Source organism: Pseudoalteromonas sp. CST2 (assembly GCF_028599385.1).
Classification (GTDB): Bacteria; Pseudomonadota; Gammaproteobacteria; order Enterobacterales; family Alteromonadaceae; genus Pseudoalteromonas; species Pseudoalteromonas atlantica.
In genome coordinates, this window is sequence record NZ_JAQREO010000016.1 from 56704 (window position 1) to 106921 (window position 50218).

Here is a 50218-nt window from a genome sequence, read left to right on the forward strand (position 1 = left end):
TTTAACCTTACGATTAAAGCGGTCAACGCGCTCTGCTGTTTTACGATCAATACCATGAACCTCAATAGTAGCCACACCGTTCTTGACCACCACACGAAGAAGAACACCTACATCACCAAACATTTCCCCAAGTTCATCATCTTTGATTTCAATTAACGGAAACGTCCGGCCATTCCGGTTGCGCTGAGAGACGGAAAAACGCCCTTCATCTGCAACTTTCAGTACGACAACTTTCTTTTCATGATCAAGCACGACATCGAGCTTTTGGCCTACTTGGAAGTTGCTGCTTAACTTACTTCCTTCCAACCACACTCTAGGTACACCGCGATTTTCGCCAAGACGAGTATTAATTACTGTCAACATACATTCACCTCTTTACGTATTACGGGCAGCTGGGAAGCGCCCTTTTTAGTTATTTAATAATCAACACCAGGTTAGCAAAATTCCCCCCAATGTCTAGTATCTCGACGCACATACACCTATAATCAAAGTGATTTACGCCATTTTTGGCAACACAAAAACAGGCGCTCTATGAGCTGCCTTCAACACGTAAAGAGGAAACACTATGAATATACATAGCGCTATTGAGTTGATCGCATCTGCTGGCAATGGCATTGCTGCTGATTTCACTGAACTGAAACGTCTGTACAAACGTGCAGCCTTAGCTTGTCATCCAGACCGAGTTAACAGCAATGAATCATCAGTATCAATGAAAACATTGAATGAAGCGTGGGATTTTGTATCCGGCAAGGTGGAGTTAGTAAACTACACACTTAACGGCACATCAAATAACGTTCGTACTGCAAAGGTCAACGACCCTATTGAGTCACACGAACTAACCCACTCTAACTTACCGGCCTTTGCGAGCCGTGAAACTCTACTCCGTGAAGCATTCATGATCATCGATGATGAAAAATGGAATAATTGGACGGATGTTCGCTTTAAAACGGTTTACTTTAGCAAGTACCAGGTGCGCGTACACACCTACAGTAGTTCAATCCACATAACAACTCTTGCCAACGCGCTTGAGGCCAGAAAAACTTGTGAGAAATACACAATTCACTGGAACGTAGGATCAGACGCTGAAGGTTACAGCCGCTTTCTTGAATGGGTTCGCAATATAAGCCAAACCGAGTGCATTACAGGTGTTATTGCTCATCTGTATATTGCAAACTATCAAGAACGCCGCGATGGTGTATTTGAAGCTGAATTAATGCCAGGGCTCACAGTAACGCGAAGAGAAGTAAAGTCAGGTCAGGTGTTCTCACCTTTCAAACTTCACAAACTCAAGCCTCTAACTGAGATACCTGAAAAGGTTCGTGCTTTACACTTAATCAAAATGCTCGCTAACGGCCAGTACCGTCAACTGCATAGAAAGAGTTACCTTACTGATGATTATGCTTATGATGCCGCGAACAATCACGGTGCAAAAGTATATGAAAACCCCTTCCCTCTTCTGGCTGATCTCATCGAGAACCGAAGCGGAGGTTTCCACTTTTTCCATAGTGGTCATGGGGTGTACAGTTTTGGTGATCATATGAACGATAGTAAGTCTATCGTGCCGGTGATTGACAACCGTTTTCCAGCCGTAGATTTGATATCTACCAAGCAAAACGAACAAGCCTATCTCCAATAACAAGCAGGCCCTTTTAAGGGCCTGTTTTTTTATCTATTCATAACATATTTTTTTGCTGTTTCTCTGGACATCCCTTGTGCAGCCATAAGAAACCTCACACTTTGTTCTTTAAGCATAATTTGTTCTGTCTCTAAGTATTTATATGTTACCGGCCTTCTTTTCCTTGCCAATATTTTGCGTATTTTACCCTCATTATCGTTTGAGCCCATTTTTAGCATTTCAATCATTTCTATTTGATATGGTTGAGCCTTTGAAAAATATTCCACGGCCACAGCAGAGGCATCATGAGCAATGGCGCAATCACAAATAACATTTTGCGCCGCCGATACCCCAACGCTATCACCGGCATTCCTGTTTACCTCCAACGCAGCTTGCGCGTACATAATGCAGCGTTCAACATCACCAGTTTGAAGATACATTCTTGCTATGTAGCCATATAGGAAATTTAAAGCTTGCAACACACAAACTTCTTTTTCAAAAATAAGAAGATCATCCAATAAATCTTTATTTTCTTTTAAATCAAACGCTGGGTCATCGAATCCGCGAAATGCCAAACAAATGCTTTCAAACCGATCACCCAACTCACCGCCTTTATCCAAATGCTCATGTATAATTGCATTCTTTATGGCTGATATATGATCTTCCATCATATTAAACGCACTTTCCACAATAACGCCTTTTTATATCTTTTCGTAAAATCAAGAGTAGTAACTTATCCATATCCAATCAACTAAGTCAGTTGAATATGTCTTTGTCATATCCTGTTAGGCATGCCTAATTATGTAAGTTGCCAGCGCTCACTAAATTGGCTAGTATTTATACGTCTCCTGCCACCAATGGCAAAAAGTAAAATAGGCGCTTTCGAGCTGCCTTCAACACGTAATGAGGTAATACTATGACACCGAGTAATCAACCGGTTAATCAAGCTGTCTCAATCGATACTCTGTTAGCTCTACGCTTAAACTTGAAAGGCAAAGTACCCGCCCCGACCGTTAAGCCAAAGCCAACTAAAAAACCTATCGATATATCACTTGAGAAGTACCAGGAAGCCGTAGATTTTTATACAGATCACCCCAACCAAGAAATGTATAAAAGTTACCTGGCTAGTTTATCCATTTGCAAAACTTTGAAAGAGGCCTTTGAGCTTTCTGACGCAATTGCAAAGGAAACAACGAATGTCAGAAAAAAACGACTGAAGGGTATGGAGCGAGAAGAGTCCGTGAGCTCATTGCTAATGCAGCGAGTAACGGCACTTGAATCCATCCAACACGCCAAATCAAAACTGGCTGAACTCAAGCAAGAACGAGTAGAACTGAAGAAAAATAAAAAGCCCCATTAATGTGAATTAGTCTCGACTTAATCTGACACTTCTTCTTGAAAAGTTGAGAGTTACCCGTTTTGATAAAGGTGTCGAATCTTTAATCAAAACAAAATAGGTAACTCTCATGTTGCATACTAGCAATCCAATCATCAAACACAAAGCAGGACTGTTAAATCTGGCTGAAGAGCTGGGCAATGTTTCGAAGGCCTGTAAAGTAATGGGCGTATCTCGAGATACGTTTTATCGCTATCAGGAATTGGTGGAGGAAGGCGGTGTCGATTCACTGATTAACCGTTCAAGACGCACACCGAATCTCAAGAACAGAGTCGATGAAGAGACTGAGCAGGCTGTCAGAGCACATGCTATTGCGTTTCCTGCTCACGGTCAGGCGAGAACCAGCAATGAGCTACGTAAAGCAGGCGTATTCGTTTCAGGCAGCGGTGTTCGCTCGATATGGCTCAGGCATAACCTGGAAAACTTCAAAAAGCGACTTGCCGCACTGGAAGCCAAAGTTGAAAGCGAAGGCATCATTCTGACAGATGAGCAGGTTGCTGCGCTTGAGAAGAAAAAGCAGGATGACGAGGCCTGCGGTGAGATTGAAACACATCACCCCGGCTATCTTGGCTCACAAGATACTTTCTACGTAGGTAACCTCAAAGGTGTTGGCCGCATCTACCAGCAAACCTTCGTCGATACCTACAGTAAAATCGCGTTCGCCAAGCTCTACACGACCAAAACGCCCATCACCTCGGCCGATATACTCAATGACAGAGTGTTACCGTTCTTCGAGGCTCAGGAGCTGCCCATGCTGCGGATTCTGACAGACAGGGGCACAGAATACTGTGGCAAAGTGGAACAGCATGATTATCAGCTCTACTTAGCCATCAACGATATCGACCACACAAAAACCAAGGCGCGACATCCGCAAACCAATGGGATCTGTGAGCGATTCCACAAAACCATCCTGAATGAATTCTATCAGGTCACCTTCCGCAAAAAGCTCTATGACTCGCTGGAAGTATTACAGAAAGATCTGGACGAGTGGCTGGAATACTACAACAATGAAAGGACTCATCAGGGCAAAATGTGCTGCGGCAGAACGCCAATGGAAACATTAACCGATGGGAAGCAGATTTGGGCTGAGAAGAATTTAGCTCAAATCTAATCTGACGCAGGCACCGGAAAAACGGGTAACTGTCAGATCAGGTCTGAGCTAGTACACATTAATGGGGCTTTTTTTTGGCTATCAATCTTTATCTGAACGCATAAGCAAAATCGCTTTAATGATCAGAATGAACAGCGCTACCACTATGCAGACTATTCCGATACCCAGTATAAACACAGCCTTTACAATATTAGTGTCAGTTGTAGGTCCGAAAAGTAACGCACCTAAACCCAAAAATATCGCACCAACCGCGATGTCAATTAGTAAGCCGTGGGCAAACACTATCAACATCTTTTTGACGAGCCGAGGCCCATCACGTTGCTTCGCTTTCAAAGCGACCTCCTTACGTTTAACGGGCAGCTCGTAAGCGCCCTTTTTTTTCAAAATTACGTTGGTCCACAACTATCACCAAATGCACCAGCTGGTAACTCCCAGTTGTCTACAATGATGTCATGAGCGAACGTACCTCTATTCATAGCTATTTCTAGCCACTTTTTATCTACCTGATAAGGTGTACCCTTAGCTGCAACTTCAGCTAACGGAATTTGAACAACCTCTTTATCACTGTTGCGTGAAAAGTGAATTGTCTTGCCGTATTTAGCTTCGACCGCTTCAATATTCTCAAACCGATTCGGCATGAACGATTGAATGGTTGCTAACTGGTTTGCACTGGCAAAAATGCAAATAAGGCATGAGCATCGACCGAACCCCAAAATATATGCAGGATGAGGCAAAATGCGGTATTTCTTCATAAGATCCCACACTCGCTCTTCTTCCCAATCTTGTATGATTCGATAGTGATCCACGAAACGCTTTTTGTTGCGTTTAATATCGAAAATCACTTTACCATCGCGTCCTATTCGTTTTTGGCCCTGTGCGTCCTTCTGAGCAACTTTCGTCGATGAGCTGGCATGTGGTTCAAAACTAGCGTAACGAGCCCTGCTAGGCGATTCTTCAGCGCGTTCACCCGTTAAAACTAAGGTGCGCTTTCCTTCAAATCGCTTTTGATGGCTAATTACCTTTTTCCCCACGTCTACCTTGAGATATGCTGAACACCAACGCACTCTAAGGTCTGCACTCAGGGCTGGGAACTGTTTACGGGTTCCTAACTTATCGGAATCACCGCCGACCTTTTTGGTTTCACCTTCCGGAGTTTCAAAAAGAACAGCCGCCGTAGGCGCATTGTCCCTTTCCATTTCCCGAAGAAAACCACCTTCCTTCCATGAAAAATACAGCTTAACGCCCAATGCTTTGCACAGCGCTTTGCAATATTCTTCAGTACAAGGCCAGTCCATAAACTCAGGACCTTCACCATCGATTAAATGGTGATGACATTCAATTTTATCCCTGGGTATGCCTTGCTCTATGAGCTCAAGCAAACACGCGACCGAATCTTTGCCACCACTTAGAAAAACGACATAAATATCATAGGCCTGTAGGTCTACACCGTCAGTTTTTTCAATCAAATAATCAAGATCAAGACTATACGCATTTCCAGATACGAACCTTATAGGCTCTTCACAATGAAGTGCTTCCATATTTTTCCTCTTTACGTGTTGAAGGCAGCTCGAAAGCGCCTGTTTTGTTTGTAAGCTAATAAGCTAGTTACATTTAAGATACTACCGTATTTCACGCAAAAAAAAAGCGCCCCGAAGGACGCCTTTATTTTTACGCTGCTAAACCGTGTCGGCTTACCGCTTCTTTCATGCTCTCGGATAACTCAAGCTCAGCTACTTGTCGCAAGTAAGCTGCTGTCACCTTGACGCTATCAACCGTCTTAACCATTCGCCCAGCTACAACACAACGGTTATTCCAGTGTGATGCATCTTTGGCTGTCGGAACACTCGCAATTTTGTCAATTGCCGCTTTAACAGTGTCTTCGTCACTTTCGCACATACCCGATAAGGCAAGCGCTACTGACTCCAAAAATACTGCGTGACCGGCCACATTATAATTTCTCAATTCTTCAGAACTGATCTCATTATTAATGACCTTTTGCCACAGTCGGATTTTTCCAGTCAATTCAGTTAGCACCAAGTCGAAAAACTGATTCATTGAATCCAATTTTTCATCATCAATGTTAGTGAAAGACTTTTCTTTGACATTAAGAAGCTTTTCAACAAACTTCTTCCAATGCACCAATGACCAAACCTTTTCAGATTTACCACCAATTGTTGTTTGCTCCTTATCAACTAAATCGTTTATTTCTGGATGACGCTCTAAAGCGTCCAGAACGAATTTATTGAAAGGATTACGCAAATCATACAAAGAGCTAATGGCTGCATTTGGCTTAGATAGATTCGCATTCAAATCCGCGAATATTTGCTTCGACCGCTCAAGCCCTTCATCGTAGAAAAATGTCACAGGAACTGTTTCATCACCTAACGACTTATCTTGACTTAGGAAGTAACGAGCTGCGGTAGCTCTGTGCTGCCCGTCGCTTATAAGAAGCTTCGCAGTCAAAGGAATTCGCAGTACACCTAACCTATCAGCAAGCCCATCAACGTTTAACGGGTCAAAACACATCGCTTCGTTAACACTTACCGTCAGACTTGGAAGCACGTATTCATCACGATTATCTATAACGTACTGGCCGATTTCATTGGCATGCTTAACGTTGACCTTTCGTTGAGCTCGAAGCTCTGCCGGAAGGCTTTCATCAGCAAACGTGAAGAACTTAACCAGGTACTTAAATGGCACCTGGGCAATGTAAAACTCCTTGCTCGCCTGGATGCCTTTCACAGCTGGAAACGAGTAGGTAATTTCACTTGCAGCGCTTTCAAAGCTAGAAACAACACTAGCTTGTTTCGCTTTCTCTTCCGCTTGTTGCTGCAACCGTCTTTCATTTTCTTCAATGAGTTTTTGCGCGGGTTCAGAGAACTTATCGCACCACTCATCAAATTCCATATCGCGATTGTACTCATCAAGTGGGACCAGGTACTTACACGCCTCTTCAGCGCTTTCACCTGTTTTCATTTTTTCAATGATGTCTGCACACTTTCGTACTTCGCGTTGGCGGTTACATTTGACATAAGCATTCCATACTAACTCTACTGGCTTATCACCTACTTCTAACTTTTCATCAGTAGTAAGCTCAAAAGCCATTTGGGAAGGACTTAATGCGCCCTTACTGGCTTTTTTTGCTTCACGATCAGCAGTAAAAGCGTCTTTATGACGGCCTTTTACTACACCAAAGTCATGACCACACTTTGCCAGGTCAGCATTGAAATCAGTAACACATACACGATAGAACATAGTAACGCTCATAATATTTCCTCTTTACGTATTGAAGGCAGCTCGTAAGCGCCTGTTTTGATTGTGGCCGATGGCCGATTAACCATTTCACTATATCAAATTTTGGACATAAAAAAAGCTTCCTAATGGAAGCTTATTTTCTATGCCAAATCTACACTTCAGACGAACCAACCCAGCAATCGTCCTTTTTATCCCCCAAATATGCATCCCAGCCAAATTGCAGGGTTTCATAATCGGTCGTTAAGGATTCACTGATGTGTTCCAGTGCGTCATAGGTCCACCCTTCATAGGGAGAATTCTGTCTAACCACTAAGTTTCCGTCCAAATCATAAAGGTACAAATCTTTATATCTGTTTCCTTCCAGTAGACAAGGTTCACGCTCATTAATAGGTCGTGCAACAATCATAGTTTCCTCTTTACGTGTTAAAGGCAGCTCAAAAGCGCCTAGTTTGTTCCTGGCCGATGGCCGATTCAGAATCTTTAATATACCAGCGCTTTTCGCATAAAAAAAGCGCCCTCAAGAGGCGCTTTCTGTTATATACACATCACTACCTTGCAATAGCGCCTGAGTACAACCATCAGTAAACGGTGAATCATCCTCACGACGAAAGAATGAACCCATTTTGTACGGATTATATGTAATCGCACATTCAGTTCCATCTAACGTCTGCACCATTTCCGATGCATCTACGATGATGCCTTGGCAAAAAGCGTGTACGTTCTTGCGCTTTTCCCTCAAGACACGTTGCCTAGACTTCTCAGAGACTACTAACTGGCAATTTTCGAGTAATACCGAGCGAGCATAACCAATCACTTTACCTTTATCTTCACCTTCCATAGCCAGAATTGAATAGAACTCCGGTTTGTTCAGGTTTCGATAAACCCTAACTCTCATTAGGCGGCGGCAAATACGATCTGCTTTACCCACTTTTGATTCAAACTGACCGTCTTTAAACAGTGAATTGCGTAAACATTTTGGCTCGATGCTCGATGCTGCAAAATCACCTAACGGCAAATCCATAGTTGCTTGAAACATGATGCGCTCCTATACCACATTAGGCAGCAGCGCTGCGGTCTTCCCATTTAACACCATGCCCCTGTGCTACCAAGTTGTTCAACCAGCTGTGCAAAAACGAGTTTTGCGACTTTTTGGCTTTCACATTAACTTTGCCAGGAAGGGGATATACTACCTCGTACATTGGAGGAAGACTCATTTCAAATGAATAGGCCTCAACCATGTTTGTATCAGGGTAATAAAGGATTTCCATAATTGGGTCTGAGCATAAATCACCACATTGAACAAAGTAGTGTGCAATTGAAAAGCCAATACACTTTTGGTCGTTAAAACCATCAGTAAGCTCATTGCGCTCAACCACTAAGTCCATCACACCAGAAGAGATACTTTTGCGGTAAGAAGGGACCGAATTATCTTCCAGAATAATTCCAAGCTTTACCATTAGATCGTAGTTTTTCTCAAATACAGTTTTCATAACTTTCCTCTTTACGTATTGAAGGCAGCTCGAAAGCGCCTGTTTTGTTTGTGGCCTAAAGCCAATAATCACATTCAGTATATAGACCATCGACTAATAAATCATCTTTGAACCATAAAAAAGGCCGCTTAGCGGCCCTTATTTATTTGAGAAGGTTGAAACCAAAGTCAGCAAGGCGTTCAGCGAACTCGACATAAATGTCACTCTCACCGTCCCAGTCTTGCTTAACCTTGATGTAGTCAGTGAACTTACCTTTAGCTTCTTCTTGAGTCGAAGCCATTACAAACTTCAATTCATCTTCGTAGTCACAAACCCTACCAACGACAACAAACACATGCTGTTGCAACTCATCATCACTTGCATCAACAAGCAATGGCGCTATAACCCTTTCCCATACAGGATAGACTTGTTCGCTTGTGATTCGCTCGTTATCACCTTGAGCGAAACAAATTGTGTCATAGCCCCCATCGTAATTATCCTGTAACCAATCGCCAAGAGCGGTTAATAGCTTACGATTAGATGCTGGCATTACCTTTTCCATTTGCGCCCAGGTAACTATAAATCCAGATTCGCTAGGGAATATTTGGTTTTCAATGCCTTTAGCTGTTAAACATGATGACAGTTCATTAGCTTCATTTAGTGTTGTTTTGGTTTCAGTTTTTATTACTGCTTTCATGGTATTTCCTCTTTACGTGTTAAAGGCAGCTCGAAAGCGCCTGTTTTGTTTGTGGCCGATGGCCGGTTTAGAAAATTCAATATACCATCAAAAATACATAAAAAAACCCCGACGATGCGGGGTTTTAGTTACAGTATGAAGTCCAGTTCAGTTTGTGACGTATTGGCTGTCAATTCAACCACTCTATCTTTGATCTTCTTCGGCACAGAAAGTCGAAGAATTGCTTCGTCCACAGGAATGCCGGTTGTTGTTCTGAGCGAAAACAAGGCTTGAGCTCGTTTTGCATCACGGTTCAACCGGTCAATACTTCCTTTGGCTATCCGGACAACACCACTTTCAAGTAAGTGCTTCAGCATAACAGTAGGGCATTTGTTCTCTAAATAACCCCCTTCAACCAAATCGGGATAAAAAGAGTCTACAAACATCATCGCCTTACTATTTTCTGTTACAACCTCGAAAGCGCTGCTTTCATCGTATTTAACAACTTGGTGTTTTATACCATCACGGTAATAAACTCTCGCTAAATGCTTGTACTCACCGTACAAACCTTCATCGTCAAGCCCAATACTGTTGTCCTGATCCATATAATCTTCAAGCGGAAAATACATATAAACAGGGCTGAAGGCAGCCTCTATCTTTTCCGTGTGAGGAATCGGGTAACGCATACCATCCTCAACAATTTCATGCCATATTTTCAACGCCATACCAGGTTCAGGCTCCCCACCTTCTCTTGACCAGTGGTACTGAATAGCCAGTAATTCACGATAGTCAATTAAGTCAATGGGGTGATAACCATGCTGGTCAAAAGCGTCTTGCTGAATTGTCAGCACATATCGCAAGAGATCCATCCGATATTCCATAGAATACTGGTTGATTCCAACTTTAATAAAACCGTCCTTCATTTCCCTGCCCAGTAATGACCGCTTGTTATAGTCAAACAAGGTGTTGATCATATAGGTGCGAAGATCATTAAGGGGCTTCATGAAACCATATGTTTTAGGCGATACAGCTAGTTGCGCCTCTAAACTACGGTCAGTTGGATTCATTGCACACAGTACACAACCGAAACGAGCGCCACACTCCTTATTGTTTTGAATGCCAGCAAACAGATCACAGGTCCCGCCGTTACCGGCGCTGTAATGCCGCCTCATAGCGTCAAAACGGTCGGAATAGCTATCAATTTCACATTCATCAACAACCTTGAAAAGCTGCCAAACATCGTTTAGTGACCAATCCTTGATGATGGCTTGCGTCCATCCAAGGCCTGTAGCCACAACCTTTGTAGCTGATTCATTTCTTTTCTTCAGGTTCATCGCCCTTACTGTTGATTCGCTATCTCTAGCGCCTGAAATAGAAACAATCTTAGTGGTTTGATGTTTTTGTTGAAGTGATTTTAGAAAGCGTTCCATTGGCTTGATTTTCCAAGAACTTGCACAATCTCTGCCTGAAGCCGATGTTTGCGGCGTTCTAAGCAACTTGCCTCGCCCCACATACTCAACCATAGGGTTATTAGCCAGAGACGGTTTCAGTTCCTTGGTAATAATTGGCAAGCCGGTATCAGATGCGAATGTATTCAGGTCTTCGTGTAGATCCATCATGTATTCATGAAGAACCATATTATCCAACGTTGTATTGGTCGTGACGACATACAAAGGACCAACATTTGGGTTTATTGCGTGAGCTCTTTTTAAGCCCTCAACAACACAAATACTAGCTGCGCCGGAATCTTTACCACTCAGACCCAGAGATACTATCCAACCATCCAAGAAGAGCTTGGTAGCTCGCTCAACGGTTTCTTCATACATACTATGATTAATAGACATAGTGTTTCCTCTTTACGTGTTGAAGGCAGCTCGAAAGCGCCTGTTTTGTTTGTGGCCGATGGCCGGTTTAGAAACTCCAATATACCATGTACCAGGTATAAAAAAAGCTTCCCGAAGGAAGCTTGTTTATTTACACAATATCGCGCTTTGCCAATTCAGAACAAACATGCGTTCTTACCTTGGGGCTCAATATTTTGTGGCAACGTTCAACAATGTATAACTGCACCATTTGAAAGGCATAACCGCCATTACTTTCATCAAGACAATCCCATAAGGATTCGTTATCTTGGCAAGCCAAGACAACTTTGACATCGATGTTCATGTAACGAGCTAAGGCTTTAACTTCAGTTTCTTTTAGCGTACCTATATACCCTAAAAGATCCCCCAGGACTTCCGTTTCATCCCATACTGAAACATCGTCAATCCGAGAATGTGAACAACCATGTATTGCATGGCTAACCACATCATCCAGAATCTGACTTTGCATTTCAGTTAATAGTCGGCCTTTACCTATATGTTTTCGCAGTTGCGTAGCATCACAAGTAAATTCCGTTTTGGGCGACCGGTGTTTTGCCTCATGAACCAATGCTGTTTCAGAACATCCAAGAAAATGAACATTCGCAGGCTTCACCGTCGAAATGAAATCAAACACTTCAGAACGGCTTAGCGCTTCAGCGTTGGAAGGAAGGCCAACAACAAAATCCATATTCAGCATTGCTTTACACCGCGCATAATGTTCAGCGATAGACAAACGACCTTTTTGCATTGGAACCATCACCTTCACATTACGGCGAGTAATAAGCTCTATTTCGCGCTTATAGTCAGCCAATAAACGAAAGCTTTCATCTTGATCACCAACCACATCAGGAGCAACAACAATCAAGCCGGAAGGGTTAGCGCATTTTTCGATAATGTCATGGTATCTCTCAAACACTTCGTCAAAATCAATTGGCTTTGTATCTGGCTTTCGCAGACCGGCCATGAATGTCCGGAATGCCCCGCTATCAACAAATACTTCCCCCCCTTGAGAAACATATTCAGCAACTAGAGAACGAACCGGTGCAGACGCATCCATCACGCATATACCAATTGCCGAGCCAGCTTGAATGTATCCCAAAATATCAGATTTAGAACTTGCACCAGACCTATACGTAGTGATTTTTGCACCTGGCATAAAGTCATGAACAAGATCGTGTTGTTGCTTTGTGTATTGTTTATCACGCAGAACCTTTTCCCAGGGATAGACCTTAAATTCAGGAATAGCCCTAACAGGAGTTGGAACAGCACTATCAAACATTTCTATTTGCATATGTTTCCTCTTTACGTGTTGAAGGCAGCTCGAAAGCGCCTGTTTTCTTTGTGGCCGATGGCCTACTAGAACAGTATCAGCGTAGCAAAATTATCCCGCTGCAGCATAGTCGTTTTTGACTATATAGGTTGTGGCCATCATAGATATTCTTATCTATGCTCGATAAAAAAAGGTCCCGAAGGACCTTTATCTTATTGAACGGTTATCCCCTTTTGTTTTAGCAACGTCCGGAAATAAAACCGCTGATTGTCTTTACACTCTGCAAGCACCGCGACCGTATTTTGAACAGACCAGGGAACGTTAATATCGTCCAGCTGGTTAGCCCAAAACGCGAAATCACTTTTAACTTTGTCGTGGTAGACACAAACGCAATGCGTATAAAAACCAAGTAGATTATCAAACTGATGACTGGTAATAAGCATTACTGATCCCCCACATCTGTCAACTGCGCTATCACATTGTTTCGCAACGTATCCAAAGCACCATCTTTATTATTAAGAAGATCGCTGTAATACTTTTCTTGCGACTTAAACCAGTGACGAAGTGCGGCCTCAATCAATTCTGGCGACAATGTTTCACCTTTAGCCAATGCTGCATCAATACGTGCTAATGTCCCCAACATTGCACACTCTACCGCGCTTGTATCCAAGCCATTTTCTTCAGCAAACTTTTCAGCCAAAGCCTTCACAGGATTGGTAGGTTGCTGTTGATTAAATACTTGCACAGCTAAGAGTTTCATAAGTACATCGTCGTGGCGCACCTTTTCAAATGCATCACGCGGGACGTTTACAACGCAATGCATGGAGTTTCCATTTAGACAGGGCGTAAGGTTAACACTTCCGTCTGCACAGTTAAGCCAGCCTATTGAACGAATTTGATCTACAGTCATTATCTTTACCTCTTTACGTGTTGAAGGCAGCTCGAAAGCGCCTGTTTTGTTTGTGGCCGGAGGCCGATATAGAAACTTCAATATACCATGTACTAGAATCGAGTAGGAGGAGGCCTCTAGGCCTCCGTCCTCTCACACCACCGGGCGTACGGTTCCGTACCACGGCGGTTCATAGGTTATATTTGAACTGATGGTAACTGTCCATCAGCGATATCAGGCCCAGTTTATCAAACAACTTCTTCGGTACGGCCTGATTCATGTGCGAAGCACCCGAGTTCCACCATGGGCCGCGCCCATTGGTGGTGCTCAGTACTGCTCGTTTCTCAGTAATACCGAAGCGCATCAACATCCGTGCACGGGTTAGACCTCGCTTCCATTGTCGCCACAGTATCTTTCGCAGATGGCGGCGAAGCCAACCATCCAGTTCGTTAAAGATACCTTTAGCGGTCGCGTGACAAAAGTAATTTATCCAGCCACGCAGTTTGGGCGTGAGTTTGTTTATCGTTTTACGGATATTCCAACCTCTGGCCATTCGAAGTAGCGCCTTGATGTTGCCTTTAAAGCGTTTCACGCTTTTGTCAGCCACTTTCAGCCGGATGTTGTATTTCCGGCTGCATACCGTATAGCCAAGGAAGCTGCGCTTCCATGGCCTGTCGGCAGCACTCTTTTCTCGATTGACTTGAAGCTTCAGGCGCTGTTCAAGGAACTTCGTTGTTGAGGCCAGCACTCTGTGCGCTGCGCGCTCACTGCTCACATAGATGTTGCAGTCATCCGCGTAGCGGCAGAAGCTATGACCTCGCCGGGTCAGCTCCATGTCCAGCTCATGGAGCAGGATATTCGATAGCAACGGCGAGAGCGGCCCACCCTGCGGTGTACCTTCCGTTCGTGCTATCACGACTCCGTTGTCCATGATGCCCGCTTGCAGGTACTGGCGTATCAGTTTGAGCACGGCTTTGTCCTTGATAATCCGGGCGATGCGCGACATTAAAATATCGTGGTTCACCCGGTCAAAGAACTTCGCCATATCAATGTCGACCACCCAGCGTTTACCCGACTCCATATAATCCCGGGCTTGATGCACCGCTTGCACGGCGCTTTTGCCCGGCCTGAAGCCGTAGCTATGCGGTGAGAACATCGGCTCGAACTTCTCGCTCAACACCTGGTGCATTGCCTGCTGGATAAGCCGGTCTATCACACAGGGAATGCCCAGCATCCTTGTGCCGCCGCCGGGCTTAGGTATCTCTACCTTGCGCACCGGTTGAGGTTGATAGCTTCCATCCAGCAGTTGTTGTTTAATAGGCTGCCAGTGTTGTTGCAGATAACCTTTCAGCTCGTCTGTGGTCACACCATCTACCCCGGGCGCGCCTTTATTCCGGCGCACTCGATGGTAGGCTTGCAGCATATTTGACCGTTCAAGTATCGCTGACATTAAGTCCATGTCAGCCCCGTTCAGAGTGTTTCCCGCTGATGCCCTGACGTACGGCACAACCTGAGCGTCCCGCGCAAGCTACTGGCTCCACGTTTTGGCTCAGGTGAACATTTGCTCTTGCTGTGGTAAGTAACATCATCGAATCAGCAGGATCCAAACCATAACCTATGTTCAGCCCTTCGGTTGGCGGTGACCAACCTACTACGGCATCGGCTGACTTCTGTGCCTCCATCCTGATACTTCACAGCATCAGTAGCCTTAGGCAGAGTCACAGACCTCCCGGGGTAATACGCGTGACCTTCACACTTATGCCTGCCGCATCTACGTCCATAGTTTCCGTGTAAGTATTGGGCTTTAGCAGTAATGGCTACCTCACCCACTATGGCCGCCTCGTATGCAGTTTCTGTTCGTCAGGCCAGTGTTTTGCTTTCCGCTTCCTTCAGATTCCACCTCGCGATGGACACCCTTGCGGTTCAGCTAGTGATTCCCCTTACCGGGCTCACAGAGGACTCACACCTCCAAGTCATTCTGCCAGCACCACCTGTACAGAAACAGCTCCCATCAGGGCGCTACGCGCCATGCCCGGCGCACCATAAAAAAAGCTTCCCGAAGGAAGCTTGTTTATTACTATGCGGTTTCTCCTAACAAATCAAATTGCTCTACCGGCATGGCCGTAGGCTTTTCATTTTCGTCCGGAGCCAGCAAATCAGCACATTCTTTTATCGCGTAATGCAATTTAAGTTTTTGCTCCCACGCACCCATGTAATACGCAGGCGTTCTGAACACCTTAGTAATATTCATCGTGAGGGTGTTACCGATACATATTTCAGCTGGAATATGCAAAAGCGTAAACTGAACATAAGCCATCATTGCAGCTACAGGATCAAGGTCAATCGCCTGCACCCAAAGGCGCTGTTGATAGTTAATACCTCGTTCGCGTAACGCTTGCGCGTATGCTATCACCATACCACCTGAACCCACGGCAGGTTCATGAAGCGTTATAACTGGCTTGTCTTCTATATCCGACACATTTAGCTGTGCCATTAATAGGGACAATTCATAAGGGGTAAAATTAATGTCGCTTACGAAAAATGGAAAATCGTTACCACCGTACATTTAAAGACTTTTTGAGTGGTAACAGTTTTATCGAAATATTTTCTGAAAAGGCAATCGAATAAGTAGGAGGTATAAAATATTGTTACCTATTTGGAGAGGTTGAATTTTTAAATATTATTTTATATCTAGAATTTGCTTTTGAGTATATTGATGAAATGGACAATCAAGAAGAAGCTTAAAACTGTTTTTCGACATATAAATCTGGTGTGCCATTGGCCCCACCAGATTTTATAACCGATCATTTAGTACGACAGTTCCCAGGCACTTAAGAGAGTTTTAAATATTATCGGCATTTCTGTTTCGAATTGCTCTTTTGTAATCTCATCACCTACACGCTTTGCAAGCTTCGTTTTTTTCTTGCCATTCATTTCTGATACTTGCTGTTCCGAGCGCTTCCAGTCTTCATAAGCTGGATAGCACTCCTCAAGAGAGCCATACTCTAAAACCTGTATTTGACCTCTATCGTTAAAGGCTTTGAAACTTTTTATAAAATCGTCAAATCCTGCCTTTGCTTTGTCTGTTGGGGCATCACATAGTATTACCATTTTCTCTTCAAAGATCGATTTCTCTAAAGGTTTGAAAGCTTTCTTAATCGCATTAATTGAGCGTTTTGCTTGGTGAGTATCACCTTCAGCGGAAATAATTTGAATAGTTGGCTTATCCGAGTAGAAGCGACGAATAACTCTAGTTAAAAATTCGACTTCACTGGGACCTTCAACAATGACGAAGTTACGAGGCAACAGTAAATCTGCTGGGCTACCCCCTAGTAATTCAAAAACTACGTATGGTTTGTCAAAAGTGTCTACTGATTTAAAGTTAGTAATACTGTCTTCTTTTTCTACTTTGAATATTTTTTGGGATGGATGTTCGTCTGCTACAAATACTGAGGAGTGAGTATTTATAAAAACTTGGTCTAGGTCCTCACAAAGCTCCAGTAATACATTTTTCAACTTTCTCTGCGCTGTTGGATGAAGGTGTAATTCAGCTTCATCTATAAAGAAAAGAAATGACTTTCCTGCATCATCGCGATTTTTTCTATACTCTGCATAAGCCTGAATTATTGCTAGCATCAAAGCTCGTTGCATACCGTCGCCTTTTTCTGAGGCGTAAGTTTCAACACCATCATCGACCCTAGTTTGAAAGTTTTTCAGTAAATCGTCAAATTCAGGGCTAGTTACCTCAAAACTAACTTTAGTACATTCTGCGAATTGTTTTTCAAGGTGCGTTTTGACACTATTTCCGAGCTTGTCAAACTCTACTTTCACGGCTGAATCCTCATTATCGAATAGCTCGTCAAACTTGCTTCTAAAGGCTCGATACTGGGGGTCATCTTGAAGAATTTCTTCAAGAACAGATGAAAGCATTATCCCTACAGGAGTTTTAGATGAATACTTTGCTACTTCATCAAAATATTGTTTAGTGTGAATATATTCAAACTTAGGTAAGAAATCGTTAAGAGCTTTATCAAAACCTGCGGGGTTTTTGGCTAGCTCCACGCCCCTGATAGTCAGCGTTCTTTTACTAGGCTCACCGCTCGTTCGTTTTACAGAAAGCGTATTACTACCATCTAAAACGTTTAAAATTTTCGTTTTGTTGGTCTCATTTCGCATATTCTCAGCACCATGCTGAGCCCCTTCAAACTCAATTTCAACTGAAATTTCTTTAGAGGTATTTCTGTTGGGATATAAATCGATTAGAGACTTACCCTTTGGTAAACCTTTGAAGAACCACTCTACAGCCTCAAAAAGATTTGTCTTACCGGCATTGTTTTGGCCTACAAAGACATTGAAATCGTTAAAGTCGAAAACTGCACTTTCGATTGACCTAAAATTATTTATAGTTACTTTTGTTATCTTCATCTTCCCTGATCCTAATTTTAAATTTAAAAAAGTATTAGCTTACTTTCAAAAAAAGCCTCAAGAAGTACATACGCACCGCTAAAGCTAATAAAATCCTAGTAGATAATACTGTAAAGTAAAATATGCTTTTTACTGAATATCTTTGTTTGGCTTTTAATATTATTCAATTTTAGCCTAGGTGCTTAAGCCTTTCTGCAAAATTATTTCGCTCAGCTAACACTTCATTGTACATGTTATAAATTTGCTGAATATGTTCCCACAACGACTCATTCTTAACTTTGTACTCATCAGCTAATGCTTTGTGTTGACTGTTTAAAATTTTCAATGACTTAATTTCTTTCTTAAGCTTTTCATTTTCTGTGCCTAACGTAATCGACTCAGCTTTATGTTTCTGACGCTTTTGCGCAGTCTTAATATCTGGGATTTTCTCAGGGTTAAACTTGTAGATTGCAGAGTTTGAAACACCTAATCTTTTCGCTACTTGGCTAACATTAATTTTTTCGTTATTGGCTGTCATTTCTGACAAGGCCTTATCAATTTTGTCAGCCATTGAGATCTCAACTGATTTACTCATATTAGGCTTCCTTCACTTTTATCTTTAACTGGTCAATGATGATATTGGCAGCTTCAAGGTTGTCATTTAATGCTGTACTAAAAGCGTTAAACCTTTGCTTTATTTCTGCCGGAAACTTCTCAAATGTAGCTAGTTGCGATTCACATCGTTTTTTAACAACCAGCCAATGCGGCAAGTGTCTAGGTGTTGCTATGTAGCTATCACAATTTACACAGTGACTCGGATCTGCGGCATTGCGAACCTTGCACTCCCCACCCTTAGTGCAATACCCATGTGATACACCCCTGAAATTATTGGTATGCTTGGCAGCGAATGTGATCAACTCTTCCATATTTTTAAAGTGTGGCGCGTTCCCAGTGGTTAGGTCATCTGCAAGAATTTCTGACAACTTGGCTATAAAATTTTGGCCTCCTTTTCCTGCTAATCTGCCATCATTGGCTGCGATAACCATATCTTCCATCGCTTGTGAAATCATAAATTCTGAGAAACTATCAGTTAGTCCAATCAATTCCTCCATAGACTCATAACCTCGCTGGCTGTAAACCAACGTCATCATATTTTCGAGGTGTTTATATTGATATTTAATGTCATCTAGATCTCCGAGGCGATTAGCAACGATAAACCAAGCGAATGTATGTCTAAATTGGTGAGCGGTGAAATTAAACAAGTCACCCACTGCATAAGGCTTTTTGAAATTTCTATGGTTTGAGCCAACTGATTGATAATTACAGTCCATACGATCCAGCTCTGAAACATCTTGTTGACTAAGGCGTATACTAAAAAGCTTATTAAAATTATTGAATGAGCTTTTCCCAGATTTAGTATTTAAAGAAAATTCACACGCTTTTTTGTGTGGTATTGTTCCAAATAGAGTTTTAGACTTGAGTCCAAACTCTAGGTTAATAGCTCTTTTCGTTGGTAACACATCGCTATGATGCCTAAGAAGTAATTCTGCTCTTTGGCGATAGATAGAGCAAACCTTTGAGAGTAGATTTACAGCGCGGTAGGTAACTTCATTGGTTATCCACTCTAAACATTGTATTTCATCAGTAGTTTTAGATAAAAAGGACTTTAAGAAATATTTGCCATTACGCTCAATAGCTGCATCATCGTTAAGTGCCAAAGCTTCGTTATAACGCATTCCTGTATAACTAATTACTAGAACAAACGTATATTTACGAAGATTTTTTATTGCTTCGTGATTTTCGTTTAGCCACGATGATTCATAATTACTCAGACCATCTATATGAGTAGATTTTTTAAAATCTGTTTTTGGTAACGTAGAAATAGAGTTATTGAGTTGGGTCTGAAGCAAGTACCAATCATCTATAATTTGCTCAGCGGCATTAAGATGCACTTCACATAGTTTTAGCGCTTGCTTCATGACTTGTATTGGGATGATAGAATGCTTGTTTCTGCGCTGTTTTTTAAGCAACGTATATGGCATAAGATATTCATTGGTTAAGTCAAAAAACAGCTCATTTTTAACCACAGAATATCGTTTCAACCAGTAAAGAGCTGTTAGCAATGATTGAGCAAACGAAGGGTGCTTCTGCAAGTTAGAGACTCGTACGAGCTCAATAATTATGTTGCGTAAACGAAGCTCTGGTAGGGAGCCCAATACAGAAAAACTCTTAATACCATATCCCTCAAGCCATTTAGCAAGTCGTTTCAAATTACTGATATTTCTTCGAATAGTCTCCCAGCTAAGGGGGTCCATTCCTTGCCCTGATCCTTGAGTATACATACCAAGTGTTAAAGCTTTCAGTTGATATTGAAATTCTGCCCCGACGCCATTAAAAGTAACCGACAATTTATTACCTTCAGAAAGCCAAGAGTCGTCACCAAAAAGTGTTTTTTGTTCCTTATTTAGGCGTATAAAACTCCATAGCAATATTGAAGAAAGTAATTCTACCCGCTTCTCATCATAAGGGAGTAAGTGGATGAGACCGTCAACTTTCAAACAATGATTTATAGCAGTGAAAGTGTCAGACATTTATCCCCCTCAAGCTGTTAGCTGATGTAATTGCAAACTCCCAAAACGGGTGCATGCCTTTATTCATCAGTAGCTCCTCACCTTTATTTAGTGCACTCTGACTTCTTTTAGCTACTTGAACTAGAATGTCGTCAACTCTTTGTTGTAATGCGTTTATTGCTTCTTGCTGAAATTCGTTGTTATCAATATCGGAAATACTGGCGGACATCTCCGAAAGCACATATTTTTTATAACTTAATAGCTGCCATACATGCTCAGGATCAGCAACTGTTCTAAAGTGTTTGCACCAAATGCAAGCTAGAAAGTCGCTACACCATGCGTTGCTTTTTGACTGCTGAAGATGTCGGTGCGTTTTATTATATTGCTTTGCTTCTTCATCATTACCACGCGATGAGCACTGTCCAGAAGGTGTTTTTTGTGTGCTACCATCATCTACCATTAGCACTCGGATCTCAGAATCTATTTCTCTGCCAGTAAAGTAACGTTGCATCACATCAACTGCTGTGTGTAACGTTTCTTGAGACTTTTGCTCACTAATTCGCTGATAATGTTTGATGAAAGTATCGAACGTATGCAAATTCACTGCCTCATAAGCTCGCATTTGCTTAGCCACATCGCGATAAATATGGTTAGCACCACTTTTTCGAATCCGCATAGAGTTATATGCAACACGGCAGCCTAACCTTTTCAATAACGCTTTGATGTATGAAACAATGGTTCCACTTTTGATTCGGCTTACATTTGTTTTTTCTTTGGCAATGAATAAGAACGGTTGCACAGCAGGAGCTGCGAGGTTTCGGTAATCTTTAGTAATAGTATCTCTAACAAATAAAATATCACGCATTACGCTGTTTACAGCTCGTCCATCCAAAGAGTAAGTATCAATGTCATACCCTTTTCTTGGCTTTTGCAGCAGTAAAGTTATACTTTTTTGTGCAGTCGGTAGGGTTACATCGGTAATATCACTCAATTCAATATCAACCATTGGCGATGTGTTCCAACAGCTTTTAATTTGAATTCGAGCGAAGTATAAGGCCAGTAACTGCTTGGAGTTCTGAACCTCATTAATCCCTTTCTCAATAAAGAATATGAGTTCTTTCAACTCACTGTCGCTGTATAAGTCTTCAATTCTTAACCTCCTAGCGTGACGCTGATGCCTTTTGTAAGATATTTTAAAAGCTTCTATCGTCTCTTGGCCTGTAATAGTCATAAGCCATCGCATTGTTTCCGTATATGATGCACCACTACGAATACTTATAGATTTACTTTTAACTGCACCTTGTAGTTGCTCAAATATAGCTTTTTGGATAGAACTCTGGTTCATGCCTAAACATAGAAACCCATGCTCTAAAACTTCTTTTTTATAATTTGGAATCAGATAATTAACTATTAGGCGCTTGAGTTTAGAAAATCTAGAATGAAGAGTTTCGATGTTATAATTTTTTTCAGGCAATAACGCTATTTCTGATCGGTGCAACTGCTCAATTTCGAGCATCAAGCTAGGACAAGTTAAAGCAACCTCACTATAGTCGATGCATCGGAAACTTTCGTATCGTTTAAAATAAAACGGCAATAAATGAGCGATATAGTCATGACGGTGTATTTTCTCGCCTAAATGTTGCTCTACCACCAGTAAAAGCTCTGAAAACTGGTCTTTCCTTAAGGCAGCTTTAGCTTCTTTCAATAGCGAAAAATTATTTGCCTTAAAGTTATCGAGTCCATGCTCTTTGAATGCATCAGGTTTTTCCTCAGAAAACCGGCGGATACTAGTAACAATAGCTAAAAACCGCCTGGTCATAGCCTCAATGCTATGCTCTAAGTCTCCCTTAAACTTTTCAGAATCTGCAACGGCCTGAAGTTGTTTGATTAAAACCGGTTCTGACTGTGCCAAATCAGTTACGTCAATAGACTTTCTATTGATTGCAATTTTGACTGTTGAAAAGCGCTTTGGGTAATTTACTCTAAGCACTGAAAGTAAAGCTGATTGAAGAACTTTGTTCCGATCTTCTATTTGGTGTTCATGAAAGACATTTTTAAAGTGCTGACTCGATCTAAACCAACTTAAACCATGCTTTGATATTAAATCAGCTAGTTTCGGTGCTTTATCAAACAAGAGATGTAAGCACATCAGCGCTTTCTGTGCATAGAACCTAGTTGTACTACCAGCTAAACCAGACTCCAAGTTCCAGTTAGTTAAAGCCTCATGTAAGTCACTTCCTAACTCGAAATTTTTTCGATACCAATTTAATAGATCAATGTTAGTATCAAAAACAAATACGCTACTGGGTCTGGATTTTACTTCACTTATCGTACTGGCAAAATGAAATAAGCAACGTCTGAATAGGACGTCATCTTTAGGCTCAAGATAAGCTGATTTTACCTCTAACTTGAGCCAATAATCCCTATCGATTAACGAGTTAATGTCCTTAACCAGCCTATGACAATGACCGTGTAAAACTTCATATCGCATCAGTATCCGTTTAAAAAATTGGATATGTAATTTTACGCGCTTACTGCTTTCAGCAGTCACATTTTCACTCAACTGAGTTTCTAAGCGAGAAAAGGTTAGAACACCATTAAGCATTTACTTCTCCTGAAAAACCAGGATTAAATGCCGCCTCTTGTAAAGGCTCAACAAGTTCTCCAAATAACTTATCTACCCAACTCGCCATTTGCTTATCGAATGTCAGTGATCGAGCGAAATTGATGTACTTCTGAGTCGTTGAAAAATCCGCATGGCCCATCAACTGCATTAACTTGTATTGCACAAAGCCAATGGGCAGATTCTTATGAATTAGGAAACCAGCAAGGTTTGTTGCAAAAGTTGAACGTAAATCATGAAAATCACGTTTTAGTGTTTTCCCGAATGGCGTTAATTCCTTACGCACTTTTGAGATCACATTGCCGATAGATTTACGAGACATGAAATTACCAGAGCGATTAAGAAACAGAGGAGCATCATCACAGTTACCATGTTCAAGCTGCCACTTAGCTAATCTATCTTGATGCTCTTTGCCATTACGATAACGCCAAAGTGATGTCATCAAGCCTTTTGACACCATTATCGTGCGCTCCTTATCGTACTTGCCGATTATGGTTAAGTAATAAATTGCTTTATTACCCAAGGCAGGATCAACAACATGACTAGCGCTAAAAGTCGCTATTTCTTCTGCACGTAAGCCACATTGCACTGCTAAATCCACTCGCAATTTAGCACCTTGCTTTGCGAGCTCTCTGCTAGCATAGAGCAGCTTAAGTTCCTCTTGGCTATAAGGCGATAAACCCGCATCACCTGGTTTCTTTTGCTTGTACTTTTTAGGGATCAGTAAGTCAGTGGTGGTAATGGTAAACCCTTTTTCATCGCTACCGTAATCGGTAAATAGCAAGTCTAAACCGCCGTCCTTACGCTTTTTCTTAATAATCTTGGTTTTGTATTTGAATGGCACTTTATCAATTCTATTTTGCTTTCTTGCCCACTCGTAAAACTGCCTCACATGGTTGATGTACAGGTTTGCAGTATCTCGCTCAATACCCTTTGAAATCACTTGTTCTATAAGATGCTTGCGATACCGATAAACAGGCAACCAGTATTTTGCTTTATCGCTGTCACTCACAGCATAAACCTCTTGCCAGTCCACATTATTCTTCTCAACCCATTGCAAGAATAAACTCATAGAATTCGCTAACGACTGCACGGTTGCAAGTGACACACCACCAAGTGGATTCTTGTTTCCGCCTCGCTTAGGGGGCATGAATAAACCTTTATACCTGTGCTCAAGGAACAAATTTATTTCAAGAGCATCCTGTAGCCTATTAAGTGATAACACTCTTGGAAAACGCTCAATAAAACGGTCCTCGTGAAACATAACTTCGCGATAACCTTGCTCATTAACATCAGAAATGTAAGGCAGACTACCTAGATTAACGGTTCGATTAACAATATTAGGGTAGATTACACTCAAATAAACTGCTCCATTTAAATACTGCAAAAAAATATAGCGGCAAATTTTGCATTAGTCAAATGCAAAATTGCAGTATGCCGTTACTGCAAAAATAAATTGACGTATGCTTTAAGATAATCCACCATTGCAAGACGAATGAAGCTTCCATCAGAGACAAAAAGTTGCGCAACTTAGAGCAATCAAGCCGCGCGTTTTTGAAAGCTTTTAGAAGATGAAAAAGTGTTGGTAAAGGTAAAACTGAGACCTTATGAAAGCGCAAACAAAGCACGTTGCACAGAGCTTACTACTCCATGAACTCGCTGATATTCGCTTGGGGCATCCATTCAGAGGCTCAATCAAGCAATACACGGATGGGACAGTCAATGTCATCCAGGTTAGGGATACTGAAATAACGGGCGAAATTAACCACGATAGTATTGTTAAAACTCACTTAAAAACTAAAAAGCAACCCGACTGGTTACAAAACGGAGATGTGCTATTTGTAGCAAAAGGTGCAAAACACCACTGTGTTCTAGTTGAAAATATAAAAGAGCAAACGGTCTGCTCGCCTCACTTTTTTCTAGTGCGATTGAAGCCTGAATATCGTGCTTTAATTTCACCTAACTTTCTGTGTTGGCAATTAAATCAACAAGCTGCACAGCGCTATTTTAAAACAACCGCTGAAGGTTCTATGTATTTGAGTATTCGAAGACAGGTTTTAGAAAGCGTACCAATTAAGCTACTAGAGATTGAAAAGCAAAACCGGCTCACTGCACTACATCAATGTGGCGTAAAAGAGCAAAAGACACTGAAAAAGTTAATACAAAATCGGCAACAACAATTAGAAGCCATTGCATTGCAAGAGCTAGGCATTTGATTACTGAATAGCCGAAGAAAAATTAAATAAAATTTGGGAATAGATACACATGAAAAACAATGTTCAAATCAATCAGGACGATATCAACAAAGCTGTATGGGCCGCTTGTGACACCTTCCGTGGTGTGATCAGTGCCGATACTTACAAAGACTTCATCCTCACCATGCTGTTTTTAAAGTACATCTCTGATGTTTATAAAGACGAATACAACAAATTAGTTGCGCAATATGGTGATAATCCAGAGCTTATTCATGCCATGATGTCGAAGCAGCGTTTTGTATTGCCAGAAGGCGCAAGTTTTTGGGATTTATACGAAAAGCGTTATGAAGCAGGTAACGGTGAGCGCATCGATAAAGCCTTACACGCTATTGAAGAAGCTAACGGCAGCAAGCTTAAAAACGTCTTCCAAGACATCAGCTTTAATACTGACCGATTAGGCCAAGAAAAGCAAAAGAACGACTTACTTCGTCACTTACTAGAAGACTTTGGTAAAGATATTTTAAACCTAAGCACAGAGCGTGTGGGTAGCTTAGATATCATCGGTAATGCCTACGAATACCTTATCAAGCATTTTGCTGCTGGCAGTGGCGCTACCGCTGGCGAATACTATACCCCGCCAGAGGTCTCAACCCTTCTAGCAACGGTTTTAGAGCCAATCGAAGGCGACCAAATATGCGACCCATGTACAGGCAGTGGTTCGCTGCTATTAAAATGTGGCGCGATGGTGCGTAAAAACTCTGGCTCCAAAAAATACGCATTGTTTGGACAAGAAGCGATTGGCTCAACTTGGGCGCTCGCCAAAATGAACATGTTCCTACACGGTGAAGATAACCACCGCATTGAATGGGGCGACACCATTCGTAACCCACTACTAAAAGAGAAAGACGGAAACGGCTTACTGCACTTTGATGTAGTAACGGCAAATCCGCCATTTTCATTAGATAAGTGGGGCCATGATGATGCCAGCAACGACCCATATGGGCGTTTTAGACGTGGCATTCCACCGAAAACCAAAGGTGACTATGCATTCATCAGCCACATGATTGAAACGCTAAAACCGGAAAGCGGAAGAATGGGTGTGGTAGTGCCGCATGGTGTGTTATTTAGAGCATCAAGCGAAGGCAAAATCCGCCAACAACTGATTGAAGAAAACTTGCTAGATACCGTGATTGGCCTGCCAGAAAAGTTGTTCTTTGGTACAGGTATTCCAGCAGCTATTTTGATATTCAAAAAACACAAAACAGACAACAATGTGTTGTTTATTGATGCCAGTCGTGACTTCAAGTCAGGCAAAAATCAAAACCAGCTAACTGACGATAATATTCAAAAGATCATCGACACCTACAAGGCTCGTGAAAACGTAGAGAAATACGCATACCTTGCCAGCTTTGATGAAATTAAAGAAAACGACTTTAATCTAAACATCCCTCGTTACGTTGATACCTTCGAAGAAGAAGCTGAGATTGATTTAGTGGCAGTACGCACTGAGCGTGTCCAGCTTAAAAACGAACTGCAAACTCTAGAGACAGAAATGGAAGGCTACTTAAAGGAGTTGGGTTATGGTGCCTAATGGATGGGAACATAAAGCGTTTGGTGAGGTTGTTAAATTATCAAAAAGTAAATACGACCCAAAGAAATCGACAGATTGCTTTCCTTGTATTGAATTAGAGCACATAGTTCAGGAAACAGGGCAATTAACTGGCAATGTACCAGCTTCCAACCTAGGAAGTACCAAAAACAAATTTAAAGCTGGAGATGTAATTTTCGGTAAGTTGAGGCCATACTTGAGAAAGTTTGCTCAACCAAATTTTGATGGAGTTTGCTCATCAGAGATATGGGTTTTTTCACCAACAAAGAAGATTATTAACCCATATTTATTTCAGCTTGTTCAAACGAATCAATTTATCTCAGAAGCAAATAAGTCCGCTGGTTCAAAAATGCCAAGGGCTGACTGGGGCGTTGTATCTGAAATGATATTTCCTTTACCACCACTCCCAGAACAACGCAAAATCGCCAAAATCCTATCCACTTGGGATAACGCAATCAGCACCACCGAGCGCTTAATCGACAACAGTAAGCAGCAAAAAAAAGCCCTGATGCAACAACTGCTCACTGGCAAAAAACGCCTACTTGATGAGTCAGGTAAACAATTTCAGGGTGAGTGGAAGCAAGTTCATATGGAGGAAGCTTGTTTTGTAAATCCGAAGAAGTCAGCTAAGCCTGCTGATGGGCTAGTTTCATTTGTCCCAATGGATGCAGTTTCTGAAGATACCAAACTTATAAGGCACGAACTAAAACGATATGATGAAGTATCAAAAGGCTTTACGTCTTTTGAGAATCAAGATTGCCTTGTCGCGAAAATAACACCCTGTTTTGAAAACGGCAAAGGTGCTTATGTTGATAACCTTCACAATGGTATAGGTTTTGGCTCAACAGAGTTTCACGTTCTGCGAGCTAGAGAAGGTAACTGCACAAAGTTCATTTACTACATATCTCAAACAAGAGAGTTTCGAGTACGAGGAGAAATGAACATGCAAGGTTCCGCAGGACAAAAGCGTGTTACCACTGACTATTTGAAACTGTTCAAAGTAAACATTCCACCTACTTTAGTTGAACAACAAAAAGTAGCATCGGTTCTTAGTAATGCTGATCAGGAAATCGAGCTGTTAGAGCTACAACTTGCTGACTTAAAACAAGAGAAAAAAGCGTTAATGCAACAGTTGTTAACAGGTAAGCGTAGGGTAAAAATCAACAATAAGGAGTGTGTTGCCTAATGGAAATTAGTAGTCCTTTAGTACAGTTAGCGCTATTAGAGTCTTTAAAAGCAAATGAAATTTCAGATGAAATAGATTTATTTTTGCCATTTATTGCGGTCACTTTGTCTGATCTAGGTAAATTAGAGATTATTCCTGAAATTCTTCAAGATGAGCTGGCAAAATCCTTTGGCTTTAAACCTCCAATCTCAGCGATAAAAGTTTTTATAACGCGAGCTAAAAAAAGAGGACTACTTCATCGAGAAAATCATGTCTTCATTCCAAATATTGAGAAGGTTAACCAGTGGAAGAATGGTTATCACGAAAAGAAAGAAGATATAGCGGTATCGTTAGAATTACTGCGAAAAGATTTCATTGAATTCGCAAAAAACAAATTTGATAAAGAGTTATCGCCAAACGAGTGCGATATTTTAATTGAACAGTTCATTTATAAAAACATAGCTAGCGTTTCAGATGCGAAAGCTTTCGAAAAAAATGAACTTAAAGAAAAGCTAAAGAACACGGACCATGTTACCGCATCTTTCATAAGTCATATTCATAAAAACAAAACGTCTTCATTAGATCATTTTTCACGAATCGTGAAAGGCATGTTACTGGCAAACTACTTATGTTTTGCAGACAAGATAGGGACTAAAAGTAATTATCAAAGTTTAACAGTATACCTTGATACTCCAATTGTCGTGGGTCTTTTAGGCTTTAGCGGATTGCAAAAGCAAAACTCTTTAAAAGAATTTGTTACTCTGCTTAAAAATGTTGGTATTAACCTTTGTGTATTTGATAAAACTTTAGATGAAACGGAGCAGTTGCTTTCAGCTTGGAAAGATGATCTTGCTCGAAAAAACTACAAGCGATTCAATACCAAAACATTAGAGCTTCTGCGCCACTTGGGATATGACTCAGCTAGATTAGACACAGAAATAAAGCTACTCAAATCTTCGTTAGAAAATATGGAGATAGCTGTAAAGTACGGTTTTAAAGCTAAGCGACAATTCCAGTGTGATGAGATAGCACTTGAAAAAGCTATATCGACAAATTTCAAAGAATCGAAAAATTTAGAGCATGATACCGTATGTATTTCACGCATTTACAATATGCGTGAGGGGAAACTGATTTCTGATCTGGATCAGTCATTCTCAGTTTTTGTAACTCCAAATACAGGACTAGTTACAACAGCTAATAAATTTTTTGAAGAAGAAATACCCAAAAAGACCATTCCTTTAATTGTTTCTGAACAATGGATGACAGCAATGTTCTGGCTGAAGAAGCCAGAGCTATTTGGCAATCTTCCAATGGAACAAATCATCTCATCTGCTTACGGTTTGCTTTATACCAATGATAAATTCTGGAAAAGTTTTATAGCCAAACTTGAGCAACTAGAGAAAAGTAAAAAAATTACCGAGGAAGACCTAATTCAAGTGAGATGGGATTCAGATCTACTTGGTATGGTTCACGATGTCTCTGTCGATGTGGGCGAGAATTTTTCAGATGAAGATGTTTTTGACATTGTTGAGGCTATAAAGAAGAAACACATTGAAGAAAAAGAGCTAGAAATATCTAAGCTTCAAAGCGACATTGACGGGAAAGATTCTAAACTTGAAGCAACGAAGTTGAGACATGGAAAAATAGCAAATGTAGTTTCATTTATACCTTCAATACTATTATCCCTCTCTCTTGCAGGGGTGGTACTTTGGGTAGCGTTATTAGCTTTGCCAAAGGAGTTATTACCCCAATACATTTCTCCTGAGTATCAAAAATTAAGCATAACTACATCAGCGATACTGATCGTATTTGTGCTCAATATGTTGGGTAGTTTCTTTGGGATTAATTTACTGACAATTTACCGTTCTTGTAAAAGCTTTATACATCAAAAAACTTTTAAATTGTTACAGGGAGAGTAATGTGAATAACCACTTAAACTTCCAAGAAGAATTCAGCGCTAAATTGCCAGCTCTTACGCTGTTAACGAATCTAGGTTACACCTTTATTCCACCAGGTGAATGCGAAGCGCTGCGTGGCAATACCTTAGCAAGAGAAAAGAAAAGCACTCATCAAGTGATTTTACTCCCTGTAATGCGTGCCTTCTTAGCGAAACAGACGTTTTCGTTTGCAGGTAAGCAACATTCATTATCAGAAGCGGCTATTGATAAGGTGATGCATGAGCTAAACCCTGCTATGAACTTAGGGTTAAAAGCGGCTAATGAGAAAATTTATAATGCATTAATGTATGGCGTTAGCGTTACCGAATTTATAGACGGAAAAAAAGCCTCCCCCACCATTAAGCTTATTGATTGGCACAATCTTGATAATAACCAATTCCATTTTACTGAAGAGTTAGTGGTGCAAAATGCCGAAGGCACTGGTAATCGCATTCCAGATATTGTGTGCTTTGTGAATGGCTTGCCATTAGTAGTGATTGAAGCGAAACGCCCAGATTCAAACAAAGAAGGTAAATCGACTAACGCTGAAGCGATTTCGCAGCACATTCGCAATCAAGGTCAGACTGAAATACCTCACTTGTATGCTTATAGCCAATTGCTACTAGCAGTTAATGGGCATGAAGGTCTGTACGCTACCTGCGGCACTCCTGAAAAGTTCTGGGCGAAGTGGAAAGAGGAGCAAATACCTGAAGCGGAATTTGTCAGGTTAAAAAATCATAAACTGAGCGATGAACAAATAGATGGACTATTTAATCATCGTCCTGCTAAAGCGAAAGATGACTACCTATCTTTGGTTGCAGCAGGTGACCTAACCGTTACCGATCAAGATAGGCTTATTATCAGCTTACTCCGCCCAGAGCGCTTGCTTGATATGACTCGCCTGTTTACCTTATTTGATAAAAAAGCAGGCAAGATTGTCGCTCGATACCAACAGGTATTTGGCATAAAAGCACTTATTGAACGCATTAATACGTTTGATGATTCAGGTGCTCGTGAAGGTGGTGTTATTTGGCACACCACGGGTAGCGGTAAGTCATTTACTATGGTGTTTTTATCCAAAGCACTTATTTGGCTTGAAGAGCTTGCACAATGCCGAGTGATCATAGTGACAGACCGTGTGGACTTAGAAGATCAACTAAGCAGAACCTTCGCATCTGGTGGTGTATTAACTGACCGAGATAAAAAAGATGCAATGGCAACGACTGGCAAGCGTTTAGCGGAACAAATTGGTAAAGGAAATGAGCGAGTTATCTTCTCGATCATTAATAAGTTTGGCTCAGCGATTAAATACAAAGAATGCTACAACGATAGCCCAAACATTATTGTACTTGTGGATGAAGGCCACCGAAGTCAAAACGGTGAAAATAATATCCGTATGCAGCAGACGCTGCCTAAAGCTGCCTATATTGCTTTTACGGGTACGCCACTGTTAAAGGACGATAAAACCGAAAATAAATTCGGTAAGATCATCCACAGCTACACCATGCAGCAAGCGGTTGAGGATAAAACCGTGACCCCTCTTTTGTATGAAGAGCGTATTCCAGAGCTGAACGTTAATGACAAAGCCATTGACGCTTGGTTTGAGCGCAGCACTAGCAAACTAAGTGATAAGCAAAAGACAGACCTAAAGAAGAAGTTTTCTCAAAAAGGTCAGATATACCAAACCGAAGGTCGTATTGAATTAATCGCATACGACATTGCCGACCACTTCCAGAACTTTAAACAGCAAGGTTTAAAAGGTCAGCTAGCTTGTGATTCTAAAGCCTCTGCAATTCGTTATAAGCAGGCATTGGATAAAATAGGCACGGTAACATCGGTTGTGGCGATGTCGGCTCCAGATACTCGTGAGGGGCACGAAGCGGTTGATCAAGAAAGTAAGGACATAGTGCAAAATTGGTGGAAGGCTAACGTTAATAAAATGGACGAAAAAGCCTACACCAAAGCCATTATTGAAGACTTTGGTAGAGGTGATGGCCCAGACATCATGATCGTAGTTGATAAGCTGCTAACGGGCTTTGACGAACCAAAGAACACAGTGCTTTACATCGATAAGCCCCTTAAAGAGCACAACCTTATTCAAGCGATTGCCCGTGTAAACCGATTGCATAGTAAAAAACAGTTTGGATACTTAATTGATTACCGAGGCATTTTAAAAGAGCTTGATACCACTATTGAGAAGTACCAAGACCTTGCTGAGCGCACCCAAGGCGGCTTTGATATTGATGACCTAAAAGGATTGTATAACCGAATGGATACGGAATACAAAAAGCTTCCGGGGCTGCACAGCGATTTATGGGCGATATTTGATGGGGTTAAAAACAAGCAAGATGGCCCAGCACTTCGCCAAGCGTTAGCGCCTAAAGTGCAAGATGTCGATGGCAAGCTTGTCGATACCAACCTAAAAAAGCGTGATGACTTTTACTCAGCTCTAACTGCATTTTCAAACTGTATGAAAGTAGCATTGCAATCAGCAACCTACTTTGAAGATAAATCATTCGATAACAAACGTGACTTGCACAAACGTGATCTAAAAGCCTTTGTCGATTTGCGCAAACAAGTGCGTGAAGATGCTGACGAAACCATTAATTATGACGAATACGCTGAAGATATTCGCAGTCTTCTAGACAAGCACATTGCTGGTATTGAAGTTAAAGAGCCTGACGGTGCGTATTTGGTCGGAAATTTAGGAAAAGACGTTAAGCCACAGGATATGAGCGATGACGAAGCTCGTAACCAGACCGATAAAATCACAGGTCGAATAACTAAGATGATTGAGCAAGACTTAGCTGATGATCCTTATGCTCAAGAGTATTTTTCTAAAATGCTTAAAAAGGCGATTGAAGATGCCAAAGCGATGTTCGATGCGCCCGTTAAGCAATACATCCTCTTCGCGGATTTTGAACAGGAAGTAAAAGAGCGACAGATTGTAGATATGCCTGATGAGTTTGTGGATGACTCAGGCAAGTTGAATAAACATGCCCAAGCTTACTTTGGCTTATTCAAGCACCTATTTGATGCTAACTTCTTAAATGAAAAATCATTGGACAATGATAAGTTGGTTGCCTTGGCATTTAGTATTGATGATGTAGTCAATACGGCTGTTGCTGAGTATTCCATTAATCATGCGGAAATTGAAAATGCAATCCACATGAAGTTATTACCTATGTTATTTGCTGAACTTGGCCTTGATAACGCGCAAAAGCTAATTGAAGAAGTACTCAAGATCACTCGACTCGGCTTATCAAGAGGCTAATGAAAGTGAATAAGCAAGCTGTTTCTGCCGCAATTTGCGGAAAAGAAAGCCGACCAACAACCAATAAACGTGGTGTTTTTACCTATGGTAACGACACCATTCACTATGATGTTATTCGTAACACCAAGCCTGCTGATGATGCTAAAAAAACAGCACGCAAGGTAACTATTAAGGTTCACCCTGACCAACGTGTTGTAGTTACTGTGCCTCATGATGCCTGTGATGAGGCTATTCAGGAAGCCGTTTATAAGCGTGCCAGATGGGTTTGGCAAAGCATTGATGAATTTGCTAAACAAAAAGATACCGTTTTACCTAAGCGTTATGTGAGTGGCGAAACTCAGTTTTACCTCGGTAAGCGCTATGTCTTAAAAATTATTAATGATGCTGGGCAAGTACCTAACGTAAAACTAAGCCGTGGCAAGTTGAACGTAACAATCAAGCATGAAGCTAGTAAAGATATTGATGATCGTTTGGTTAAAATTAAACCGCTAATCGACAAATGGTATCAACACAAAGCAAAAGCAATTTTTCATGAGCGACTAGCTGAGTTACTTCCAAAAGCCATTTGGGTAACAGGCATTCCTTCATTTCGTGTAATGGCAATGAAAAAGCAATGGGGAAGCTGTTCAACTAAAGGCAACTTGATGCTCAATCCGCACCTTGTTAAAGCGCCTAAAAAATGTATTGATTACGTGATATTACATGAGCTTTGCCATATAGCTGAGCACAACCACAGCGAAAGATTCTGGCGTTTGTTAACCCAAGTAATGCCGAATTGGAAAGAAGTAAAAGCCAAATTAGATGATATGGCGGAAATGTATTTGAATGAGTGATGCGCGGGCAACGCTAAACTAGATTAGACTTTCGAGTCAATTTCTTCACTCATTATTGCAAGGATCTTATCTCTTTTTTCTTTTGGTAATTGATGCAACATAACCACAAAATTGGCCATTTCCTCCGTTTCGCAAAAGAAATAATTAAGCGGCACATCCAGCTCTTCAGCTATTCGTTTTAAAGTTTGTAAATCCGGAGTATGCCTACCTTTTTCATAATGGTTCATACGCCCACTCGCCGAACTGGGATCAAGACCAATCTTAATTCCCAGCGACTTCTGAGAAAGTTTTGATCGTAGCCGAGCTTCTTTAAGCCTGTATGGCAATGGGTTAATGAATTCCAATGAATATTCATAAGTAAATTTATAATACTTAGATTCTCTAAGTTTTATCCTATCATGTATACTTAGGAATACTAAGTTTAATGATGAGTAACACTCTGTGAATAAGCCATATGCGCAAGATACAAAAGATCTGGCGATTAAAAAAATAATGAAAAGTGAAAAACGAGTTCCTGAAGTAGCTAGTGAGCTGGGTATTTCCTCAAGTACCCTGTATCGGTGGATAAAGTTAAAAAGGGAAGAGAAAAACAACTCAAAGAGTAAGTTCTTAATGAAAAAGCTGGAATCTAGGTTGGAAGAAATATCTGAGGAGCGAGAAGTATTGTTAAAGGCAGCCTCAATTTTAGCAAGGGAGATCCGCTAATTCTTGAACGTACTCGAAAAGTGATTTACTGAGATGATATTAAAGGTAGTTCTTAGCCAAATATAGGTAACAGTTTAGGCGGCAGTTTTTAGGTGGCATTTGCTCGATAAAAACGTAGATGACATTATGAAAAACTGGCCGATCTGCGAACTGCCAAGCTCCAACTCCATAAACAATGAGCCAAGAAAGTCACAGGGCTTTTCTTCCAGCCCCATGATGACATAGCCCATCAGTTGCGCCATACGCTTCATATCTTCTTTATCGTACCGCTTAGCAATGCGTAAATAGTCTTCTTCAACCTCTTGGCTGAAAGCAACGGCATTGTGTAGCGCATACGCCTGACAGGTGATCACATCCCTAAATACTTCGTAGCGATGGTGATAACGTGCGGTTTCTTTGAATAGCTTGATAAAGGCCTGTTTATTTGCAGACATATTTTTCCTCTTTACGTAGAAAGGGCAGCTCGAAAGCGCCCATTAAAATTAGGCATGCCTAATTTGGCATACCTAGCAAACGGGTTATACAGGTTGATATTCGTCTTTTAGTGGACTCTGAGGCTCTTCGTAATCCTCACTCATAGTATGCAAGTACGTACCATTGAGATTGACGCAGCAGACTTTAATACCGTTTTCAAGTTGGTACACTGGTCTACTCCAAAAGTCCACATAAAGAAATGTCGCTGTTTGCCCGTTCTTTAACGTTAAATTATCCATGATAGTTCCTCTTTACGTGTTGAAGGCAGCTCGTAAGCGCCTGTTTTGTTTGTGGCCGATGGCCGATATAGAAACTTCAATATACCATGTACCAGGTATAAAAAAAGCCTCTAACGAGGCTTTGGCGGGAACATACTACTCAAACATAGTAATTAATAAGGTATTCGCTGACGTATCCCACAGCCACCCCCGCAGCTGCAAAATAAAGCACTTTAACTCTGAGTTTAACTTTAGGTCGCTCATCGACATAAACACCAACACACCCAAACATCATTCCAACGGACAAAGCCCCTGCACCAACAATGAAACAAATGATACGGTAATCTTCAATTAAGGAGAATTTAGTAGCGACCGGCGCAAAAAGGAAAAGTGAAACTAAACAGGAACCGATAACAATGAAAATCAGTGACAGACTGAAATAGCCATTATCAAAAATTTCCGTCAACTTTCTCATCGATATATACATAGCTCCCCCTAATACATATTCCAGAACAGATCACCGGAACGCATTTTATCTGAAGCCTTCGGAGTGAATTCATCAGCAAGCACAGATACCATATCTTCATCCACATATGACGCTTTCAGATCATTGTGAACCATCACTTCAGCGAATGTTTTAAAGTCTGGATGCAAATCGGCACGCTCCCCCCAGGAAACAACCGAGCGACTGAAATACATCCATAAAACACTTCTATAGGCCTGCCCTTTCTCAAGGGCTGTATTAGCCTCAAATAAGCGTGTATACGCCTCCTGCTTAGCTTTTTTTCTAGCTTTATAGGAAGTCAGTATTGGACCGTGTTTTTCCTTCGCGAGAATGAGCCCACGGCATATTTCGCTATGCTCACTTAAAGGACCATAAAGCTCACTGCCACATTCATTACACAACTCACCGGTCATTGTGTTTTACCGAAGCTATTTAACATAGCCTGACGATATCAAACTTAGCTCTATTGCCAGGGGAGAAAACTACCCTAAATGAACAGGGGTTTTCAGTGGAACAAAAAAGCTTCCCGAAGGAAGCTTTTATTTAATCGTGATATACCCGTTCAGAACGTTCAGCCATACCCGATTCACCGCATCGAGAACACTTTCCAGATGCATTATTACAATTGTTTGTAAAACCAATCAAAGGCACAAAATCATGAATGCCTCGATTACACTGCATTTCACCGATACGCTTTTTAAGCCAATTCTTAAACTTAAAAACGATCAATACAGCAGCCCAAACCACTATCAACCCAATTGCAACCAAAAGAAGTTCAGGATGAACCATTTCTAAATACTCAAAAGTAACATCTAACATACATTTTCCTCTTTACGTTTAGGGGGCAGCTATAAGCGCCCAGTTTGATTAATGGCCGAATACTCAACCAACTGCCCTTACTATATTATCACAAAACTTTTCACTCGATCTGGCATAGACGTATTTATCTATGCTTATTGTTTTAGAACAACAATGTCACAGTTAACTATATTTTGTGATCTCCCCCTCTTACCCTTATTTTTACTGGCTTCCATGCATTTTCATCAATGCCAGAACGTATTTTTACCAACTCACAATGTCACAATATACTTGTTTACCCACTTTTACGGACAGATAATGGTTTTATTGCCCATTTTGCCAGGTTTATAAACAATGCACTCAAAACACCTTGTTAGCGCGTCCCCTAGCCTTCAAATTGCCGCTGACGGCCCCATTGTGGACATCAATTGGCATTACCTGATGAAAACCCGCGCTGAAGTGATCCAAGCGAACGATTCAATGCCAGCTTATTTGCTGATGCCCGAAATCACCGGCTTGATTGATAGTGAACTTAACGCAAACCGGCGCATGGCCTTTGAAATGATGTGGATGTTAGGGTGTCGGGTCAGTGAGCTCTTATTACTCACCCCCAGGCATTTTGTGTTTAACGGGCAGAGTAGCTATGTGAATATGCCAACGCTCAAACGCAGAACACCGGACCAAACCAAAAGGCGACGAAAGCGCCTGAACGATTCGGATACGCTGGGTAATTTGCCACTACGCCAGATCCCAATCACTGACGTTCAATTTGTGGCACGGCTTCAGTCCTACATGGTGACAGAACGTTTACCGGATAACCGGCGATTTTTTGGGATCACTAGACGGACAATCAATCGCTGGGTCGATGAAGCGGTATCGAACTACGAAGCGCAATATGGACCTTTTCAGGTTCACCTAAGCCCTCACGTCTTCAGGCACAGTTACGCTGTGAATGCCGTACTGCACTTCACACCGCTCAAAATATTGCAGGGATGGTTAGGCCATGCTTCGCAGGCCAACACAGAAATTTACACGAAGGTTTTGTTTTCAGATTCGTTCGAGTTTGCCAAACGCATTGCATGGAGGCCGGTAATACAAACGATAGAAAAAACTACAACCCTAGTACCGGCAAAAATGTAATTAAAAAAAGGGTATTTAGATACCCTTTTCCCAAGCGTTTAACAACTTCTCTATTGGCGCATCAAACCAGTCATCGTTTTTCAATCCCGCTACACATTCCATAACGAAATATACAAACAGATTCGGCTGATATAGCCATTCTCTTAGTACGGGAGAGAACGTACCACCCTCAACTATACTTTCTTCCAGCTTATTGTGTAGATAGCCACAGGCCTCGTAGGACTTAGCAACCGAGTCAGCTTCAGCAAATTTCTTCTTATGCTTATTAAAAAAGCTATAGCCCCTACAAACACTGTAGTTTTGAACAATCAGCATGCATAAATCTGTATACCTTTCTACCAACTCAATTTCACTTTCACTTGCGTACTCGTAACTTGAAGTAATCCGTTTAAGTTCCCCATTTATCTCTACTAAATAATTAAACAGACTTGCCAACATCGCATACGTTACAAGCAACCGAAATAGATAAGGTTTCTCTTTGGCTCTGTGACGCAAGATCTGTAAAGCCACCATATTGACCGCTTCCCTCTGACTATTTGTATAATTAAACTTCCAATGCCATTTATCTTGTTCAAGATCCACAATAGAACCAAAAGCAGTGTCCATATTATCCAACCAATCAGCGCGGCCTTCATTATAGAAAGGCCTCCCTCTCCCCCTGGCTTGCCTGTAAGTTGTTCTCATCACCAAAAGCGCCAACTGGCTATTACTTAACTTATGTAACGGATTATTAGCCCATGAATCGGTCCCAACTTTCATAGCGATGACATTTTCAACAAGTTTGGTCCCTTCTTCATTCTGAAGTGCTAACGCCTTCATGCAAGCATCGCACGAACAATTGAGCCAATTTTCTTTTAGGTCTAAACCTTTAAAGCGTTCATTGTGATTACATGATGAGCATCTGATATTGTCTATTGTAATTCGCTCTGATATTGGTGATTTAGGCTTTACCATTTTTACCAAGTAACCAACATCGGAAATCATTTTTGAACCGCAGTTAACACAAAGCCGCCCTGGAACAACAACATCGGGGTATAAACTTTTTATATGCTTATTGGGTAGCTCCACTTTAAATTCTTCGCTTAAAGCTCTTTTTGATTTAGCGCCTTGCCAAGACTTCACCAAAAAATCGGTTAACTCTGAATTACTCAAAGCGCTAATGCTTTCATCAACATTTATAAATTCAAATTCCATAATCACTTACCCTTTCATCAAATAACCGGTGATGGTCTAAACCCAATTTTTTCACCTAACCTTAAACACGCATATATACATTCAAGTTCGTATTCAGAACCCTTCCCTTCGATAACGTTCTTTATGAACGCCTCCCAAAGTTCATCCACTCTTTGTTGAAGCATATAAACGAGCTCCATTAATTCATTAATATCCATTTCTTTGTGGATCATAACTTTCCTCATTAATTGCTAGTAACTGCTAGTAACTGCTAGTAAGTAGAAGTAGCTAGTAGTAACTTTTCTCTGCTCTTAAACGAGAAAAAGACACTCAACGGTGTCTTTTTCTGCACTATCAATTCCTGATATCAGGCAAATCTTTTCCATTTTTCTCGATGCATCCCATTAATAAATATTTGGGATAAGTCCCCAGTAAACCCTTCAAATTCTATCGAGTCCAATGGGAACTTAGGTGGCTCTTCCTCTTCCCCATAATTACCATTTAGGTAATCTCGAAGGTTTTTCTCATCAGCATGCGAAAAATCTCCACCCATGTTGAACCCTGCTGCCCCTTCAATCTTACCTGGCAAATACTCGCATACAGAGGGGTCTACAGTCTCATCAACAGCAAGTATGAGCTCATCAATATTTGTATAAAAGAACACCCCTACAAATTGACTTTTCGCCTCGCCTTCCATCGTTCTTACCAATGCAGTTTTTATACTCATTTCAACCTCTTTTTTGTTTATCACTTAACACACCATAACTTAATGTTGAATACAGGCACTGGGGAAAACTAGGGGAACTTTTAGGGGGTTTTCTGTACCACTAAGGGATGTTCCTTTTCGATTACATTTTGTGGCCATCATAGATATTTATAACTATGCTCGATACAAAAAAGCTCACATCATAGAGGTCCTAAAATTAGGCATGCCTAATCCTGAGAATTTCATAATCACTCACCAGCCCATCATGTTTCAAAATAGAAACGATCTATATCTGGATATAACTGAAAGCAAAATGCTTCATCTTGTCCCAGTGTGAGAATATAGAATTTATTCCCATCCACAGTTTTTTCTTCGCATTTACCACCTCGACCCTCTACGTATTCCCTTGCTGCCGATAAACCTTCATTAAAGGTCATGCGTTCCCTTTGAACGTTAGTAAGATACTGATCTAAAGACATTGGTATTCTCTAAAAGCAATGGTCGCTCAACAACGGGGATTTTTCCCTTACGGGAAATCAGGGGATAAAAGGTGCATTCCCTGATGGACAAACAGCGTTCCGCCGTATTGACCACAGGCACTACACGCTTTTTCCCGCCTTAATCGCACGTTGTCACTCCCTAAGCTAATAACAAATTATTTATAAATAGGTTTTGTGATATGAACTTTAACCACGTCCGGAGAAGTCAGGAACGCTTGTGGTAAATCACTGGCCTCCTGTGTAACAACCAGAACCTTCATTTCATGTGTCTTAATAACGTTTATGAAGTTGTTCCAGTCTGATTCTGGACAAAGTAATTGAGCTTCATCAATTACAAGCTCCCCTTTGGTTGCGATAGGAATTGCATTTGAAGAAATTGGCTTATCGTGAAGCATCGCTTTTCGGATAGCGGTTTCTTCCAATAAAGAGTCGGGACAGATTTTATTTGCCAAAAATGATTTACCTACTCCACTATCACCGGTTAACACTACAACCTTGCCATCCTTAACAGCACGGTCGATAGCATGCTGTATCAGATGAAGGTCATAAGCCTCAATGCTTGACCAGTTAGCCGGTAAAGGGGTGTTTTTATTGCTGCTAGAGCCTTGATAACTTCGCATATGGATATCCTCTTTCGATTAGGCATGCCTAATTTGTAAATTCAGGAGCAACCATATCAAAGTGATTTTCTTTAGGAGGGAAAAAACAAGGGTAGGTTTTAGGGGGTTTTATTTCGCTCTTTGGTAATCCTCGCCTTGATCACCTTAACTATCCTCTTAGCCTCTTCAAGTTCCTCTTGGTAGATAGATACATCGGCATCATCAACGCCTTTAGATAGTTTATCTTCATACCATTTAACTGATTCCTGCTCACTCTTCAATGCATGTTTAAGCGCGGCCAGTTTGGTTGTGTATATGCCGTAAGGCAATCGCTCACCCACTTTGAAATTTTGACGATGTTGCTGAGAAATTGAGGACAGCCAACCATAATCACCGTTTTTCTTAGAACGTTTCCCCCAGGTTATATCCTTTACTTTCTCGGTGATATTTACATATACATCATCGTTGCGGAAAGCTTGAGATAGTGCGCGACCATACCTTGTTTGGCTACCGCGTTTTTTTTGTATAGAGCGAACAACCCATTCATTGATATCCAGTATTATTCGACCTTCCCACTCATACCCCATTGCGCCGTACAACACTGCCCCGACCTTAATTTTTGAAGTGGGATAAATTTGCCTTTCCATATAATTACTGCCCTACCTGTAGATAACGAGCTTCAGCTTTTGAAGAAATCCAAAGGGCGCATTCAAAGCATAAAATAGAAATTAAACCACTAATCCAAATATTAACTGATTCAAATTGAAGCCAGAATATCAGGACCCATGCACCAGAATTCACGGCCAGTATGAACACCCTTGTTACTTTTGAATAACCTTGTTTAATCGCAGCAATCCGTAAGCACGTAAAAGACACACAAAGTACAAACAGCAACCCTATCGCATAAACTAACATTATCCTCTCCTACTCTATATAGGCCAATTTAGGCGATTCTTGACCCGCAACACCGGCATGAATAGATACCCCAGCCCCGTCACGCTTACCATTCAAATAAGCATCAATCGCTCGTTTATCGTCCTTAGCTTGCCGCGCTTGATAGGTCGTTATATTAAGGTTTTTTTCTTTCCAGCTCTTGATCAGGCCTTTTTGTTCAGTTGCCACAACAAGCGGCTGCACCTTTGAACTAACTTCTGAGATCCATCCTAAACAATACCAATCAGCTCGATTAGTCTTCGTGGCCTTCTTGCAGTTTTTATGAAGGCCAGCAATGAACACCTTTCTATCTGTCATTAACTGACGGTATAGAACGTTGAAACAATACGAAGCAATCTCATCGTTTGGCATAATGCCAATGAACATTACAGCCCCTCTTCGCTTCCATGAAACATCATCATACTCTTCGGTCAGAACATGAGTCACACCGAATGCATCATCTACTGCTTTTAGCAATTTCAGAACCCAGCTAGGAGGATTAATTTTATCTACCAATGTCGTTGTTGAACCAACTTCACTCAACATGACATCACCAATTTCAAAGCCATGCTTACGCATCATCGCTTGAGCTCTTGATAAAGCTACAGCTGCCTCATTAGGATTAGGCGACTTAGCTAGGTTCAGAAGCTTCTTAATTTTTTCGAGGTATTTTTTTTGCTCTTCAGTCATCACTAAGCCACCTGGAAACTACACGTTAGCCATTTGTCTGAAGTAACGTACTTGACCGCGCATCGACGTTTCTAATGAATTGCTGGCACGAAACCCCAGCCACACAGCAAGCGCACCGGCTATCCCCAAGGACCACAACCCAGTCCCAAACATTGGGGCGATAGACCAACCAAACTGACCATTTAATAAAGTAGGTCCCATAAACAAGACCAGCATAGCAATAGCGAATACCCCGAAACCAGTTTGCTTCAATGTGTTAGTTAGCTCTGTTTGAGTTGCACCATACACAATAGTCGCCTGACAGCCCGTACACACACGAACACCGAATTTTGATTGCGTGTCACAAAAAGGACACTGAACTGTATTATCAGTCATTTAATACTCCATAACGTCTTTTTTATAAACCATACTATACGGCCTATAAAAGAAGTTTACCAAACTCATCAAAAAATGCCATAATTAATACATTATTTAGCCATCGGCTAATTGAAAAAGAAGGGCGCTTTCGAGCTGACCGCAAGCCAGCATTTACATTGTCTCTTCCAGTGGGTTTTCAGTGGGCGTTTTCATAAGCGTCCAGCGGAAACCCACTGGTGACTTGGAGACAAAAATGGAAAATGTATTGGCGTTAATTGAATTAATCGGCGTATTGTTTAAGTGTGGCGTAATTGCCGGTGTAGGACTTTACATACTTGGGCGTTATCGTGCTTATCGCGAAGCGACTGTGGTTAGAAGAGCTTACAATAGAACAATACTTCGTACTTCAAAAAAAAGGGCTCATGCATGAGCCCTTTTTCTTTTTATCTAAATCGTTACCGGTCAAACTAAGTAGGTATAAAGACAAGCTACTATATTCCCCTCAAAGCCTTTGTTTTGAACCCCTACCGTAAACTCTCGTACCGAGACTTTGGGGTCATCACCAATTATATACAAACATGCTATCCCCTGAATTGGGTGGTGGCATAGATGCTCAAAATAGCCATAGTCTTTTTTGCACCAACGACCAAGATCACCTTCTACAAGTTTTTTAACTTCACTCTGTAGATATTCTTCCAGATTGGGCCGGTGTTCCTCATCTATATCATCAAGCTTATACTGGCGTATGTACTCCACTGTTTTATTAAAATTGTCAGATTCAAATCTGACTTTGACTTCACTCATCTGTAACTCTCTCGCTCATAGCGCCATATTCACTTCTTTTATTCCGTTATTGTAAGCCAGGATTGCGTTGTTAGTAATTGTACCTCTGGCTATTTTCAGCAATAACCATACTACTAAATCATGAAAATAGTATGGATTTTAGAATTATTGTCTATTTATTTAGGGTTAACGAACCTTTTCAGTTCAACAACGTGATCTAAATCAAGCAAAGTACCATCCTCCAACCTTGTATGACTGGCGTACTCGCATAGCAATTTATATGCCGCTTCTGGACTATCGGAATAATGGCGTAATGCTTTAGTAAAATCCATAGTTATCGAACATACGACTCTTTTACCTTTAGACAGCTGAACATGCACTGGCTCTATGCTGTTTTTTTGGTCTTCTGATGCATAACTCATGAAGTAAATCCAACATCTGAAGGCTCAAACCACGCTAACATTTGCTCTTCAGACAAGCTAGGAATGGGAATGTTTAGGGAATAGGAGCAATGCACTACCTCTTGGGCAACTGAACCTACAGCTTTTAACGCTCGTTGAGCTTCAACCAGTTCTTCTCTGTCAGGTAGGCGTTCAGGTAAATCCGGATATGACTTAGTAACAACTTCAGCTTGACGCTTTAACGCGCTTAGCGCTTGCTTTAATATCTGTACACGTTCTTGTTTCATCCCATTACTCTCCATCAACTGTATGAGATAAATTAAAACAGATATCTAGGGGGGAAGTGCCGGAAAAACCCCTGTTACTTGTCAGGAGTTTTAGGCGTAAAAAAACCCAGTAAAACTGGGTTATTTATCGACTAGCCAAAATGTGCGCGAGTCACTTCATATTTCATATTGCGAGCTTGGCGAAACTTGTACCAAACATAAAGCAAAACAGAGATAGAAACGGCAGACGTGAACATAGACTGTATCATATCGATGATATACATAGGATTTCCTCTTTACGTGTTGAAGGCAGCTCGAAAGCGCCTGTTTTTTTCATGCTGTGAAAACAGCTATAAGAATTATTAGTTTAGCCCCTGTGATCCACCTGGTCAACACCTATAAAATTAGGCATGCCTAATTTATTAAAATCCTTCCGTCTCATAGTCTATATAACTTGAATCATCTATTTCAAACCTTTCCCGAGCACGCTTCGCAGCTTTTTTTGCAGCTACACATCCACATGAGATAATCCTACCAGACACTAAATTTGCACCTTGAACAACCTTGTCTTTAGTTCCACAATGACAGTTACATAACCAATGCGCCTTCTTTTTTGAAGATTCCGATAAGTGACTAAGTTCCTCGCCTCTGGCTCTTCGAGTAACGATAAGCTTACCGAACTCTTTACCATCCAACCGATTCAACCCCATTGTTATTACTCACTTTTAAAAGTTAAAATTATTGACTTGCCCATAACACTCGAAAGTTATCCACTATTTCAGTGGACAACCCAGTGAATAACTACTTACAGGCTACGCCCTGAAAGGATTTCAGTAGCGCTCTACCTTTTTCCCCGCCATACGCTGCCACATAATCGGTTAGATCTTTATATTTATTTTGCTTCGCCACTTCATCAAACTGAGGAATGATCATGAACGTCTTACCTGGTGTCGCTCGAAGTGTTGTTTCACAAACTTCTACGCCCTTATTAGGCGCATCACCATACTGATCATTGTCTGCCACCAGAATAATTGCAGAGTCGGGACACATTTCACGTAACACAGCGACAATATGCGGGATGTTATCAGCATACATAGCAGCAACGCTGTAGGCCTCAGTGAGCTTATATGACATCCCCGCATCAGCTGGGGCTTCCATGACATAAATATCCTCACCATTAATAGGTGGACGGCACGGCACAGGGAAGCATGCACCCGATGTATCCAACCCCTTACGAAACGTTTTAGCACCCAGTTCCGGATAGATGCGCTGGATACCCTTGAATTTCCATTGCGCGAGCTCAACCAACTTCAACGCCGTAAACTGCCCAACCAGCTTTCCCATTGTGGTTTCACCAGTAAAGAGCTCAACCCACTGGAATAAATCAGCAACACCTTTTTTAGCGAAGTATGGGCAAGGGGCTTGAAGCTTTGACATCATTTTCAACCACCGAAAATCTTTATTAACAGCTTCAGCTTTTAAGGCCCTTTCCTCTTCTCTTCTCTTTTCTGCATTCTTCAGATACTCATTTCGTCGAGTATTATCCGGTTTCACTCTCGATACCCTGGACCCGCCGCGATATGAATCATATTCGTCCATCAAGGCTTTATAACCATCAAAAAGCACAGGTTCTGGAAAGTGCTTACGGAAGTTATTAAAGCGCACAGAAGGGTATTTGATGGTATAGCTCTCCCCATTTACCTCCCAGGTATGAGTATTTTCAAAACCAATGATTGAAATTCTGTTGTTATCTGCTTTTTCAAGACCGGCAACATCACGGCCTTTGATTACCTCACCAGACAACGTTACGTTAGCTCTTGATTCATACCAATCAATTGACACTTCTTTTGCTTTATCAGCAATTTGTGAGGCGAACTTATCTAACATCAAGTAAGGATCATTACGGTAGTAGGCCATTACAAAGCCATAAAACCGACTATTGTGTTCGCTTTTTTGTTCGTTTGAATTAGGCATGCCTAATTTTCCTCTGCTTATTACTATCGCCCTTATTCGTTCTATCGCGTACAATTAAAGGGATATATGCCTCTGGTCATTTACCAGAAAGAAAAAGAAGGGCGCTTTCGAGCTGACCGCAACCGGCCTCTGTGCCAAGGAGTATGTAAAAACCCAATATTTCATGGATGAAGCGGTGTGGCTGTTCCCACGGTCACACCGCAACCTACATTTACTCTTTTACCCCCTTTTGTGAATGCGCCTTCAAATATTCCACACATTCACCTTCCAAAAAATCTTCGTTAACCAGCGCGGTAACAATTTCATCTTCAGAAAAGGAATAGCGCGACTTCAGAATCTTAATAGACTCCATAGCCTTTTCATGCTCACCAGCCAGCCGATGATCATGGAACTCATCAATAATATCTTTAATCACTAAAACTGCTCCTAACGACTCAGGGGCAGAGTGAAAGCTAAATTTTATTTTTCGCTTAACTTTCTCTCTAGCTTCAGGGGTTCAACAATGCCAAATGCTTGCAGCATTAAGCGCCAGGTACTGTAGTGAATGTGGTATGCACGACCTTCACGTTCAGTAAGCTTGTTAATCTTGTCCGTATTAAAGATGCGAAGTGAGTCCAAGAGCTTAAACCAAACATCTTGCGATATTTCCATTGGCTCTTTTTTCCATGCTTCATTATCCCTGGTTGCTAACGCAACCTTCATTTCTTGATTACCAAACTTCAATCGATGTGCGATTTCCATTGGATCAAGTGACAAGATATTCATAAAGGTTCGCAACTCTACAAACGTAGGCGCTCGCCAATTTTCAACACCGAACACACGCTCATCGATAGTGACATCATGGCTACGCGCTGAACGGTTCGTGGTGAAAAACTTTAACTTTGACTCTTCCACTCCAAATTGCGCGGCCAGCTGTTCAGCTGTGTAGCCAGTCCATGCAATGAATTGTCGAAGGACTTTGGGTTTAGGAGGCTCAAAACCCTCACCTAACGGCAATAACGTCTCAGGAGGCAGCTTAGGGGCCTCTATATACTCATGCAGAGAACGAATACCGCCCTTATCCAATAAATCCATCCACTGTTCATGTGTAACGTGGAAAGGATTGGTAGGCTGCGCCTTGTGGCTATGCAACAAGTGCTTTACCAATGGCTCTTCCATACCAAGAATTCGAGCAATAGCCGAATCTGACATACCTGAGCGAGTTGCAAGAACGCGCACTTCCGAGATATTAGGCTTTACCCATTCCTTAGCGTCATGGCTAAAGATACGAGAACGAAGGAAAGGCTTTTGAGGCTCAAGCTTTACTGGCGTTGCTACGCCAAAGCTTTCAAGCCATAAGCGCCAAGTCGTGTACTGGATACGTTTGCCTTTAACGTAGTTACGGTCAGTAAAATAGGTTCGTAGATGTTTGGGGCTCACATCGGCAAGCTGCGCGAGCTCATTGGTGGACCAACCCACAGCATTTTTGAACTCAGCCAGTTCCGCTGTTGTAGGCGCAACCCATCCATCACCAAACGGCTTCAATACGTCTGGATGCATAGAATTTTTCCTAACAATTTTTTGATACAAATTAGCAAGCACTTTCTGAGTGCCAGAAAGCAGTGAATTGAAATCTGCGATTAAGTCTTGATCTAAATATTGAGTTTGTAACATTTTCATTTCCTCTTTACGTGTAACAGGCAGAGGTAAAACCCTCGCCTTTTTTGAAACCTAACAGCATTGGTTAGGTACTGAAACATTGGCACATTTTTTACCTGGTATCAACTTCTTTTTCACCAGGTCTGCACCTGTGGATATTTTTTGCCGCGCAAAATAAGGAAGAGCGAGTTACCCACATACCCACACTAAATCTACGAGTAAAAGAAAGCTCTCCGATGCGCGTGGATATGCTGGATAACTCGCTCTCTCTTTACCTACGGCTTCATGTAACAAGTTCCATTACGCCTTTTGCGCTGCATGCCTGCGGCATGCGTGAACCTTAAAAACCATCGAGGTTTTACGGTTCATCGGCCTTGCTACGCAAGCCCGTCGCTCACCCGCCCGTTGGGAGGGGCATCACGAGCAATAGCCCCTCCTTTTTTGGCGGCCCAGCCGCTCTAGGTTGCGCTATCGCGCCAACCTAGAGCGGCTGGGTTCGTGAGCTTTAGCGCAAAAGGCGCACGGAAAAGCTATCGTGCTTTTCCTGAACGCATAAATACCTCTATAATTATAGCATGTTGCACGGTGTTTACGAACGGCATTTTTAAGGCTATCATGAACGCATAGTTTGAACGGTATATGTGAACGCTTATGAAACCAACTACAAAGGCCTCCAAAGACGTATTAGCGGTAGAGGCGGAAGAAATTTTAAAGTTAAAAGAAGACATCAAACAGAGGCGTAAGAAGCGTAATTTCTCGCGCTCAAAATTAAGGAAATACTTTGCTGAAGCAAAAAGATTAAAGGAAGAATTTGGTTTTTCCTTTGAAGATATCGCCCTGTGGTTGCGTCAATGTAAGCGCGTAAAAATGACAGCAGATGGAGTCAGATCGTCGTATCGTCGTATCGAAAAGGAACTAACAAGCGACCAATCTGAAGGGTAGTTTCTATGGCAAAAAAATCTCTAAGACAACAGGCAGCAGCTGTAATTCGCTCAAAAACAGCCTTCAATACTGACAGCAAAAAAGGTGGTAATGCCGGTTCAAAAACAGTCCCAGGGAACTATAAATCTTTGCAATCATTACGCTCTGCTAACGAAACAGTATTGGCGTTAGCTAAGATAGCGGAAGATATGAATGTTCAGCGGATCAAGCAAATCACGCCTGATAACGCAGAACAATATTTAGGTTTAAAACGAGACAATTTTGCTTCTCAAAAGGCATTAGACAGAGACAGAAAAGCATTATCTATTGCCCTTGGTGTTGAAATTCCACGGCTAAAAGCTGTTTCAGAACAGGTTTTAAGCTCACGCGCTTACAGCACTGAGCAAATAAACAACATCACCAAATCTATGACAGATAGAAACGCGCTTGCAGTAAAGATAGCGCACAATGCAGGCCTTAGAGCTCATGAATTATTAACGCTCAAACGTGCAGATGAAGGTACAAAAACAACATCAAGAACATGGACAGAAGACCGGTTCGCTGGGCGGGATGGTACTGTTTATCTTGTGACAGGGAAGGGGGGTTTAACAAGAGAAGTGCTTATTTCAAATGACTTGGCAAAGGAATTAGAAGGCAGAAGGCACGAACAACCACAAACCAAAATGGACAGAGGGATTAACTATCTTCAACGCTATGATATTGGTGGCGGTAACGCCCTGTCCTCTTCATTTACTCGCGCCAGTCAACGCGCATTAACATTTTCTCATGGTCTTCACGGTGTACGACATCGTTATGCTCAGGAACGCATTGATGAAATCAAGCTTAAATTCAATGTAGATCATGACAGTGCAAGAGACATCGTTGCTCAAGAGCTGGGGCATTTCCGTGGTGATATTACTGAAGTGTATTTACGTTAGAAATTAGGCATGCCTAATTTTTGGAGCTAAACCAATGGACAGTTTTAATCTTAATAAAGATTTACCAGACGCCAGCAATCTATACAGTTGGCGTATTGGGAATGCAACAGGTTGGGCAAAGGCCGTTTATGAGACAGATGAAAAAGCATTAGAGGCGGCAAAAGAGCACTGCAAAAATAAAATTGGTGTGGGTAAGCATACGATACACATTGGTGTCTCGAAAACTGAACCGGTTAATTGTGAGCCGATCATACAACGATACAAACAGCATTTAGAATATGGTTGGGACACCCCCCAACTATTCGGAGCGATGTCTATTCCCAAAGAACATTGGAAACGGCTAACA

53 protein-coding genes (1 of these 53 cut by a window edge) are annotated in these 50218 nt (G+C 41.5%); 15 read left to right on the top strand and 38 right to left on the bottom strand.

Going from position 1 to position 50218, the window contains the following annotated elements:
• Positions 1-363, bottom strand: partial view of a DNA cytosine methyltransferase gene (locus PSH41_RS17220; protein WP_273589603.1) — the 5' portion only. It extends 1014 nt beyond the left edge of the window; only the first 363 of its 1377 coding nucleotides appear in the window; it begins with the start codon at positions 361-363; the stop codon falls past the left edge of the window.
• Between the two features lie 202 nt (positions 364-565).
• On the opposite strand from PSH41_RS17220, the gene PSH41_RS17225 reads away from it, so the two are divergent.
• The gene (locus tag PSH41_RS17225) at positions 566-1636 is read left to right on the top strand and encodes a J domain-containing protein (protein ID WP_273589602.1); all 1071 of its coding nucleotides are present in this window, start codon (positions 566-568) and stop codon (positions 1634-1636) included.
• 29 nt (positions 1637-1665) lie between these two features.
• Here the strand turns inward: PSH41_RS17225 and PSH41_RS17230 are convergent, their stop codons facing one another.
• Entirely contained in the window at positions 1666-2304 is a 639-nt protein-coding gene (locus PSH41_RS17230) for a hypothetical protein (protein WP_273589601.1), read from the bottom strand.
• 227 nt (positions 2305-2531) lie between these two features.
• Between PSH41_RS17230 and PSH41_RS17235 the strand changes: the two genes are divergently transcribed.
• The gene (locus PSH41_RS17235; RefSeq protein ID WP_273589600.1) at positions 2532-2975 is read left to right on the top strand and encodes a hypothetical protein; all 444 of its coding nucleotides are present in this window, start codon (positions 2532-2534) and stop codon (positions 2973-2975) included.
• Between the two features lie 106 nt (positions 2976-3081).
• On the top strand, positions 3082-4122 hold the full coding sequence (locus PSH41_RS17240) for an IS481 family transposase (protein ID WP_273589599.1): 1041 nt from the start codon (positions 3082-3084) through the stop codon (positions 4120-4122).
• A gap of 81 nt (positions 4123-4203) precedes the next feature.
• Here PSH41_RS17240 and PSH41_RS17245 read toward each other — a convergent pair whose 3' ends face one another.
• From PSH41_RS17245 to PSH41_RS17325, 17 genes are all read right to left on the bottom strand, one after another.
• A complete protein-coding gene (locus PSH41_RS17245) occupies positions 4204-4455 on the bottom strand; it encodes a hypothetical protein (RefSeq protein WP_175079833.1) in 252 nt (83 codons plus the stop codon).
• A 53-nt stretch (positions 4456-4508) separates the two neighbouring features.
• On the bottom strand, positions 4509-5660 hold the full coding sequence (locus tag PSH41_RS17250; protein WP_273589598.1) for a phosphoadenosine phosphosulfate reductase family protein: 1152 nt from the start codon (positions 5658-5660) through the stop codon (positions 4509-4511).
• Between the two features lie 130 nt (positions 5661-5790).
• Positions 5791-7389 carry a DNA sulfur modification protein DndB gene (locus tag PSH41_RS17255; RefSeq protein WP_273589597.1) on the bottom strand — a complete coding sequence of 533 codons (1599 nt, stop codon included), beginning with the start codon at positions 7387-7389 and terminating at the stop codon, positions 5791-5793.
• Positions 7390-7528: 139 nt separating this feature from the next.
• The gene (locus tag PSH41_RS17260; protein ID WP_273589596.1) at positions 7529-7783 is read right to left on the bottom strand and encodes a hypothetical protein; all 255 of its coding nucleotides are present in this window, start codon (positions 7781-7783) and stop codon (positions 7529-7531) included.
• Between the two features lie 111 nt (positions 7784-7894).
• The gene (locus tag PSH41_RS17265) at positions 7895-8413 is read right to left on the bottom strand and encodes a hypothetical protein (RefSeq protein WP_273589595.1); all 519 of its coding nucleotides are present in this window, start codon (positions 8411-8413) and stop codon (positions 7895-7897) included.
• 19 nt (positions 8414-8432) lie between these two features.
• The gene (locus PSH41_RS17270) at positions 8433-8867 is read right to left on the bottom strand and encodes a DUF6908 domain-containing protein (RefSeq protein ID WP_273589594.1); all 435 of its coding nucleotides are present in this window, start codon (positions 8865-8867) and stop codon (positions 8433-8435) included.
• A 142-nt stretch (positions 8868-9009) separates the two neighbouring features.
• Positions 9010-9543 (bottom strand): hypothetical protein, encoded by a 534-nt coding sequence (locus PSH41_RS17275; protein ID WP_273589593.1) that lies wholly within the window; start codon positions 9541-9543, stop codon positions 9010-9012.
• A 128-nt stretch (positions 9544-9671) separates the two neighbouring features.
• Positions 9672-11366 (bottom strand): hypothetical protein, encoded by a 1695-nt coding sequence (locus PSH41_RS17280; RefSeq protein ID WP_273589592.1) that lies wholly within the window; start codon positions 11364-11366, stop codon positions 9672-9674.
• A 130-nt stretch (positions 11367-11496) separates the two neighbouring features.
• Positions 11497-12675, bottom strand: a complete 1179-nt coding sequence (locus PSH41_RS17285; protein WP_175079841.1) for a hypothetical protein — start codon at positions 12673-12675, stop codon at positions 11497-11499.
• Positions 12676-13096: 421 nt separating this feature from the next.
• Positions 13097-13564 carry a hypothetical protein gene (locus tag PSH41_RS17290; protein ID WP_273589591.1) on the bottom strand — a complete coding sequence of 156 codons (468 nt, stop codon included), beginning with the start codon at positions 13562-13564 and terminating at the stop codon, positions 13097-13099.
• A gap of 169 nt (positions 13565-13733) precedes the next feature.
• Positions 13734-15002 (bottom strand): group II intron reverse transcriptase/maturase, encoded by a 1269-nt coding sequence (gene ltrA / locus PSH41_RS17295; protein ID WP_273589590.1) that lies wholly within the window; start codon positions 15000-15002, stop codon positions 13734-13736.
• 618 nt (positions 15003-15620) lie between these two features.
• Positions 15621-16109 carry an N-6 DNA methylase gene (locus PSH41_RS17300; protein WP_273589589.1) on the bottom strand — a complete coding sequence of 163 codons (489 nt, stop codon included), beginning with the start codon at positions 16107-16109 and terminating at the stop codon, positions 15621-15623.
• Positions 16110-16351: 242 nt separating this feature from the next.
• Entirely contained in the window at positions 16352-17968 is a 1617-nt protein-coding gene (locus PSH41_RS17305) for an ATP-dependent nuclease (RefSeq protein ID WP_273589588.1), read from the bottom strand.
• A gap of 169 nt (positions 17969-18137) precedes the next feature.
• Positions 18138-18542, bottom strand: coding sequence for a hypothetical protein (locus PSH41_RS17310; RefSeq protein ID WP_273589587.1), 405 nt, complete (start codon positions 18540-18542; stop codon positions 18138-18140).
• Between the two features lies 1 nt (position 18543).
• Positions 18544-20538, bottom strand: a complete 1995-nt coding sequence (locus PSH41_RS17315) for a hypothetical protein (protein WP_273589586.1) — start codon at positions 20536-20538, stop codon at positions 18544-18546.
• Positions 20531-23122, bottom strand: a complete 2592-nt coding sequence (locus tag PSH41_RS17320; protein WP_273589585.1) for a hypothetical protein — start codon at positions 23120-23122, stop codon at positions 20531-20533. Before PSH41_RS17320 ends, PSH41_RS17315 begins: the two co-directional genes overlap by 8 nt.
• Positions 23115-24500, bottom strand: a complete 1386-nt coding sequence (locus tag PSH41_RS17325; protein WP_273589584.1) for a tyrosine-type recombinase/integrase — start codon at positions 24498-24500, stop codon at positions 23115-23117. Before PSH41_RS17325 ends, PSH41_RS17320 begins: the two co-directional genes overlap by 8 nt.
• A 247-nt stretch (positions 24501-24747) precedes the next feature.
• Here PSH41_RS17325 and PSH41_RS17330 point away from each other — a divergent pair, with 247 nt between their 5' ends.
• Genes PSH41_RS17330 through PSH41_RS17355 form a run of 6 tightly spaced genes read left to right on the top strand, consistent with a single transcriptional unit; the run spans position 24748 to position 34153 of the window.
• A complete protein-coding gene (locus PSH41_RS17330; protein WP_273589583.1) occupies positions 24748-25356 on the top strand; it encodes a restriction endonuclease subunit S in 609 nt (202 codons plus the stop codon).
• 49 nt (positions 25357-25405) lie between these two features.
• Positions 25406-26926: a type I restriction-modification system subunit M gene (locus PSH41_RS17335; protein WP_273589582.1), complete on the top strand. Its 1521-nt coding sequence runs from the start codon at positions 25406-25408 to the stop codon at positions 26924-26926.
• A complete protein-coding gene (locus PSH41_RS17340; RefSeq protein WP_273589581.1) occupies positions 26916-28130 on the top strand; it encodes a restriction endonuclease subunit S in 1215 nt (404 codons plus the stop codon). Before PSH41_RS17335 ends, PSH41_RS17340 begins: the two co-directional genes overlap by 11 nt.
• Positions 28130-30028 carry a hypothetical protein gene (locus PSH41_RS17345; RefSeq protein WP_273589580.1) on the top strand — a complete coding sequence of 633 codons (1899 nt, stop codon included), beginning with the start codon at positions 28130-28132 and terminating at the stop codon, positions 30026-30028. The genes PSH41_RS17340 and PSH41_RS17345 overlap by 1 nt, the downstream gene beginning before the upstream one ends.
• Position 30029: 1 nt before the next feature.
• Positions 30030-33320, top strand: a complete 3291-nt coding sequence (locus PSH41_RS17350) for a type I restriction endonuclease subunit R (RefSeq protein WP_273589579.1) — start codon at positions 30030-30032, stop codon at positions 33318-33320.
• A complete protein-coding gene (locus PSH41_RS17355) occupies positions 33320-34153 on the top strand; it encodes a M48 family metallopeptidase (RefSeq protein ID WP_273589578.1) in 834 nt (277 codons plus the stop codon). The genes PSH41_RS17350 and PSH41_RS17355 overlap by 1 nt, the downstream gene beginning before the upstream one ends.
• Positions 34154-34176: 23 nt before the next feature.
• Here PSH41_RS17355 and PSH41_RS17360 read toward each other — a convergent pair whose 3' ends face one another.
• Positions 34177-34497, bottom strand: a complete 321-nt coding sequence (locus tag PSH41_RS17360) for a helix-turn-helix domain-containing protein (protein WP_273589577.1) — start codon at positions 34495-34497, stop codon at positions 34177-34179.
• 97 nt (positions 34498-34594) lie between these two features.
• On the opposite strand from PSH41_RS17360, the gene PSH41_RS17365 reads away from it, so the two are divergent.
• On the top strand, positions 34595-34858 hold the full coding sequence (locus PSH41_RS17365) for a transposase (protein WP_273589576.1): 264 nt from the start codon (positions 34595-34597) through the stop codon (positions 34856-34858).
• Between the two features lie 74 nt (positions 34859-34932).
• Here PSH41_RS17365 and PSH41_RS17370 read toward each other — a convergent pair whose 3' ends face one another.
• The 4 genes from PSH41_RS17370 to PSH41_RS17385 all read right to left on the bottom strand — a co-directional run bounded on the left by PSH41_RS17370 (position 34933) and on the right by PSH41_RS17385 (position 36874).
• On the bottom strand, positions 34933-35292 hold the full coding sequence (locus tag PSH41_RS17370) for a hypothetical protein (RefSeq protein WP_273589575.1): 360 nt from the start codon (positions 35290-35292) through the stop codon (positions 34933-34935).
• Between the two features lie 418 nt (positions 35293-35710).
• Positions 35711-36037, bottom strand: a complete 327-nt coding sequence (locus PSH41_RS17375; protein ID WP_273589574.1) for a hypothetical protein — start codon at positions 36035-36037, stop codon at positions 35711-35713.
• Positions 36038-36045: 8 nt separating this feature from the next.
• Positions 36046-36468 (bottom strand): hypothetical protein, encoded by a 423-nt coding sequence (locus tag PSH41_RS17380; protein ID WP_273589573.1) that lies wholly within the window; start codon positions 36466-36468, stop codon positions 36046-36048.
• 130 nt (positions 36469-36598) lie between these two features.
• Positions 36599-36874 (bottom strand): hypothetical protein, encoded by a 276-nt coding sequence (locus tag PSH41_RS17385; protein WP_273589572.1) that lies wholly within the window; start codon positions 36872-36874, stop codon positions 36599-36601.
• 333 nt (positions 36875-37207) lie between these two features.
• Here PSH41_RS17385 and PSH41_RS17390 point away from each other — a divergent pair, with 333 nt between their 5' ends.
• Positions 37208-37993 (top strand): tyrosine-type recombinase/integrase, encoded by a 786-nt coding sequence (locus PSH41_RS17390; protein ID WP_273589571.1) that lies wholly within the window; start codon positions 37208-37210, stop codon positions 37991-37993.
• Positions 37994-38008: 15 nt separating this feature from the next.
• Here PSH41_RS17390 and PSH41_RS17395 read toward each other — a convergent pair whose 3' ends face one another.
• From PSH41_RS17395 to PSH41_RS17430, 8 genes are all read right to left on the bottom strand, one after another.
• A complete protein-coding gene (locus tag PSH41_RS17395) occupies positions 38009-39187 on the bottom strand; it encodes a hypothetical protein (RefSeq protein WP_273589570.1) in 1179 nt (392 codons plus the stop codon).
• A gap of 17 nt (positions 39188-39204) precedes the next feature.
• Complete coding sequence (locus PSH41_RS17400; RefSeq protein ID WP_273590071.1) at positions 39205-39399, bottom strand: hypothetical protein; 195 nt, start codon at positions 39397-39399, stop codon at positions 39205-39207.
• Between the two features lie 134 nt (positions 39400-39533).
• A complete protein-coding gene (locus PSH41_RS17405; RefSeq protein ID WP_273589569.1) occupies positions 39534-39917 on the bottom strand; it encodes a hypothetical protein in 384 nt (127 codons plus the stop codon).
• 218 nt (positions 39918-40135) lie between these two features.
• Positions 40136-40351, bottom strand: a complete 216-nt coding sequence (locus PSH41_RS17410; RefSeq protein WP_273589568.1) for a hypothetical protein — start codon at positions 40349-40351, stop codon at positions 40136-40138.
• A gap of 176 nt (positions 40352-40527) precedes the next feature.
• The gene (locus tag PSH41_RS17415) at positions 40528-40992 is read right to left on the bottom strand and encodes a hypothetical protein (RefSeq protein ID WP_273589567.1); all 465 of its coding nucleotides are present in this window, start codon (positions 40990-40992) and stop codon (positions 40528-40530) included.
• 98 nt (positions 40993-41090) lie between these two features.
• Positions 41091-41618 carry a hypothetical protein gene (locus tag PSH41_RS17420; protein ID WP_273589566.1) on the bottom strand — a complete coding sequence of 176 codons (528 nt, stop codon included), beginning with the start codon at positions 41616-41618 and terminating at the stop codon, positions 41091-41093.
• 277 nt (positions 41619-41895) lie between these two features.
• Positions 41896-42594, bottom strand: a complete 699-nt coding sequence (locus tag PSH41_RS17425) for a DUF2786 domain-containing protein (protein ID WP_273589565.1) — start codon at positions 42592-42594, stop codon at positions 41896-41898.
• 18 nt (positions 42595-42612) lie between these two features.
• Positions 42613-42969 (bottom strand): hypothetical protein, encoded by a 357-nt coding sequence (locus tag PSH41_RS17430; protein WP_273589564.1) that lies wholly within the window; start codon positions 42967-42969, stop codon positions 42613-42615.
• Positions 42970-43204: 235 nt separating this feature from the next.
• Here PSH41_RS17430 and PSH41_RS17435 point away from each other — a divergent pair, with 235 nt between their 5' ends.
• Positions 43205-43381 (top strand): hypothetical protein, encoded by a 177-nt coding sequence (locus PSH41_RS17435; RefSeq protein ID WP_273589563.1) that lies wholly within the window; start codon positions 43205-43207, stop codon positions 43379-43381.
• A 32-nt stretch (positions 43382-43413) separates the two neighbouring features.
• On the opposite strand, the gene PSH41_RS17440 is transcribed toward PSH41_RS17435, so the two are convergent.
• The 6 genes from PSH41_RS17440 to PSH41_RS17465 form a co-directional block, all read right to left on the bottom strand.
• Positions 43414-43755 carry a hypothetical protein gene (locus PSH41_RS17440; protein ID WP_273589665.1) on the bottom strand — a complete coding sequence of 114 codons (342 nt, stop codon included), beginning with the start codon at positions 43753-43755 and terminating at the stop codon, positions 43414-43416.
• A 155-nt stretch (positions 43756-43910) separates the two neighbouring features.
• Positions 43911-44156, bottom strand: coding sequence for a hypothetical protein (locus PSH41_RS17445; RefSeq protein ID WP_273589664.1), 246 nt, complete (start codon positions 44154-44156; stop codon positions 43911-43913).
• Positions 44153-44422, bottom strand: a complete 270-nt coding sequence (locus tag PSH41_RS17450) for a hypothetical protein (protein WP_273589663.1) — start codon at positions 44420-44422, stop codon at positions 44153-44155. Before PSH41_RS17450 ends, PSH41_RS17445 begins: the two co-directional genes overlap by 4 nt.
• 780 nt (positions 44423-45202) lie before the next feature.
• Positions 45203-46375, bottom strand: a complete 1173-nt coding sequence (locus PSH41_RS17455) for a hypothetical protein (protein ID WP_273589662.1) — start codon at positions 46373-46375, stop codon at positions 45203-45205.
• 211 nt (positions 46376-46586) lie between these two features.
• On the bottom strand, positions 46587-46790 hold the full coding sequence (locus tag PSH41_RS17460) for a hypothetical protein (protein WP_273589661.1): 204 nt from the start codon (positions 46788-46790) through the stop codon (positions 46587-46589).
• A gap of 44 nt (positions 46791-46834) precedes the next feature.
• Positions 46835-48028 (bottom strand): hypothetical protein, encoded by a 1194-nt coding sequence (locus PSH41_RS17465; RefSeq protein WP_273589660.1) that lies wholly within the window; start codon positions 48026-48028, stop codon positions 46835-46837.
• Positions 48029-48664: 636 nt separating this feature from the next.
• Between PSH41_RS17465 and PSH41_RS17470 the strand changes: the two genes are divergently transcribed.
• The 3 genes from PSH41_RS17470 to PSH41_RS17480 form a co-directional block, all read left to right on the top strand.
• Positions 48665-48955 carry a hypothetical protein gene (locus PSH41_RS17470; RefSeq protein WP_273589659.1) on the top strand — a complete coding sequence of 97 codons (291 nt, stop codon included), beginning with the start codon at positions 48665-48667 and terminating at the stop codon, positions 48953-48955.
• Positions 48956-48960: 5 nt separating this feature from the next.
• Positions 48961-49872 (top strand): site-specific integrase, encoded by a 912-nt coding sequence (locus tag PSH41_RS17475; protein ID WP_273589658.1) that lies wholly within the window; start codon positions 48961-48963, stop codon positions 49870-49872.
• Between the two features lie 34 nt (positions 49873-49906).
• Positions 49907-50218: hypothetical protein (locus tag PSH41_RS17480; RefSeq protein WP_273633953.1), on the top strand; the 312-nt coding region annotated here is incomplete at its 3' end.

Coding starts and splice junctions, on each gene's coding strand:
- PSH41_RS17290 (WP_273589591.1), bottom strand. CDS start 13,564: ATGACTGTAGATCAAATTCGTTCAATAGGCTGGCTTAACTGTGCAGAC.
- PSH41_RS17270 (WP_273589594.1), bottom strand. CDS start 8,867: ATGAAAACTGTATTTGAGAAAAACTACGATCTAATGGTAAAGCTTGGA.
- PSH41_RS17395 (WP_273589570.1), bottom strand. CDS start 39,187: ATGGAATTTGAATTTATAAATGTTGATGAAAGCATTAGCGCTTTGAGT.
- PSH41_RS17475 (WP_273589658.1), top strand. CDS start 48,961: ATGGCAAAAAAATCTCTAAGACAACAGGCAGCAGCTGTAATTCGCTCA.
- PSH41_RS17455 (WP_273589662.1), bottom strand. CDS start 46,375: ATGCCTAATTCAAACGAACAAAAAAGCGAACACAATAGTCGGTTTTAT.
- PSH41_RS17335 (WP_273589582.1), top strand. CDS start 25,406: ATGAAAAACAATGTTCAAATCAATCAGGACGATATCAACAAAGCTGTA.
- PSH41_RS17385 (WP_273589572.1), bottom strand. CDS start 36,874: ATGTTAGATGTTACTTTTGAGTATTTAGAAATGGTTCATCCTGAACTT.
- PSH41_RS17470 (WP_273589659.1), top strand. CDS start 48,665: ATGAAACCAACTACAAAGGCCTCCAAAGACGTATTAGCGGTAGAGGCG.
- ltrA (WP_273589590.1), bottom strand. CDS start 15,002: ATGGACTTAATGTCAGCGATACTTGAACGGTCAAATATGCTGCAAGCC.
- PSH41_RS17380 (WP_273589573.1), bottom strand. CDS start 36,468: ATGACCGGTGAGTTGTGTAATGAATGTGGCAGTGAGCTTTATGGTCCT.
- PSH41_RS17400 (WP_273590071.1), bottom strand. CDS start 39,399: ATGATCCACAAAGAAATGGATATTAATGAATTAATGGAGCTCGTTTAT.
- PSH41_RS17375 (WP_273589574.1), bottom strand. CDS start 36,037: ATGTATATATCGATGAGAAAGTTGACGGAAATTTTTGATAATGGCTAT.
- PSH41_RS17225 (WP_273589602.1), top strand. CDS start 566: ATGAATATACATAGCGCTATTGAGTTGATCGCATCTGCTGGCAATGGC.
- PSH41_RS17255 (WP_273589597.1), bottom strand. CDS start 7,389: ATGAGCGTTACTATGTTCTATCGTGTATGTGTTACTGATTTCAATGCT.
- PSH41_RS17320 (WP_273589585.1), bottom strand. CDS start 23,122: ATGCTTAATGGTGTTCTAACCTTTTCTCGCTTAGAAACTCAGTTGAGT.
- PSH41_RS17440 (WP_273589665.1), bottom strand. CDS start 43,755: ATGAGTGAAGTCAAAGTCAGATTTGAATCTGACAATTTTAATAAAACA.
- PSH41_RS17250 (WP_273589598.1), bottom strand. CDS start 5,660: ATGGAAGCACTTCATTGTGAAGAGCCTATAAGGTTCGTATCTGGAAAT.
- PSH41_RS17445 (WP_273589664.1), bottom strand. CDS start 44,156: ATGAGTTATGCATCAGAAGACCAAAAAAACAGCATAGAGCCAGTGCAT.
- PSH41_RS17410 (WP_273589568.1), bottom strand. CDS start 40,351: ATGTCTTTAGATCAGTATCTTACTAACGTTCAAAGGGAACGCATGACC.
- PSH41_RS17280 (WP_273589592.1), bottom strand. CDS start 11,366: ATGTCTATTAATCATAGTATGTATGAAGAAACCGTTGAGCGAGCTACC.
- PSH41_RS17235 (WP_273589600.1), top strand. CDS start 2,532: ATGACACCGAGTAATCAACCGGTTAATCAAGCTGTCTCAATCGATACT.
- PSH41_RS17465 (WP_273589660.1), bottom strand. CDS start 48,028: ATGTTACAAACTCAATATTTAGATCAAGACTTAATCGCAGATTTCAAT.
- PSH41_RS17340 (WP_273589581.1), top strand. CDS start 26,916: ATGGTGCCTAATGGATGGGAACATAAAGCGTTTGGTGAGGTTGTTAAA.
- PSH41_RS17435 (WP_273589563.1), top strand. CDS start 43,205: ATGGAAAATGTATTGGCGTTAATTGAATTAATCGGCGTATTGTTTAAG.
- PSH41_RS17300 (WP_273589589.1), bottom strand. CDS start 16,109: ATGTACGGTGGTAACGATTTTCCATTTTTCGTAAGCGACATTAATTTT.
- PSH41_RS17425 (WP_273589565.1), bottom strand. CDS start 42,594: ATGACTGAAGAGCAAAAAAAATACCTCGAAAAAATTAAGAAGCTTCTG.
- PSH41_RS17370 (WP_273589575.1), bottom strand. CDS start 35,292: ATGTCTGCAAATAAACAGGCCTTTATCAAGCTATTCAAAGAAACCGCA.
- PSH41_RS17260 (WP_273589596.1), bottom strand. CDS start 7,783: ATGATTGTTGCACGACCTATTAATGAGCGTGAACCTTGTCTACTGGAA.
- PSH41_RS17285 (WP_175079841.1), bottom strand. CDS start 12,675: ATGCAAATAGAAATGTTTGATAGTGCTGTTCCAACTCCTGTTAGGGCT.
- PSH41_RS17275 (WP_273589593.1), bottom strand. CDS start 9,543: ATGAAAGCAGTAATAAAAACTGAAACCAAAACAACACTAAATGAAGCT.
- PSH41_RS17330 (WP_273589583.1), top strand. CDS start 24,748: ATGAAAGCGCAAACAAAGCACGTTGCACAGAGCTTACTACTCCATGAA.
- PSH41_RS17430 (WP_273589564.1), bottom strand. CDS start 42,969: ATGACTGATAATACAGTTCAGTGTCCTTTTTGTGACACGCAATCAAAA.
- PSH41_RS17310 (WP_273589587.1), bottom strand. CDS start 18,542: ATGAGTAAATCAGTTGAGATCTCAATGGCTGACAAAATTGATAAGGCC.
- PSH41_RS17390 (WP_273589571.1), top strand. CDS start 37,208: ATGCACTCAAAACACCTTGTTAGCGCGTCCCCTAGCCTTCAAATTGCC.
- PSH41_RS17315 (WP_273589586.1), bottom strand. CDS start 20,538: ATGTCTGACACTTTCACTGCTATAAATCATTGTTTGAAAGTTGACGGT.
- PSH41_RS17420 (WP_273589566.1), bottom strand. CDS start 41,618: ATGGAAAGGCAAATTTATCCCACTTCAAAAATTAAGGTCGGGGCAGTG.
- PSH41_RS17355 (WP_273589578.1), top strand. CDS start 33,320: ATGAAAGTGAATAAGCAAGCTGTTTCTGCCGCAATTTGCGGAAAAGAA.
- PSH41_RS17305 (WP_273589588.1), bottom strand. CDS start 17,968: ATGAAGATAACAAAAGTAACTATAAATAATTTTAGGTCAATCGAAAGT.
- PSH41_RS17450 (WP_273589663.1), bottom strand. CDS start 44,422: ATGAAACAAGAACGTGTACAGATATTAAAGCAAGCGCTAAGCGCGTTA.
- PSH41_RS17265 (WP_273589595.1), bottom strand. CDS start 8,413: ATGTTTCAAGCAACTATGGATTTGCCGTTAGGTGATTTTGCAGCATCG.
- PSH41_RS17240 (WP_273589599.1), top strand. CDS start 3,082: ATGTTGCATACTAGCAATCCAATCATCAAACACAAAGCAGGACTGTTA.
- PSH41_RS17345 (WP_273589580.1), top strand. CDS start 28,130: ATGGAAATTAGTAGTCCTTTAGTACAGTTAGCGCTATTAGAGTCTTTA.
- PSH41_RS17415 (WP_273589567.1), bottom strand. CDS start 40,992: ATGCGAAGTTATCAAGGCTCTAGCAGCAATAAAAACACCCCTTTACCG.